Origin of the sequence: Pandoraea terrigena, assembly GCF_902459705.1 — a bacterium.
Classification (GTDB): Bacteria; Pseudomonadota; Gammaproteobacteria; order Burkholderiales; family Burkholderiaceae; genus Pandoraea; species Pandoraea terrigena.
Window position 1 is genome coordinate 57043 of the sequence record NZ_CABPRU010000004.1, and the last position, 56360, is coordinate 113402.

Here is a 56360-nt window from a genome sequence, read left to right on the forward strand (position 1 = left end):
GCCATGACACCTGGGCACGATGATGCGCAGGCGTTTCACCGGTTTGCGGACTTTTACCCGTTCTATCTCGGTGAGCACCGCAATACCGTCTGCCGCCGCCTGCATTTTGCCGGCTCGTGGGGCGTAATCGCCTTTCTGATGGCGTTTGCCGCGACGGGCAACCCTTGGTGGCTGCTCGCGGCGGTCGTGTGCGGCTACGCATTCGCGTGGGTGGGCCACTTCTTTTTCGAGAAGAACCGGCCCGCCACCTTCCGCCATCCGATCTACAGCCTGATGGGCGACTGGGTCATGTTTCGGGATATCTGTCTCGGCCGCATCAAGCTCTAGCGCCCTCGTGGCGCTCGCCGCCGTCGCGATCCGCTGTCACGCTCGACGCGTCGTCACCGTCATCGGCCGGCGTGACATCGCGCGGTAGCGCATCGGCCAGCGGCACGTCCCATTTCCCCGCGCGCAGGATGTCGGCGACATGCGCGCCATCAAGGGCGTGACGCTCCATTTGGCGCGCCAGTTCGTCGACGTTGAGGGCCAGTTGCGCGACCAGCGGCGCCAGCGTCATCGTGCGCGGGTTCGCGAGCAGCAGCCAACGCTCTACCGGCGGCTGCATCGTCAATCGCCCGACCCACCCCATCCGCTCAAGCCGGGCGAGCAGGTCACCGGCATGATCGAGACTCGTGCGCATGGTGTTCGCCAGTTGCACCGCCGTAAGCCCGCTACCGCCGGCCTCCCGATCCAGATTGAGCAAATGAATCAGCGTCAGGCCATCGAGCAGATCGCTTCCCGGAAAGCGCGGATATTGGAAATGGCCGAGACGTAACGCCGGCAGCACCGACGCGATCGTCGCACCGATCAGCGCTACCAGCCATGACAGATAAATCCAGAGCAAGAAAATCGGCACCGCCGCGAAGGCGCCGTACACGGCCGTATAAGTCGGAAACTGCCGAATGTACATGCCGAAGCCACGCTTGGTCAGATCGAACGCCACCGCCGCCACGACCCCGCCGACCAACGCGTCACGCCAGTCCACCTTGCAATTCGGCATGTAGAGATACATCAGCATGAAGACCACGCTGGTCAGCGCTGGAGGAATCAGGCCGAGCAGCGAGGCGACAACCGGCGGCAACGTGCTCACCAGCGACATCGATTGCGTGAAGACGTATGAGCTGATCGACAGGCTCACCCCGATCAACAGCGGCCCGAGCGTCAGCAGACTCCAGTAAATCAGCAGACGCTGCGCGAGCGGGCGGGGACGTCGCACGCGCCAGATTACATTGAATGCCGACTCGATCGTCATCAACGTGAGCACGGCCGTCACCAGCAAGCCGATCAGACCGAACGCCGTCAGGCCTTTCGCCTTCGACGCGAACTGGTTCAAGTAATTGAATATCTGGGCATTGACGCTCTCGGGCATCAAGTGCTCGAGCAGGAAGCTCTGCAAGGCGTCGCGAAACGCATTGAAAATCGGGAAGGCCGTGAACAGCGCAAATGTCACCGCAAATAGTGGCACGATCGACAAGATCGACGTAAACGTCAGGCTCCCCGCCACCTGTGGAATCCGGTCGTCCCGTGCCCGCGCAAGCGCGTATTTCAGCAGTTGGCGAACGTTGTTCCAATTGATGCGGGAGAATCTGAGCAAATCGGGCTCCTGAGGGAAAACGCTGGCACGGCCAGCAACCGTGCATCGCGCGCGATCCATTACGCGGTCACGCGAGGACCTGATCACGGGGTTACACAGTTAGGCCGTTACGCCAATAGGAACGCCCTATAATACCCGCACTTTTCCGATCCTTTTCCGATCCTTTTTCGTTCCGTCATCGATCCGTCATCGATCCTTTTCCACCCACTATTACACCAAGGCCGACGGCCCCGATGGGTGTGCCAGCCCCAGACTCGCCCCGACGTTTTCGTCGTACCGATCAACCGGCGACGTCACGACGCGCCGCCAGTCCGGTTGACTTCCCGACGTCTCGTCGACACCCCCGGGCATGGCCCCGCCCGCTACCCCGACCCCGCCGATTCGACTTCATGACTGAAATCCTCGTCCTGTACTACAGCCGCCACGGCACCACGGCACAACTCGCCCAATGCATCGCGGCCGGCATCGACAGCGTGCCCGGCGCGCAGGCGCGAGTGCGCACCGTCCCCGCCGTTTCGGCCGTATGCGAAGCGAGTGCGCCCGACATCCCGGATAGCGGCCCGCCCTACGTCGAATTGCGCGATCTGGAAGAGTGTGCGGGACTCGCGCTCGGGTCGCCGACGCGCTTCGGCAACATGGCGTCTGCGCTGAAGTACTTTCTCGACGGCACGACGCCGCAGTGGCTCTCGGGCGCACTGGCGGGCAAACCGGGCTGCGTGTTCACGTCGAGCGCGAGCCTGCACGGCGGCCAGGAAAGCACGCTGCTGTCGATGATGATCCCGTTGCTGCATCACGGGATGTTGCTGATGGGCCTGCCCTACACCGAAGCTGCGCTCTCCAGCACGCGCACCGGCGGCTCGCCGTACGGCGCCACCCATTTCGCGCATGAAGGCAGTTCGCTCTCGGCCGACGAGCGTCAATTGGCGTCGGCGCTCGGCGCACGACTCGCCCGGGCCGCACACAAGCTGGCAGAATGAGGGCTTGCGCCGCACAACACGCCGCGCCCCGCGCGGCGGCGACTCGCTTTCCCGCAGTATTTCCGGCCCTCAAGACAAGCCCATGACTGCCACACCGCCGAACACGCCCCACAGCACCGACGCCCCCAGTGCGCACGCGCAGCCGTCACGCACGCAACCGCGGGCGCCGGCCGCGTCCGGCGGACCCCGTGGACTGCGCCTGGCCAGCATGACGAGCCTGCTGGCGTTGATCGCGCTATCGCTCGCCTGGGAGTTGTGGCTCGCGCCGCTGCGTCCTGGCGGCTCGTGGCTGGTACTCAAGGCGCTGCTGTTGTTGCTGCCGCTGCGCGGCGTACTCCGCGGCAACCTGTATACGCTTCAGTGGTCGAGCATGTTCATCCTGCTGTTTCTTGCCGAAGGCGTCGTGCGCGGCATGACGGACACGGGGGCATCAGCCTCGCTCGCGTGGATCGAGACCGCGCTGTCGCTCATCTTTTTCTTCTCGACGATCTTTTATCTGCGGCCCTTCAAACGGGCGGCGAAAGCCCGTGCCGCAGGCCCGCGTTAGCGCCTGCCCTCGGTGACCAGCGTTGCCATACCGTGAATCGCGCAAATAGTGTGACGTCCCCTGCCATGAACGACACCGCCTTCCTCACCGCATGCCGGAACCTGCTGGGCCGCGACCACGTTCTGCGAGAGGCCGCCGACACGGACGCCTACCTCACCGACCAACGCAAACGCTACACGGGACGCGCCCTCGCCGTCCTCCGCCCCGCCGACGCCACTCAGGTCGCCGCCCTCGTGCGCCTGTGCGTCGACCACGGCGTGCCGATGGTGCCTCAAGGGGGCAACACGGGTCTCGCCGGCGGCGCGACGCCCGACACGAGTGGGCGTCAGGCGCTCATCAGCTTGCGCCGTCTCGATCGCATTCGACAGGTGGATGCCGAGAACATGACCCTGACTGCCGAGGCCGGCTGTCTGCTGGCCAACGTGCAGGCGGCGGCCGCCGCCGCAGAACGCCTGTTCCCGCTGAGCCTGGCTGCCGAGGGCAGTTGCACCATCGGCGGCAATCTCGCGACGAATGCGGGCGGCACGGCCGTCTTGCGTTACGGCAATACGCGCGAACTGTGCCTCGGCCTCGAGGTGGTCACGCCGCAAGGCGAGTTATGGGACGGATTGCGCGGGCTACGCAAGGACAACACCGGCTACGACCTCCGCGACCTGTTTATCGGCGCGGAAGGCACGCTTGGGCTGATTACTGCGGCAACCCTCAAGCTCTTCGCACAACCCGTCGCACGCATGACGGCGCTCGCTGCACTGGACAGCCCGGCGCACGCCCTGGCACTCCTGAATCTGGCGCAACGCATGGCAGGACCGCTGCTCACGGGCTTCGAGTTGATGTCGCACTTTTGCCTCCAACTCGTGGCACAGGTCTTCGCACAGCAACGTTATCCGTTCGCGCACCCTCATGCCCAAACCGTGCTGCTCGAACTCTCCGACAACGAGAGTGAAGCGCATGCACGCGATCTGCTGGAGCGCTTACTGAGCACGGCGGTCGATCAGGGCATCGTGCGCGACGCCATTATCGCGAACAGCCTGGCGCAATCGAATGCGCTCTGGCACTTGCGCGAGAGCATTCCGCTGGCGCAGTCAGCCACGGGGCTCAATATCAAGCACGACATCGCTGTACCGGTGTCACAGGTACCCGTGTTTCTCGAAGCCACCGATCCGATCGTGCAACGCCTTGCGCCCGGTGCCCGCATGGTGACCTTCGGCCACCTGGGCGACGGGAATCTTCACTACAACGTGATGGCGCCCGAGGGCGTTGATCCCGCCGCCTTCCTTCACCAGTATCAGACGAGCGTCACCGCCGCCGTGCACGACAGTGTGCATGCCCATCACGGCACCATCAGTGCGGAGCATGGCCTCGGGCAACTCAAACGAGACGCCTCGGCGCATTACAAGTCGCCGGTCGAACTCGCGCTGATGCGCGCGCTGAAGACGGCCTTCGACCCGCTCGGGCTGATGAACCCGGGCAAGGTACTGCCCGGCTGAGCCCCCCGCGCGCGAATCTCGGGCGAATCACCACCGAAGCCCGACCGGACCTCAGAAAAATCACAAAATCCGCCAAAATATCGATGATATTCGCCGATTTTTTGACAAAACACCGCAGAATCCTGCCACCGCCTTTACAGACGCGCATCAAAACCCTAGTATTGTGCCTTTCCAATGACGACGGAGTTTTCCGTGGGCAGTTGCTCTAGTAGCACGCAAGCGTCGGCAATGGCCGACGAGGCGTTGGCCCGGTAACCCGCAGTCCTCACCGACTGCCGCTGCCGGTCTTCATGCCGCAGCGGTAGTGCCTCGATCGCATGGGCGCCTGATGGTCTCACCGCCATCATCGGCTTCCCCCGGCGATCCCGTTTTCAGCACCCTGACCGCAGTTCAGCGATTCACGAATGGGCTCGCCCATCCGGAATCCGGCACGTTTGGCGCGTCGGTTTGCCACAGACTCGATCTGTCGGCAGCCGTCCGAGCGCAAAGCCTGCCGACGCTTGTGTCGTATTCATGCATGGCAATGCACGTCGCGTGCGCTTCCTGCGTCCTAGCGGACGACGAAGTCTGCGCGATGTCCATTGCGATGTGTCGCCATGCCACGGCATCCCCCGTCCCAGGCCCTTGATTCAGGAGGACACCATGACGCTGCAACTGCTCATCCCCACACTAATCGGGCGTGCCCGCGCCCGCCTTTCGCCCGCATCGACGGCATCGAACCGCGTGAGCACGTCGGCTGGCGCGCGCGTCGCGCCGAAGTACCGGCTTGTCGTGCTCACACTGGCGTCGAGAGCGCACGCCATCGACACCCAGGTTCGTCATGTCCTTCGCTCGCATCGGCTCACGCCCGAAGCGGCTTCTCGCTCCGAGCGTTCCGGCGGGTACCTGCTTGAACTGGATTATGGGGTGCGCTGTGAGCAAAGCCGCCGCGCGGCGCTCGTCCACCTTGTCTCGACGCTCGGCGACACGGCTGGCGTTCGCGCCATTCGCTGGGAGACGGCGCCGGAGCCACCGGCTCGCTGAGCACATCCTCCTGAACCGACACCCCCTTCGCCCGGCCGGCAGCAACGTTCATGCGTCAATGCTGGCCGGGCCGATGTCTCTTGCACCGGCCTTGCCTTCGTTCCCGGTCGCTGGTTTTCGAGGCTTGCCAACTCAAACCTATACGTTCACGTACATGTTGTGCTAGCATTCGATTCACCTTCCGATTGGAGGCAAGCGCATGCCCATAGATCCCTCGTCCGCGTCGGCCGCAGCAACACCTTCGGATGACGCTCGCCTGCTGACCGTCGGCCAGGCCGCCGCCGCGCTCGGTGTGACGGCCCGCACGTTGAAGTACTACGAGGAACTGAATCTCGTCGTGCCGGCCCGCAGCGGTGGACGTTATCGCATGTATGCCGAGTCCGACCTCGCAACGTTCGGCCGCATCCTGCGCATGCGCTCGCTCGGCTTTTCGATTGCCGCGATCACGGAGATCCTCAAACGCCCGATGCGCCTGGTCGAATCCGGCAAATCGCGCATGAATGAGGAGGACTTGCAAGTCGTTCGCGACGCCCTGCACGTGCAACTCGATACGTTGCGCGAGCGCACGGTGCAAGTGCGCCGGGAATTGCGTGAGGCGGAATCACTAGAAGCGCAGATCGCTCACGACCTCCAATACATCGAACAACGGCTTTGCGGCGTGCCGGCCGACCAACTGCTGGCAGAACGCGTAGCACGACGCCGCAAGCCTCAGTCGCATTGACCTGCGCCCACCATCGGACTTCGCCCCCCCGTCGCCCGTCATGACATCCGCCGCGCCGCCAACCGGTTCCGCTCCGTCGCTGCCCAACGACCCGCTGAGGCCAATGCGCGTCGGAGCCTACCGCTACGCGCTTGGCCTGATCCCGGGACTCGAATTCTTCGAGAACGCACTGCTCGTCTACTTCGCCGTCTACATCTCCGGCGGCGTCGACGCCTCACCCAAAGAGTTCGTCTGGATGACGACGGCCTATGGCATGACGTCTGTCCTCGCCATCCTCAAGCAGCAATGGTTCGTCGAGCGCATGGGTTATCGCCGCTATCTGACCGCGTCGCTACTGCTCTACGCCTGCGGCGCTCTGGTCGCGGGCACCAGTGAAAGCGTGACGCAGCTCGTGATCGCGCGGGCCTGCCAAGGCTTTTGCGCGGGCAGTTGGATGAGTTCGTGCCGCATCCTCGCGCAAGTGAGCGTCCCGGCGGAGCGACGCGGCAAAACGGTGCAGACGTTCGCCCTGCTGCTATTCACGGGTTCGGCCACCGCGCCGCTCATCGGCGGACTGCTCATCTCCACATACACCTGGCGCACGCTGTTCCTGTGCACCGCGCCGCCTGCCGTGCTGCTCGCGGGACTCGCATGGTTCTCGGTGCCCGACGTGGGCCGCCTGCGTGAACGTGCCACCGATAGCCGCTATCCGTTCGCACCGTTCATGGCATTCGCACTGGCAATGGGTGCGTTTCAAGTCGTGTTGCAGGAAATGCGTTACACGTTGTGGCTGCAAACCCCATGGTTGCCTTTGCTCACCGTCGCCGGCGTGGGCGCGCTCGTGGGGTTCGGCTATCACCAATGGCAATATCCCGCACCGTTCATACGCCTGCAATCGCTGCGTCGTCGGGAGTTTCAGGTCGGACTGCTGCTATACGCGGCCTACTACTACCTGGCGAACACGCAGAGCTACCTGATGCCGCGCATGCTCGAGCAGGGGCTGGGCTTCACGGTCGAGCGAACAGGGCAATTGCTCGGTTATTCGGGGCTGCTCACCGTGCTTCTGCTGGTGGCCTACTTTCGCGCCGCGAGATTCATTACGCACAAGAAATTACTGATCGTGGGCGGTTTCGTGATGACGATCGCCACCAGCCTGTGGCTCGCCGCCATGCCGCCCGACGCGGGTCAGTCGCAACTCTACGGCGTGCTGGCCCTCAAGGCCGTGTTCGGCATCTTTACCGTGCTGCCCGTGGCCAACCTGACCTTTCGTACCTTCGATCATGAAAGCTTCGTGCACGGCTACCGGCTCAAGAACATCTTGCGCCAGCTCTCCGGCTCGTTCGCCGTCTCGACGATTGTCGCGTTCGAACAGCATCGTGAAGCGCTGCACCGCACTCGCCTGACGGAGGTCGCCAATCCCTTCAACCCGGTCTTCACGCAGACGCTCGACACGCTCACCCATGCCCTCACGCACGCGGGCGTGCCCGCCTCGGCTGCACACGGCGCCGCGCTTGCGCAAATTGCACGGACGATTCAGCGGCAAGCGTCATTCCTGACGTTCATCGACGGCTTCCATTTCATTGCCATCGTCGCGCTGTGCGGCGCCATTTTTGCAGCAGTCCAAAAGCAGCTAAATTAGAATCGATGCACCACCGGTGCACGAAGTCACCGAAAGATCCACCGCCGCTGCGCCAAACTGGCTTCGCTCGTCATGTTCAAAACCCTGCTCACCCGCCTCCGGCGCGCGCACACACGCCCCACGATCGATGACGCCGTCTGGGACGAGGTCGTGGGTGCCTTGCCGTTCCTGGCACGCCGTAGCACGGCCGACCTGGACAAGCTCCGCGCCCTCGCGACCGACTTTCTGGGCAGCAAACGCTTCTCGACGGCGCACGACCTGCCATTGACCGACGCGATGTGTGTCTCGGTCGCCGCGCAAGCCTGCCTGCCGATTCTCAACCTGCCGAGCGCGCTGTATCGCGGGTGGACGGGCATCGTGCTGTACCCCGGCGAGTTCCTGATTCGCAAAACCGTGCAGGACGAAGCCGGCGTGGTACACGACATTGCGCAGGAGGCGAGTGGCGAAGCCTGGGAGGGCGGCCCTGTCGTCCTGTCCTGGCAAGACGTGCAAGCGAGCGACGTGCTGGCGTACAACGTAGTGATTCACGAGTTCGTGCACAAGATCGACATGGAAGGCGGCGAGGCCGACGGCGTACCGCCGATGCTGCGGCGCCTGCATGGCGAGCTCACGCCCGAGGCCTGGTGCGATGTGTTCGACCCCGCGTACGAGGCGTTCTGCCACGACGTGTCCGACGTTCCCGATACCCATTGGGACGCGTTTGCCACGTCGTCACTGCTCGATCCGTACGCCGCCGAGCACGAGTCGGAGTTCTTTGCGGTCTGCGCCGAAGCGTTCTTTGTGGCCCCCGATGCCTTCCGCGACGCCTATCCGGCCCTGTACACGCTGTTTTCCCGCTATTTCCTGCAGGATCCGGCCGCGACCGCGGGCACCCGCGACGGCATGCCCAACACGGCGGTGCCCGCGCCCGTCGCAAGCCCGTGAAAACTTTGCGAAAGTCATTGTTTTCATGGCATAATGCGCGTTTTACTCACCCGGAAAGTGGTTGACGTCCCTCCCGCCGCATGACGGCGATGGCGTTAGCGGGCCAACGGGGTGCCTCCCTGGACAATGTCCCGGGCGAACATCCTCCCGCGCAGACTGGCTACCGACTTAACCCAAGGTACATCATGAAAGAAGGCATTCACCCCGAATACCGCGAAGTCCTGTTCCGCGACATGACGCCCGGCGTCGACTTCGAATTCATCACCCGCTCGACGATCCACACCAAGGAAACGGCCGAGAAGGATGGCAAGACCTACCCGCTCGTGAAGGTCGAAACGTCGTCGGCTTCGCACAACTTCTACACCGGCGAACAGCGCATCATGGACACGGCTGGCCGCGTCGACAAGTTCCGCCAGAAGTTCGGCAACCGTGCCGGCGGCAAGATCGCCTAAGTATTACCGGCGACGCGCCACACAACGCGATGCAGGGCCCGACGGACACCGGCGGGCCAGCACCTCGGGGGCAAACCCCGGCGTTGGAGAAAGCATTGGAAAGGGGCAGCTCAGGCTGCCCTTTTTTCTTGGGTCTGGCCTGCGTCTTCGCGCCGGTTACTGTCATACTGTCGGTTTTTCCGATTCCCCCGAGTTTTTCCTTGGCGTCACCCCGAGTTTCACCTTCGAGTCCGTTCCGACTCGCCCCCTGAGTCTTCCCCATCCGGCCACCGCGCCGGTCCTGTCGTCCGGCCTATGAAACGAGTTCGCATCACCGCCTCCGCCACCAGCGCGCTACCACGTTCGCTGCTGATCGCCATTTGTGTCATCTATGTGCTGGCGGGGTTGTTCGGTCGCGATCCGTGGAAGAACGAAGACGCCGCGGGTTTCGGCGTCATGTGGACGATGGCACATGGTCAGTTGTCCGACTGGCTGCTGCCGAACATCGCCGGCAAGCCCATCTACGACACCGGCCCACTCGTCTCGTGGCTCGGCGCGCTCGCCATCCGCACCTTCTCGTGGCTCGACGCGCCCGACGCCGCGCGCATCGTCACCGGCCTTTGCTTCTACGCCACCTGCACGTTCATCTGGTACGGCACCTACCTGCTCGGCCGCCGCCCCGAAGTGCAACCGTTCAAATACGCTTTTGGCGGTGAGCCCGAACCGCGCGACTACGGCCGCACGCTCGCCGACGGCGCGCTGCTGATCTTGCTGGCCTGCTTCGGGCTGGCCGAACGCGGACACGAAACCACCTCCACCGTCGGACAGCTCACGCTCATCTCGATGGCGATCTACGGCCTCGTGCGCAGCCTCGACAAGCCACGCCAGGGCGCCGTCTGGTTCGGCCTCGCCCTTGGCTGCATGGCGCTCGCGTCCTCACCGTTGATGACGCTCTCGCTGTGGTTCGCGGGCATGGCCGCTGCCGTGGTCTGCCGCGCCATGCCCTTGCGTATGTTGCTGCTGGTCTCCACCCCCGTGACGCTGCTCGTTGCCTGCACGTGGCCGCTCGCGGCGCTCAAGTTTGCCGGCGGCGCGCGCCAATGGCTCGGCGAGTGGGCGGACATCGGCGTGGACGCCTTCAGTGGCCCGACGCTCGCCTCGTTGAGCTATATCGCCAAGAACCTGGCGCTGTTCGCCTGGCCGGCATGGCCACTCGCCGCGTGGTCGCTCTATTCGTGGCGCGGCATGCGACGCGCACCGCACATCGCGATTGCGCTCGCCTTCGCCATCGCGATTCTCGTGCTGATCGTGCTGCAGGCCCATCAGGGCAATCAGCTCTTCATGCTGGCGTTGCCGGCGCTGTCGATCATCGCGGCTTTCGGCCTGCCCACGCTCAAGCGCGGCACGGTCAACGCGATCGACTGGTTTGCCGTCCTGTCGTTTACCGTGCTTGCGGGCTTCGTCTGGATCGTCTGGCTGGCCGGCATCACTGGATTCCCCGCATCAACGGCGCGTAATCTGCGACGCCTGGTCCCGGGCTTCGCGCCCGAATTCAGTTGGGTCACGCTGATCAGCGCCCTGATCGTCACGGGCGCCTGGGTCGCGCTGGTGGCTTGGCGCGTGTCGCGCAGCCCGAAGGTATTGTGGCGCAGCGTGGTCCTGTCGTCCGGTGGCACGACGCTCATGTGGGTGCTGCTCATGACACTGTGGTTACCCGTCGTGAACTATGGCAGAACCTATCGCGACGTGGCGGCGCAGATCGCCGCCCATTTGCCGGCCGATTACACCTGCATCCGCACGGCCCGCGTCGGCGACGCACAGCTCGCCTCGTTCGCCTACTTCGGCAAGATGCGCTTCGGCACGGCCAACGAGGATTGCGACGTGCTGCTGCGCCAGGACTCGCAGGACTACAGCGAACCGTTGTCGCTGGCACCCTATGAATGGCGCCAGCTCTGGGAAGGCCGCCGTGCGGCTGACCGCGACGAGCGCTTCCGCCTCTATGTCTTGCAGGAGCGTCCGTGGCGTCGTGGGGCGCGTCCGCGCTAACCGCCTCCACCGCGTCCATTGCGCAACGCCATGTGGCACGACGTCAAACGCATTGCCGGGCTGGCCTGGCCGGTACTCATCGGTCAGTTGGCTGTCATCGCCTTCGGCGTGATGGATACGGCAATGGTCGGGCGCGCCTCCGCGTTCGATCTCGCATCGCTTGCGCTTGGCGGGTCGATCTACATCACCGTGTATGTCGGCCTGATGGGCGTGCTCGTGGCGCTCTCCCCGATCGCCGCGCAACGCTTCGGGGCGGGTGAGCGCGAGAGCATCGGCGAGGAGGTGCGCCAGGCGTTCTGGCTCGCCGGGTTCCTCGCCGTGCCGGGCGTCCTGCTGCTGTCGCATCCGCAGTTCATTCTGCGCCTCTCGGAAGCCACCCCCGAACTCGAAGCGCGTGCGAGCGCCTATCTCCGGATTCTTGCGTTCGGCCTGCCTGCCGCACTGCTCTTCCGCGTGTACTCCTCGCTATCGACCGCCGTGGCGCAGCCGCGCATCGTCATGGCCATCCAGGTGACCGGACTGACCTTGAAAGTCCCACTGAATCTGGCCCTGATCTACGGCATCGAGCGACTGGGCATTCCGTCACTCGGCAGCACCGGCTGCGCCATCGCCACGACCGTCATCAACTGGGTGTCATGTGCGCTCGGGCTCGCGCTGATGGCCCGTCACGCGAAGCTACGCGATTTCGCTATCTTCTCGCGATTCTGCTGGCCGCACTGGCAGGCGATTCGCACGTTGCTCAAGCTCGGCGTGCCGATGGGACTGAGCTACCTGATCGAAGTGACGGCATATTCGTTCATGGCGATCTTCATTGCACGCCTGGGCGACGTGACGCTCGCCGGTCACCAGATTGCCGCGAACCTCGGTGCGCTCATGTACATGCTGCCGATGTCGATTGCGATTGCGACGGCAACGCTCACTGCGCAGGCCATCGGGTCGCGAGACTTCCAATTGGCGCGCCGGATCGGACGCCGTGGCGTCGAGTTCGCCGGCTTGCTCGGCGTGTTGCTGGCGACCATCATGGGACTCTGCCGGCCGTGGATCCTGGCGGCCTATACGTCGGATCCGCTGGTTGCGGCCGTCGCAACCCCGTTGCTCGCCATCGTCGCGTGCTATCACGTCTTCGACGCCTTGCAGGTGAGCGCCGTCTTCGTGCTGCGCGCATGGAAAGTGGCCGTGGTGCCGACCGTGATCTATGCGGTATCGCTCTGGGGTGTTGGTCTTGGCGGCGGTTACGTGCTGGGCTTCGACGTCGACGGGCTGTCGCCGGCGTGGCTGCATGGCGCCGCGGGCTTCTGGTTCGCCAACAGCGCAAGCCTGGCGGTCGCCGCTTTCGGCTTGCTGCTCTATCTGCGCTGGATCGTGCGCGTCAAAGCCTGATTCCACGCACCGCCAGCGGCATCAGGACGTCACCACGATTCGATCGCTCGGCGCGTTCTGTCATCGCCTTTCATCAATGCGTGTGATTTGCATATATTCGTGAAACTGCGCGAAAATTCCGCACACGTATTGACGGCGGTATTTCTGGGGGAAAAGTAGGATCGAAACGCCCCGAAAGCCCCGTTGCAGGGCCTGAAAATGTGAGCGTCGAAGGATAAAAAAAGCCCAGGCATCAGCCTGGGCTTTCTTCGTTTGGCGGAGCGGACGGGGCTCGAACCCGCGACCCCCGGCGTGACAGGCCGGTATTCTAACCAACTGAACTACCGCTCCAAACTTGCTGCAGCATCGTGATATGACTCACTTTGCTTTCCTGCCAGATCATTCGACATCGCGGCGTCTTAACGCGCAGATGACCGAACTTCGTAGGTTTTGGCGGAGCGGACGGGGCTCGAACCCGCGACCCCCGGCGTGACAGGCCGGTATTCTAACCAACTGAACTACCGCTCCAAAACCGACAAAAAAACCCGCCTGACTTTCAGCGGGCTTTACGCCACCAACTGCTTGGCATATTTAAACTGATACCGACTCGCTACCGGCACCAATTCTGGCGTCCCCTAGGGGATTCGAACCCCTGTACTCACCGTGAAAGGGTGATGTCCTAGGCCTCTAGACGAAGGGGACAAAATCGTCACAATCTTGTCTGTTTCGCTTTACTGCATTTCGCGAAGAACGCCATTCTAAACAACATTCCTTCGCTTGTGAAGCTTTATTTTCAAGTTTTTGCATCGTTTTCGCAAGAATCTTGCTCGATCGATGCGCCTGAGAATCTAGCGTCGGAATCCGTGGTGGAGGTAAGCGGGATCGAACCGCTGACCTCTTGCATGCCATGCAAGCGCTCTCCCAGCTGAGCTATACCCCCCGAACAGAGAAATGAGATTTTAAAGACAAACCCATTTCCTGTAAATACCCTTCTCGCATTTTTTCCGCATCATTTTGCCGATCCGTGCGATCGATAAGAAAACGGCGACGCCAAGGCGTCGCCGTTTTCCCTGGCACGGCAACGCGCGAATGCGCGTCGCCAAGCCTCATGCGGACACCGAAATTACTGGGCGTCGCCTTCGCGCTTGACCAGCGCCGGGCTACCCTGCTTTTCCTCGTCGGTGAGCGCCTTGTGCGACAGACGCAGACGTCCCTTGTCGTCCTGCTGGATCACCTTCACGCGCACCGTCTGGCCTTCCTTGAGGTACTCGTTGATGTCCTTGATACGCTCGTTGGCGATCTCGGAGATGTGCAGCAGACCATCCTTGCCCGGCAGCACCGACACGATCGCACCGAACTCGAGCAGCTTCAGCACCGTACCGTCGTAGACCTGGCCCACCTCGACTTCCACGGTGATCAGCTCGATGCGGCGCTTCGCTTCAGCGATGCCTTCAGCGCTCGGGCTGGCAATCGTCACCACGCCATCGTCCGAGATGTCGATGCTCGTGCCGGTTTCCTCGGTCAGGGCACGGATCACCGAACCGCCCTTGCCGATCACGTCACGGATCTTTTCCGGGTTGATCTTGATGGTGACCATACGCGGCGCGAATTCCGACAGCTCCGTACGCACGCCCGACTGCGCTTGCGCCATCTTGTCGAGGATGTGCAGGCGGCCTTCCTTGGCTTGCGCCAGGGCGACCTGCATGATTTCCTTCGTGATGCCCTGGATCTTGATGTCCATCTGCAGGGCGGTCACGCCGTTCGACGTGCCTGCGACCTTGAAGTCCATATCGCCCAGGTGATCCTCGTCGCCGAGAATATCGGTCAGCACGGCAAACTTGTTGCCGTCAAGGATCAGGCCCATGGCGATACCAGCGACCGGTGCGGTCAGCGGCACACCGGCGTCCAGCATGGCGAGGCTACCGCCGCACACCGACGCCATCGACGACGAACCGTTCGATTCGGTGATTTCCGACACCACACGCACGGTGTAACCAAAATCGTCCGCACCCGGCAGGCAAGCCACCAGGGCACGCTTGGCCAGACGGCCATGACCGATTTCACGACGCTTGGGCGAACCCACGCGGCCCGTTTCGCCCGTCGAGAACGGCGGGAAGTTGTAGTGCAGCATGAAGCGATCACGGTACTCGCCTTGCAGCGCGTCGATGATCTGCTCGTCGCTCTTGGTACCCAGCGTCGCCACCACGAGCGCTTGCGTTTCGCCACGCGTGAACAGCGCCGAACCGTGGGCACGCGGCAGCACGCCGGTGCGGATCGAGATCGGGCGCACGGTGCGCGTGTCGCGGCCGTCGATACGCGGCTCCCCAGCCAGAATCTGGCTACGCACGATCTTGGCTTCCAGATCGAACAGGATGTTGCCGACTTCGATGCTGTCCGGTGCGGCTTCGCCCTTGGCGAGCGCAGCCTCGCCCAGCTTGGCGATGACGTCGCTGGTCACGGCACGCAGTTGTTGCGTACGGGCCTGCTTCTCGCGCGTCTGGTAAGCGGCGCGCAGCGAGGCATCCGCCAGTTCGGTCACGCGTGCGATCAATGCGTCGTTCTTGGCGGCCGGGGCCCAATCCCACTCGGCCTTGCCGGCGTCGCGCACGAGGTCGTGAATGGCGTTGATCGCCGTTTGCATCTGCTCGTGACCGAACACCACGGCACCCAGCATCACGTCTTCCGGCAGCTCTTTCGCTTCCGATTCCACCATCAGCACGGCTTGTTCCGTGCCGGCGACGACCAGGTCGAGCTTCGACTTGGCGATCTGCTCACGCGACGGGTTCAGCACGTACTGACCGTCGACGTAGGCCACGCGAGCGGCGCCCACCGGGCCGTTGAACGGCAGACCCGAGATGGACAGCGCGGCGGAAGCGCCGATCAGGGCCGGGATATCGGCCGGCACTTCCGGGTTCAGCGAGACGACCTGCACGACGATCTGGACTTCGTTGTAGAAGCCTTCCGGGAAGAGCGGGCGGATCGGACGGTCGATCAGGCGCGACGTCAGCGTTTCGTTTTCCGACGGACGGCCTTCACGCTTGAAGAAGCCACCCGGGATCTTGCCGGCGGCGTAAGTCTTTTCAAGATAGTCGACGGTCAGCGGGAAGAAATCCTGGCCCGATTTGGCGCTCTTCGCACCCACCACCGTGGCGAGCACGACGGTATCGTCCATGTCGACCAGCACTGCGCCGGATGCCTGGCGAGCAATCTCACCGGTCTCCATGCGAACCGTGTTTTGTCCCCATTGGAAAGACTTGACGACTTTATTGAACATTTGCACTCCTATATCGAATCGCGCGAATGCAGCAGCGGCGCGACATCGCTGCCGGGGTGATCCCGACGCCTCGCAGGGGGGAGTGTTATGCCATTCCAGCGTTGCCCGGCGCGTTGGCACGGCGGCAAGCGCATCGCCTGGGCGACGCTGGAATGACACAAGCCCTGCTTATCGACGAGGCCCCGTAAAGCGGGAACCGCAGGAACTGCGGGAACCGGGCGAACCCCGCCCAACGGCGGGGTTGGCAACCTGCCGGACATCCTCGGGGACATCCGACAGGCAGCGCCCAAAAACAAAATGCCTGCATCAGCACGCTGATACAGGCATCTCGTCGTAATCGTAATCGCTTACTTACGCAGGCCCAGCTTCTCGATCAGGGCACGGTAACGATCTGCGTCCTTGCCCTTGAGGTAATCGAGCAGCTTGCGGCGACGGCTCACCATGCGCAGCAGACCGCGGCGGCTGTGGTGATCCTTCATGTGCGCCTTGAAGTGCGGCGTCAGTTCGTTGATGCGCGTGGTGAGCAGCGCAACTTGCACTTCGGGGGAGCCGGTATCGTTGGCGGCGCGGGCGAATTGCGCCACGACGTCCGACTTCTTGGTCATTGCGGTAGTCATTTGCTTTCCTTTGGAGACATGCGGTCACGGAAGAATGGCCGTGCCGTGAACTTACAAAAACATGCGCGGCATCGCCGCACATAAACAAAACTGCAAGTGCGCGATTATACGGGAGTTGCCCCCCGGGCGCCACACTTTCCTCGCCAGGACGCCTCAGACGGGGCCGATCGAAGCGTTCGAGCGTCGAAAATCGGCCGTCCCGCCCAACAATTCGTGAAATCTCCGTAAATTGTCCGGAAAATCACGACAAATCGACCGCCCATCCCGCTCACGCCTTCCTCCCCTCTCGCGGCCCCGGCCGGTCACCGCTGGCGGGCCATCCGGCAAGTACTCGGCAACGCCACCTTGCTGGCGGGCAGCGCGATCACCGTCTTGAACCCGAAGCCCGACCCTTCGTTGTCGAACTTCACGCCCGGCTCGCCCGCGCGGCGCATCACGGAAACGTACAAAGGCTCGATCATCTGATGGTCGTTCGGACGCATCCACGCATCGACTGGCGCCTCGCGAATCCGGCGGTTCTGGAGCGCCCGTGCCACCGTCGTGACGTCAGTGGTACCTGCCTGCTCGAGCGCCGCGGCGATCATGTCGATCATCACGCTCATGCGCAGTAGCGGATAGTCGTCGCGTGCCTCTGGATAGCGGGCGCGGAAGGACTTGTAGAACGCATCCGACGCCTCGCCGCCCACGTTGGGGTGCCACTCGGCCACGGCATAGACGCGGCCGACGCCCGCCTCGCCCAGCGCCGCCGGCGTGCCAAGGGCGTTGCCATAGAACGTGTAGAACTTGAGTTCCATCCCCTGTTCGCGCGCGGCCTTGACGAGCAGGGTCAGGTCGTTGCCCCAACTCCCCGTCACCACGGTGTCGGCGCCTGCCGCGCGAATGCGCGCGAGATAGGGCGTGAAGTCCTTCACACGTCCCACTGGGCTGAACTGCTCGCCCACGATCTGCACGTCCGGGCGTTTCGCACCGATCATCTGACGGGCGAGCCCGGCGACCTGCCGGCCGAAGCTGTAGTCCTGGTTCAGCAGGTAGACCTTCTGGATGCCCGGGTCTTGCTTGATGGCTTCGGTCAACGCTTGCATGCGCATGGCGGCATTGGCGTCGAACGCAAAATGCCAGAAACTGCACTGCTCGTTGGTGAGCGCCGTGTCGACGGCCGAGTAATTGAAGAACAGCATGCGCTGCCCGGGCTCGCGCGCATTACGTTTGTTGATCGCATCGATCAGCGCCGACGCCACGGCCGAACTGTTGCCCTGCAGGACGAACGGAATGCCCAGATCGCCAGCGGCCTTGAGTTGCACCAGGCTGTCTTCGACGCCGCCCTTGCTATCGAATACCGTCAGCTCGAACGGATGGGCACCGTCGCGCAACTTCACCCCGCCGCGCGCATTCACACGCTCGATCGCGAAGCGCAAATTGCGCTCGACCATGGCCCCGGCATTGCCGAACGGGCCGCTCATCCCCTCGATGAGCGCGAGCCGGATCGGCGGCGCCGCGTGGGCAAGGCAGGTTGCAGCCAGCAGGCCAGCCGCACACAGAACCGCGCTCAGGCGCGCCAGCAAGACATGAACTTTCATCGAAGCCCCAAAGACTGTGTCGGCGCGAATCATAACGTCCCCGCCGCCCCCCCGGCAAGCCGACGCCCCCGGGGCGCTTCATGCGGCAGTATGCTATCGGCATGCCGCCCTGCGGCCGTCTTCCTCTGATGCGAGGCCATCCATGACTGATTCGACCCGGGCACGCGTGGGCATCGCCCCCCCGAGCGCCTCCACCACAATGCGCCCCTCCCCCAGCGTCTTACGCCCTGTCGCGGCGAAACGCTGGCTCTTGAGCGGCGCACTCGCCCTATTGCTGAGCGCCTGCTACACGCCGGCGTGGCAGACATTTCCCGCCAACGCCTCGCAGGCCGAGGTACAGGCGCGGCTGGGCAAACCGAGGGAAATCTATCCACTCGCCCCGGGGGTGACCCGCTGGCTCTATCCGACCAAGCCGTTCGGTGAAGAGACGATCGCCGCCGACTTCGACGCACAAGGCCGCCTGTTGAGCACCGCGCAAGTCCTCTCGACGCCGGAGTTCAACAAGGTCGAGATCGACAAGTGGACGAAAAACGACGTGCTGCATCACTTCGGCGAGCCCGTCGAAACGTCGTACTTTCCGCTCATGAAGCGCGAGGTCTGGTCCTATCGCTTCAAGCAGGACGACGTCTGGTACTCGATGATGAACTTCTACTTCGACACGAACGGCATCGTCAAAACCACCCAGATCAGCCCCGATCCGCTGCACGAGAAGTTCGATCACGACCTGTTCTGATCGTACGCCAGGCGCCACCGACGGCAAAACGCCCGCATGCCGGATATCCGGCATGCGGGCGTTTTGTGCGCGATACGTCGGTCGTCAACGGCGCCAGTGCGCGCTCGATTACGGCGTCAGTTGCGGGTTGAGCTTCTCGGCCTTCGAATACAGCTTGTTGAGCGCCGACAGATACGCCTTGGCCGACGCCGCGACGATATCCGGATCCGTGCCCACACCGTTCACGATGCGCCCGCCCTTGGACAGACGCACGGTCACCTCGCCCTGCGATTGCGTACCGGTCGTGATGGCGTTGACCGAATACAGCAATTGCTCGGCACCACTTTGCACCTGCGATTCGATGGCATTGAGCACCGCGTCGACCGGGCCGTTGCCGTCGGCCTCTCCCACCCGTTCCGTGCCCTGCGCCGTGAACACCACGCGGGCGCTCGGGCGTTCGCCCGTCTCGGAGTGCTGCGCCATCGACACGAGGTAGAAATGCTCGCCACCTTCGGCCTGGGCTTCATTCGAGACGATCGCCAGAATATCCTCGTCGAAGATTTCGGACTTCTGGTCGGCCAGCTCCTTGAAGCGGGCGAACGCGGCATTCACGTCCTGCTCAGACGCCATCTCGATGCCCAGCTCATGCAAACGCTGCTTGAAGGCGTTGCGACCCGAGAGCTTACCGAGCACGATCTTGTTGGCGGACCAGCCCACATCTTCCGCGCGCATGATCTCGTAGGTGTCGCGCGCCTTGAGCACGCCGTCCTGGTGGATGCCGGAAGCATGGGCGAACGCGTTCGCGCCCACCACAGCCTTGTTCGGCTGGACGCTGAAACCGGTGATCTGCGAGACGAGCTTCGAGGCCGGCACGATCTGCGTCGTATCGATGCCGAGTTCCAGGCCGAAGTAATCCTTGCGGGTCTTGATCGCCATCACGACTTCTTCGAGCGCGGTATTGCCTGCGCGCTCGCCCAGACCATTGATCGTGCACTCGATCTGACGCGCGCCGCCCAACTGCACGCCCGCGAGCGAATTGGCCACGGCCATGCCCAGGTCGTTGTGGCAGTGCACCGACCAGACCGCCTTGTCCGAATTCGGCACGCGCTCGCGCAGCGTGCGCACGAGTTGACCATAGAGTTCCGGCACGCCGTAACCGACGGTATCGGCCACATTGATCGTCGTCGCGCCTTCGTTGATGACGGTTTCCAGCACACGGCAAAGGAAATCCAGCTCAGAGCGGCTGCCGTCTTCCGGCGAAAATTCGATATTGTCCGTGAACTGACGCGCATACCGCACCGCGAGCTTCGCCTGCTCGAGCACCTGATCCGGGCTCATGCGCAGCTTCTTCTCCATGTGCAGCGGCGAGGTGGCAATGAACGTGTGGATACGCGACGAGTTCGCGCCCTTGAGCGCCTCGGCGGCGCGGGCGATATCCCGGTCGTTGGCACGGGCAAGCGAGCAGACCGTGCTGTCCTTGATGATGCCGGCGATGGCGTGGATGGCCTCGAAGTCGCCGTTCGAGCTGGCGGCAAAACCGGCTTCGATGACGTCCACGCGCAGACGCTCCAACTGACGGGCAATGCGAATCTTCTCGTCACGCGTCATCGACGCCCCGGGCGACTGTTCTCCATCGCGCAAAGTCGTATCGAAAATGATCAGCTTGTCGGCCATGATTTTCTCCTGTGGGGATCTTGTAGGGTTCGGTTTGTTCTTGATGTTCGGGGGCGGCGCATCGGCACACCGACACCCCCCTCGCCGCCTGCGGCACCGCGCTCATGCAGCAGGCAACGCGCGCGCAGATCGTCGGACGGGCGGGCAACTACCGGGAGGGAATCAGCGCGCGACGCGCGCAGGCATGGCCGGCCCGCAGACGGGGAAACGGCATAGCGTTGGCGGTGCGAGAGGAAGGCCCGAAGCCGGGGTGGCGCCTGAAATCATGAGCGCCAATATAGTCTCAATCGGGTGAATTCGCAACGCGCGGCGCAGGCTGCAAGCGGCATGCAGACGGGCGTGCCCGCGCGCAGGGCTGCGCTGGACGCCCAAACAAACAGCCCGGCACGAAGCCGGGCTGGACATCTTGCGACAAGGGCCGATCAGGCCACCGGAATACGCAGCACCTGGCCTGGATAGATCCGGTCCGGGCTGGAGAGCATCGGCTTGTTGGCCTCGAAGATCACGTTGTACCGATTGGCGTCGCCGTAGACCTTTTTCGAGATCGCCGACAGGGTGTCGCCCTTCTCGACGGTGTGAAACGTCGCCTCGGTCGACGCCGTCGACACCGACATCCTGTCGTCCACCTTCTCGACACCCTTCACATTGCCGCAGCACAGCAGGATCTTTTCCTTGGTCGCCTGATCCGGGGCCACGCCGAAGACCGAGACCGTGCGCGACGCGCCGTCGAACGTTACGGTCAGGCCGGTCGCGTCCAGGCGCTGCGTCTTGATGTAAGCCTCGATGGCGTCGGCCGCGTTGCGGTTGGCGACGTCCGCGTCGGGCCCGGGTGCCGCGGCCGCTTGTGCCTGGCTGCCCAACAGCGCTTCGCCGGCCTCTTTCACAAAGTCCAGAATGCCCATGCTTGCTCCTTCGTTACGTCGAACAATGGAAACGGCACCGGGTCGGGTCAGCATTGCCGCGGCCCGCCCAGGCCAGGGGGAGACTTGCGAGACCACATTCGCAAGACGACAACATCGCCACAACGGATCATCGGGCAAGCCTGACGGTCAGATGTGACAAGGGGCGTACCGAGACACCCCTTGTTTCATCACCGTTATTCGTCGACTTCACCGAAGATGCGCTGCCTGCGGCCCTTCAGGAAACGGAACCCCCACAGCACGTAGCCGGAGATGCTGTACAGGCAGAACATGCCGAAGAGCACCAGGGGCGGGTCGGACGACACCAGAATGAAGCCGACCATGAACAACAGCACCACGCCGAACGACACCCGCTGGCGCACATCGAGCGCCTTGCCGCTATAGAAAGGCGCATTCGAGACCATCGACATCCCGGCGTAGATCGTCAGGCCAAACGCCACCCAGGGCATCCAGAAAACGTTCACCGGCAACTTGTTGTCGATCGTGATCCAAACGAACCCGGCAATGAGCGCCGCTGCTGCGGGGCTTGCCAGCCCCTGGAAGAAGCGCTTGTCGACCACGCCGATGTTCGTGTTGAAGCGTGCCAGCCGCAAGGCCGCGCCAGCCACATAGACGAACGCCGCGAGCCAGCCCCACTTGCCGATCTCATGGAGAATCCATTCATACATCACCAGCGCCGGCGCCACGCCGAACGAGGTCATGTCCGAGAGCGAATCGTACTGCTCGCCGAATGCGCTCTGCGTGTTGGTCATGCGCGCCACGCGCCCGTCCATGCCATCGAGCACCATGGCGAAGAAGATCGCGATGGCGGCCTGCTCGAAACGATCGTTCATGGCCTGCACGATCGCGAAGAAGCCGCAGAACAGCGCGGCCGTCGTAAAGGCGTTCGGCAACAGGTAGATGCCGCGATTGCGCGGGCGCACCGGCAGATCGTCCTCCACACCCTGGTCGTGGTCTTCGTTCATCAATGGCTCTACGGATGGATGGTTGTGACGGTTGAACGCCGAGAGATGACTGACGTTGTTGCGCAAGCGGCCACGATGGTTTTCCGGCATCTGTACCTCCTTGTCGATGCTATGACGGCGGGCGAACCCGCGACGGATCACCGCTATTGGAACGCGAGAAGCGAAAGCAGTTGCAGGCCACGACACGATGACGCACGACAAGCGTCGCGCCGCCGCACACCGCCGTGGCCCGGGAGCCCGGGTGGCTTACAGCTCGGCGAGGATCGTCGAGGTGGCCGACACCTTTTCGCCGATGGTCACGCGCGGACGCGAGCCCAGAGGCAGGTACACGTCGACCCGTGAACCGAAACGAATGAAGCCATAACGCTGGCCGCGCGAGAGCATATCGCCCACCTTCGCGTAGCACAGAATACGGCGTGCGATGAGTCCGGCGACCTGCACGCTCGTGACGATCTGACCGCCCACGTCGATCACCAGCGCATTCCGCTCGTTCTCCAGCGACGCCTTGTCGAGATCGGCGTTGAAAAAGCGTCCCGGGAAATATTCCACCTTGGTCACCGTGCCGTCAACCGGCGCACGATTCGAGTGAACATTGAAGACGTTCATGAATACGCTGATCTTCAGCGCTTCACGACCGGCGTACGGATCCTGCGTGGTTTCGATGGCCACGATACGGCCGTCGGCTGGCGAGAGCACGGCACCGGCCTGCTGCGGCACCTGCCGCGGCGGATCCCTGAAGAACTGCAGGACGAACAGGGCGATCACCCAGAACGGCGCGGCCCACAGCACGCCGGCCATGAAGTGCACGACGAGCGCGACGGCGACGGCGATACCCAGGAAGGGCCAGCCCTCGCGGGCAATGATCGGGTGAGGATAATTCATGCGATTGAACTCGCGTCCTTGGTAAAACGGTTGAGTGAGCGGGTTGGCCTGCGTCGGGCCAATCCGTGACGTGGCGGCATTGTAGCAATGCGCGACGCGCGGCGACACTTTTTCCCCAATCGACAGGTCAGCGGCGCCACGCCAATACCGGCCACATTGCAGCGCCACTGCGCCAATCCACGCCCAATGCGGGGGAGACAAAACGAAAAAGGCCGTCCGCCTTGCCATAGCGACTGCTACAGCAAGGCGGACGGCCCGGCGCGACGGATCCGGCGTTCCAGCGCCTTACGCACCCACCCCGTCTGCCGCGCGCCGCCGGTGCGACGCCCGCTACCGACCGGACGTACGCATCTTACGGCTAATCGTACTTAGTTCTTCGACTGGTCGACGAGCTTGTTCTTGGCGATCCACGGCATCATTGCGCGCAGCTTGCCGCCGACTTGCTCGATCTGGTGCTCGGCCGTGATACGACGACGCGAGATCAGGGTCGGAGCACCCGCCTTGTTTTCCAGGATGAACGACTTGGCGTACTCGCCAGTCTGGATGTCCGTCAGGCACTGCTTCATCGCCTTCTTCGTCTCTTCGGTCACGACGCGCGGGCCGGTGACGTATTCGCCGTACTCGGCGTTGTTCGAGATCGAGTAGTTCATGTTGGCGATACCGCCTTCATAGATCAGGTCGACGATCAGCTTGAGTTCGTGCAGGCACTCGAAGTAGGCCATTTCCGGCGCGTAACCGGCTTCGACCAGCGTCTCGAAACCGGCCTTGATCAGCTCGACGGTACCGCCGCACAGCACGGCTTGTTCGCCGAACAGGTCGGTTTCGGTCTCTTCGCGGAAGTTGGTCTCGATGATACCGGCACGGCCGCCGCCATTCGCGGCAGCGTACGACAGGGCGATGTCGCGCGCGGCGCCCGACTTGTCCTGTGCCACGGCGATCAGGTGGGGCACGCCGCCGCCTTGCGAGTACGTCGAGCGCACCGTGTGGCCCGGGGCCTTCGGGGCGATCATGATGACGTCGAGGTCAGCGCGCGGAATCACGCAGCCGTAATGCACGTTGAAGCCGTGCGCGAACGCCAGCGCGGCGCCTTCCTTGATGTTGCCGTGCACTTCGTTCTTGTACACGTCGCCGATCTGCTCGTCCGGCAGCAACATCATGACGATGTCGGCCGACTTCACGGCTTCCGCCACTTCCTTGGTGTTCAGGCCGGCGCTCACCGCCTTGTTCCACGAAGCGCCATTCTTGCGCAGACCGACGGTCACGTTCACGCCGCTGTCCTTCAGGTTCTGGGCGTGGGCATGGCCTTGCGAGCCATAGCCGATGATCGTCACTTGCTTGCCCTTGATGAGGGAGAGGTCGGCGTCTTTGTCGTAGAAAACTTTCATTTGGAATTGTCCCGTAATGCCAAAAAATTACTCAAATCAGAATGGATCGAAATCCGCTTACCGCGTTGCCGTTATCGATCAGACCTTCAGGATGCGCTCACCGCGTCCGATGCCCGAGCCACCGGTACGAACCGTCTCGAGTATCGCCGTGCGATCGAGCCCATCGATGAACGCGTCGAGTTTCGACGAATTCCCCGTGAGTTCGATCGTATAGGTCTTTTCAGTAACGTCAATGATGCGGCCGCGGAAAATATCCGACATCCGCTTCATCTCTTCTCGCTCCTTGCCCACTGCGCGCACCTTGATGAGCATCAGCTCACGTTCGATATGCGCCCCTTCGGTCAGATCGACCACCTTCACCACCTCGATGAGTCGGTTCAGGTGCTTGGTGATCTGCTCGATGATGTCGTCGGAGCCCGTCGTGACCACCGTCATGCGCGAGAGCGACCGATCTTCGGTCGGCGCGACGGTGAGGGTCTCGATATTGTAGCCACGTGCCGAAAACAAGCCCACCACGCGCGACAGCGCGCCCGGCTCGTTCTCGAGCAAAACAGAAATAATGTGCCTCATGGTGTATCCCGGATTGTCCTAGTGTGGGGACGCCGCGCCCGCGCGCCAGCCTGACCGGCGGCGACGCTTGGCGCGCGCCTCGGCTTACAGATCTTCCGAACCGAGCAGCATCTCGCTGATGCCCTTGCCCGCCTGGACCATCGGCCAGACGTTTTCGGTGGGATCCGTTTGGAAATCCATGAATACCGTACGATCCTTCAGGCGCAACGCCTCGCGCAGTGCCGGCTCGACGTCCGACGACTTCTCGATGCGCATACCCACATGACCGTACGCCTCGGCGAGCTTCACGAAGTCTGGCAGCGCATCCATGTACGAACTGGAGTAACGCTTGCTGTATTCGATCTGCTGCCACTGGCGAACCATGCCCAGGTAGCGATTGTTGAGCGACAGGATCTTGATCGGCGTGCGGTATTGCAGGCAAGTCGAGAGTTCCTGGATGCACATCTGGATCGAGCCTTCGCCGGTGATACAGCCGACTTCGGCATCCGGATGCGCCATCTTCACGCCCATCGCCGCCGGCAGGCCGAAGCCCATCGTGCCCAGGCCGCCCGAGTTGATCCAGCGGCGCGGCTTGTTGAAGCGATAGTATTGCGCCGCCCACATCTGGTGCTGACCGACGTCCGAGCACACGAAGGCTTCGCCATCGGTGAGCTTCCAATACGTCTCGACCACATGTTGCGGCTTGATGACCTCGCTCTGGCGATCGAACGCGAGGCAATCGCGCGAGCGCCATGCCTCGATCTGCTTCCACCAGTCGGCCAGCGCCTCGGTGTCCGGGCCGTGCTCGGCCGTCTGCAGATTCTCGATCATCTCGCGCAGCACTTCCTTCACGTCGCCGACGATCGGGATATCGACCTTGACACGCTTGGAAATCGACGACGGGTCGATATCGACGTGAATGATCTTGCGCGCACGCTCGGCAAAGTGTTCCGGATTACCGATCACACGGTCGTCGAAGCGGGCACCGATGGCGATGAGCACGTCGCAGTGCTGCATGGCCATGTTGGCTTCGTAGGTCCCGTGCATGCCCAGCATGCCGAGGAACTTCGGATCGCTCGCACGATACCCGCCCAGGCCCATGAGTGTGTTGGTTACCGGATAGCCGAGCAGGTCGCAGAACTGGTTCAGTTCCTTCGACGCATCGGCCAGGATAATGCCGCCACCCGTGTAGATATAGGGGCGCTTGGCCGAGAGCAGCAGGCTCATCGCCTTGCGGATCTGACCCGAGTGGCCCTTCGTGACCGGGCTGTACGAGCGCAGCGACACCGACTTCGGATACTCGAAACGGCAGCGCGTCTTGGACACGTCCTTCGGAATATCGACCAGCACCGGACCCGGACGGCCCGTCTTGGCAATATAGAAGGCTTTCTTGATCGTCGCGGCGAGATCGCGCACATCCTTCACGAGGAAGTTGTGCTTGACGCACGGACGGGTAATACCGACCGTGTCGCACTCCTGGAAGGCGTCCTGGCCGATGGCGGCCGTGGGCACCTGCCCGGTGATGATGACGAGCGGGATCGAATCCATGTACGCCGTGGCGATCCCGGTGACCGCATTGGTCACGCCGGGGCCGGACGTCACGAGGCACACACCGACCTTGTCGGTGGAACGCGAATAAGCGTCGGCCGCATGCACGGCTGCCTGCTCATGGCGCACCAGGATGTGCTGGATCTTGTCCTGCTTGTAGAGTTCGTCGTAGATGTAGAGAACCGAACCGCCGGGATAACCCCACAGATGTTCGACCCCTTCTTCCTGAAGCGAGCGCACGAGGATCTCGGCGCCAATCATGTCTTCGGAAGTATTTTGGTGGCGTGCAGCTTCCGCCTCGGAGAATTCCGCGCTTGGCATGTTCATCGTCGACCTTTCAAAGTTTCGGCAAAAATTTTGATTGGGTGCTCTCCCCGCGAACTTGTGGCTCGGGCTCAAGCTGCGCGTCTGAATCATGGACACACCGGATAGGCGTGCCGATATTGAGACAATCACAGATATTGCGAACTGGCAACATTACCGGTTTGCAGCAAAATGGTCAAGCAGGTTTATGCATTTGCAGCATGACTGCGAAGTCGGCCTCGCGGAATCCCCACGCCACGCCCCGCACCGCCCCAACCCGGTGCACAATCTTCACACGACAGGAAGTCGGCAAACCGGGCACCGTGGCAAACCCACACCCAACGGAAGCAAAAGCCGTTACAGCAAAGCGCGTTTTTGGTAGCATCCGCACCGGCCGCGTAATCTTTACGTCGCCGTTACGCTTACATGGCATTTCACAGGCGCAGTGCGCAACGCTGCGTGCACCCTACCGGATGGCATCTGACAAGGAACTGGCGGATTTTCTCGCGGGCATCGAACGGCGCGCCTTCAAGCAAGCCGTCTATGCCGTGCGCGACGACGAGGCCGCCCTCGATATCGTTCAGGATGCGATGATCCGCCTGGCCGAGAAATACGGCGACAAGCCGCCGGCCGACCTGCCGCTGCTGTTCACGCGCATCCTCCAGAACGTCATTCACGACTATTTCCGTCGGCAGAAGGTGCGCAACACCTGGGTGACGCTATTCTCGAATCTCGCCGGCCCCGGCGACGACGACCGCGACGACTTCGACCCGTTGGAAACCTTATTGGCCGAGGACGGGTCTGTGCAAACCGAGAGCAGCGAAGAGGCCGTTTCGCGTGCCGAAATCCTCGCGCTCATCGACGCGGAAATACAGAAACTGCCGACACGTCAACGAGAAGCCTTCCTCATGCGTTACTGGGAAGACATGGACGTTGCCGAGACGGCCGCCACGATGGGGTGCTCGGAGGGCAGCGTCAAGACGCACTGCTCGCGCGCCACGCACGCGTTGGCGCAGGCGTTGAAGGCAAAAGGGATCAGGTTATGAGTCACGATCTGGAAACGAGGGAACTCCGCTTCGCACATCGCGTGCGGCGCGCGCTGGACGAAGCGTCCGACGCGCCGTCGCCGAATATCGCGGCCCGGCTGGCCGCCGCTCGCCAAGAGGCGCTCGCGCGCAAAAAGCCCGAACCGGTGGCCGTCGTGCAACCGGCGCTGGTGCTCGCCGGTGTCGGCACCCTGCCATCGTCGGAAGCCAGCGGCCCGCGCCGCACGCTCGACAAGCTGCGCCGTCTTGGACTGCTTTGGCCACTCGCCGCACTGGTGATCGGCCTGACGGGCCTCGCGTACTGGGAACATCAGCAACACATTCAGGATCTCGCGGATATCGATGCCGCGGTATTGAGCGACGAACTCCCGTTGTCAGCGTACGCCGATCACGGTTTCAACGCCTATGTGAAGCGTGCCCAGTAGCCCTCCCTACCCAAGCCCCCCTGTGACGCGACGCAACGTACTTCTCCTGCTCGTCGTGCTGGTCGTGGCCGCGCTTGCCGGCACGGTCGCGCTGCGCCGCACGCACGCGCCGGCACCGGTGTCTGACGTGCCACCGATCATCACCGGCGCGTCTGCACCCGGCGGCGCCAATCCGGCGAGTGCGCCGGTCGGCAGCCTGACGGCCAGCGGCGAGAGCGCAAGCGGCGCCCCGGTGGTGCCCAAGGCGTCGCCCGGCGGCTACTGGAGCAGGCTCACGGCCAGCCAGCAAGAGGCGCTCGCCCCGCTTGCCCAGGACTGGAATCGCATGAACGAACGTCAGCGCGAAAAGTGGATCGAGATTGCCAAGCGTTTTCACACGCTGTCGCCGGAGAGCCGCAAGCGTCTGCATGACCGGATGGCGGATTGGGTCCGCCTGACGCCCGAGCAACGCAAACTGGCGCGCGAAAGCTACCAGAATGCCAAGACCCTGCCGCCCGGGCGCAAGGCGCAGATGTGGCAGCAGTACCAGCAGCTCACCGAAGAACAGAAGAAGCGCCTTGCCGCCGATGACAGGAAGCAAGCGAGCCGGCCGAATGTGGTCAGCGCACCGCCGTCGGGCCGCCCGGGCGTGAAGAATCCGTATGCCGCGGTGCATCGCAAGGACGCTGGCACGTCGGGCAGGAATGGCGTGTTGCCGCCCGCTGTGGCATCCGGCGCGGCAGCCGCACCGACGGGGCAACCCATGGGGACCTCTGCCGCGCCGTCGGCGGCAGCGACACCCGCGAGCGCGGGCACGGCCAACAGCGACGAGAACGGCGACGCCGTCTTCAATTCCGAGATCTATCACCACAACTGATGCCTGGCGTTGGCTGACCCACAGGCCATCCTGGTACCGCAACGGCCGCCCTCGGACGGCCGTTTGCTTTTGCGCGTGCGGAACCGCCCCGCAGGCCGGCTGGCCCATCGGCGCATTCTTGCGCATAATGAGCGGCACACGACTCGACGTGCCCCGCCGCAAACGCCCAGTGCCGGCACGGCGCCAGGCAACCGACAAAAGATCCCAAACCGCGCCGCGATGACCGACTCCGCCACCCAGCCCGCCACGCCGCCTCACTCCCCCAACGCCGCCCGTTCGCCTGACACACCGCCGCAGGGCGTGCCGGTGCCCGCCGCCGACGCGGCGAGCTACGCGGTACCGACGCTGCGCCGTCGCCTGCTCTCGATGGTCTACGAATCGCTGCTGCTCTTCGGCGTATTGTTCCTTGCCGGCTACCTTTTCAGCGCCCTCACCCAGCAGCGCAGCGGTTTGATGCACCGGCACGCGATGCAGACCTGGCTGTTTCTCGTGCTTGGCGCGTACTTCGTCTGGTTCTGGACCCACGGCGGCCAGACACTGGCAATGAAAACCTGGAAGATTCGCCTGGTCGACGTACATGGCCAACCGGTGCGCACCGCCCGCGCCGTGGCGCGCTATGCCCTGGCATGGTTGTGGGTGCTGCCGGCCATGGCGCTTGACTGGGGGCTTGGACTCACCGGTTGGGGCAGCGTTGCGCTGCTCACCGGCTGGGTCGTGCTGTGGGCGCTGGCCATGCGCGTCATGCCCGATCACCAGTTCATTCACGACCGTCTCGCCGGCACGCGTCTCGTGAGCGTGCTGGGTAAATGACGACAGCGTCCCCCGCCGCCAGCCCTGCCCCGCGCGCCTCGCGCGCCCATCTGGTCTACGGCGGCATCGAAATCGGGGTGTCGCTCATCGTCGCCATCGCCACGTGGGCCACCTGGCATCGTCCCCTGACAACCTTGCTTTGGACAGTGCTATGGTTGCCCGTCGTCCACGCCATCGGCCTTGCGGCGGGTTTCGTCATGGCTGCCCAGGGCGACCCGTCCCCCGAACGGCAGGCCTCCGCCGGCACCCATGTGGCCGTGTGGGCGTACGAATGCGCGGCGTCGATTTTGCTGCTCGATCTCTGTCAACCGTGGTTCAGCGCCGCCCGGCTGCCGCCGCCGCGTGGCCCGGCGCGCCCCGTCGCGGTATTGCTGTTGCACGGTTACGGCTGCAATCGCGCGTTCTGGCTGCGTTTTTCGCACCATCTGGCCGAGGCGGGCTACACCTGTGACGCCGTCAACCTTGGCCCGATGTTCGGCAACATCGACGACTACGCCGCCACGATCGCCAACGCCACGCGCGTCCTCGCCGACCGCACACGTCTGCCCGTCGTCATCGTCGGCCACAGCATGGGCGGACTCGCGGCACGCGCCTGTCTGCGGCACGCGCCGACCTTGCCGGTCGCCCACACCATCACGCTCGGCTCGCCGCACTTCGGTACCCTGCATGCGCGCCATGGCATCGGCACCAACGCGCGCCAGATGAGCATTGGCAGCGCGTGGCTCGCCGCGCTCGCCAGCCATGAGACGCCGGCGCAACGCGCGCGCATCACGTCGATTTACACGTTTCACGACAACGTCGTCTATCCGGTACGCACTAGCGTGCTGCCCGGTGCCCACAACGTCGCACTGGACCGGCTCGGACACGTGTCGCTGGGCACGCATCCACGCGCGCGCGCCCGTGTGCTCGAGACGCTCGAGCGCGTTGCCCAGGGATTGCGGCGCAGCATCTGATTCGGGCACTCGCTGTCGCCCCGGATCGGACTGTCGCATCGCCGCGACGCCCGAAGACACTTTCGCGACATGACCGTGACTGTCATCGTCGCTTCACGAAATCGTGGCGCAATGCACGCATGTTCAACGCGACGTGCGAGCCGGTATGACGACGACCCCCACCCTTGAGTTGCCGATCCCAACGTCTTCGGCTCGCGCCGGTCACTTCGCAGACACCCCGCCGGGACGCCCCACGGCCCCGCCCGCCAGCCCTCCCGCCACCATCGAACCGCCGCCGGATACCCCCGACCCGCTCGACCCGCCACCGCCCGACGGCATCACCCGCTACCGCACGATCTGGCTCTCGGACATCCACCTCGGCACGCAAGGCTGCCAGGCGGACTACCTGCTCGACTTCCTGCGTCATCACGAGTCGGATTACCTCTATCTGGTCGGCGACATCATCGACGGCTGGCATCTGCGCCGCGGGTGGCACTGGCCGCAGGCGCACAACGATGTCGTGCAGAAGATGCTGCGCCGCGCGCGCAAGGGCACGCAGGTGATCTACGTTCCCGGCAATCACGACGAAGCGGCGCGGCAGTTCTGCGGGCTGGCGTTCGGTGACATTGCGGTGCGCGACGAGGCGTTTCACACCACGCTGTCCGGCAAGCGCCTGTGGGTCACCCATGGCGATCTGTTCGACGGTGTGATCCAGCACGCCAAGTGGCTCGCCTATCTGGGCGACTCGCTCTACACGCTCACGCTGCTGCTCAATCGCTGGTTCAATCGTGTGCGCACACGCTTCGGCTTCCCGTACTGGTCGCTGTCGCAGTATCTGAAACACCAGGTGAAAAACGCCGTGAACTTCATTTCAGCCTTCGAACAGGTGATGGCCGACGAAGCACGCCGTCGTGGCTGCGACGGCGTAGTGTGCGGACACATCCACAAGCCCGAGATTCGTGAGATCGATGGCTTGCTCTACTGCAACGACGGCGATTGGGTGGAGAGCCTCTCGGCGCTCGTCGAGACCGCCGAAGGCGAGCTTCGCATCATCCACTGGACAAAAAAGCGCAACGTGCGCGCCAACGCGAAAGCCTCGACCGTCAGCGCTTGAGCCCGTGCGGTGATCCCTGGCCGGCCTCGCGCCGCCGGGATCACCGCCAGGACCACCGCGATTCACGAGAGATTCCGGCCCGAGACGCCGACCGGCTCACCCCGTGCACGCACGGCATCGTATCGCCGTACGTACGCCCCCTCACGCGCGAGTTCGCGCGTGTCACCGATACGCGCCATGTGCGCGAAGGAGCGCCCGATGAAAATCATGATCATCACCGACGCCTGGGACCCGCAGATCAACGGCGTGGTCCGCACGTTGAAGAACACGCGCGCTCAGTTGGAAGCCGCCGGACACCGCGTCGAGCTGCTCACGCCGCAGGAATTCCGCACGATGCCGTGCCCGACCTACCCGGAGATCCGCCTCGCATTCTTCGCCGGCGCACGCGTGACGCGCCGCATCGAGGACTTCGCGCCGGATGCCCTGCACATCGCCACGGAAGGCCCCCTCGGCATGGCCGCGCGCAAATGGGCGATGCGCAATGATTTCCCGTTCACCACGGCCTATCACACGCGCTTCCCGGAGTATGTACAGGCGCGCTTCGGCTTTCCGCTCGCGACGACCTATCGCTTCCTGCGCTGGTTCCACAAGCCGTCGCACGCCGTCATGGCACCCACGCCGGTGGTCAAGCGCGATCTCGAGGCGAACGGCTTCTCCAACGTCGTGCTGTGGACGCGCGGTGTCGATCTCGACATCTTCCGCGTACAGGACGCACATGTGCTAAATTCGGCACATCCGATTTTCCTCTACGTGGGGCGCGTCGCCGTGGAGAAGAACATCGAGGCTTTCCTGAAGCTGGATCTGCCCGGCTCGAAGTGGGTCGCGGGCGAAGGGCCGCAACTGGCCGAACTACGCTCGCGCTATCCCGACGTGAATTACCTCGGCATGCTCTCGCAGCCCGAACTGGCGACGGTCTACGCGTCGGCCGACGTGTTCGTCTTCCCCAGCCGTACCGATACGTTCGGCCTGGTGTTGCTCGAAGCGATGGCTTGCGGGCTGCCGGTCGCGGCCTTTCCGGTGACCGGTCCGATCGATGTGCTCGATGGCTGCCCGGAGGGCGAAGGCGGCGCACTGCGAGAGGACTTGCGCGAGGCTTGTCTCGATGCGCTCAAGGTCTCGCGGCCGAGTGCGCGCGCCTGGGCCGAGCGGTTCTCGTGGCAGGCCGCTTCCGAAGAGTTCACCTCGCATCTGCATCCGCGCAAGTCCGAGCTATCGCTCGCCAGCGCGGTCTGATCCACCTCCAGAGCCCGTTGCGGCGAGGAACCCGACGCTTGTTCATCGATCACCCGCCGCCACGCGACAAACAACCGAATCCGTACAAGGGCAACCGGGGCGTCATGCGTGCGTGGCGCGCCCTGAAGTACTCCCTGTCCGGCTTCAAGTTTGCCGTGTTCGAAGAGAGCGCCTTCCGGCAGGAACTGGCGCTTGCCGCCATCCTCCTGCCGGCGGCGATCTTCCTGCCGGTCACGTCGGTCGAGCGCGTGCTGCTCATCGGCTCGGTCCTGCTCGTGCTCATCATCGAGCTGGTCAACTCCAGTATCGAAGCGGCCATCGACCGCATCTCCCTGGAGCGGCACGAACTCTCCAAGCGTGCCAAGGATTTCGGGAGCGCGGCGGTCCTCATCGCGCTTGGCCTTTGCCTGCTCACCTGGGCCTCGCTCGCCGGGCCCGTCATTGTCGAACGGATACGTACAGCGTTTTTCTGATATCGCTCGATACCTCTGTTTCCCATGCTTGGCAGTGCGCGGCTGCCGAGTATAATCGGTCGCCATATACCTGATACTCCACTCATAGACGCAAGCGGCGAACATCGTTCGCCAAGCTTGCCGCTTACCGGGGCCGACAGACATGGAAGCAAAGCCGCCACGCCGTACCCGCGAACGAATTCTTGAGGTGTCACTCCGGCTCTTCAACGACATCGGCGAACCCAACGTCACGACCACCACGATTGCCGAGGAGATGAAAATCAGCCCCGGCAATCTGTACTATCACTTCCGCAACAAAGACGACATCATCAACAGCATCTTCGCCCAGTTCGAGCAGGAAATCGAACGGCGACTGCGGCTGCCTGACGACCACAAGCCGAAGCTCGACGAAGTCTCGACGTACCTGCAATACATGTCGGAATTTCTGTGGCGCTTCCGTTTCCTCTACCGCGACCTCAACGACCTGCTTGCACGCAACCGTACGCTGGAGACGCACTTCAAGGTCATCGTCGGCCACAAGAAGCGTTTCGCGCGCGAGATGTGCGACCTGCTCGTGGCCGAGGGCGAAATGGAAATCACGCCCGAAGAGATCGAGGTGGTCACGACCAACATGGTGGTGCTTTCCACGTATTGGTTGTCCTACCAGTTCGTGATGAACCCGCGCAAGTACAACGACCCCGAAGAGATCGGCGCCGGGTTGCATCAGGCGAGCTATCACATCCTCTCGCAAATGGCGCCGTACCTGAAAGGCAGCTCGCGCGAGATTTACGACAATATGGCGCGAGAATCGTCGGCCAAGCGAGCGCAATAACACATGGCATCGGAAGTCAAATCCATCTGTATTTACTGCGGTGCCGCCCCTGGGGTGCGCCCCGCCTATGCAGAGGCGGCCCGCGATCTGGGGCGCCGCATGGCACAAGCGGGCATGCGTCTCGTGTATGGCGGCGGCAAGGTCGGTCTGATGGGCATCATTGCCGATGCCGTGCTCGCCCACGGCGGAGAAGTCATCGGCGTCATTCCAAAAGCCCTGATGGAACGGGAGGTCGGTCACACCGGGCTGACGCAATTGCACGTCGTCGAGAACATGCACCAGCGCAAGCAGATGATGGCCGATCTGTCGGAGGCCTTCATTGCCATGCCGGGCGGTATCGGGACGTGCGAGGAACTGTTCGAAGTGTTCACATGGCTGCAGATCGGCTATCACGCAAAACCGATCGGCTTGCTCAACGTCGAGCAGTATTACGATCCGCTGATCGTATTTCTTGAATCGATGGTAACGGAGCAGTTCCTCAAGGGTCCGCAACTCGACCAGTTGCAGATCAGTGCGTCGCCCGAAGCGTTGCTCGATACCCTGCGAACCTTCACGCCGTCGCAAATCGATCGCTGGGCCAGCCAGCGCTCGCAGATCTGAGCGCATCCGCGTCATCGCTGCGCAGGTCACCGACAGCGCAGCGTGAGTTCTCGCCCCTCACCGCTAGCGCGTTCTGCCTGCCAGACAGGGGACCCCGCCTGCTCGGCAGGCTCCCCGCGCAGCGTCATTGAACTCCTGCAGCGCCCCGCACTCAGACATCCGTCGCATGCGGGTCATCGTGTGCGCACCCGCCCCATGCCCGCCTGGGTCCATGACTTCCTCGACGAGCGACCTGCCCATGATGTTAAAGATGCTTCGCCCGATGCGACTGCTGCGTTCACGCTGGCTGCGCCCGCATGCCGCGTTGCTGCTGCGCCGCGCGTTGTGGCAAGCCACGCCGCGTGGCGTGGCGATCGGGCTGGCGTGCGGTGTCTTTTTCGGGATCTTGATTCCTTTCGGTCAGATGCTCGTGGCGATTCTCGCTGCCGCGTTGTTGCGCGGGAATCTGTTCCTCGCCGCAGTCGGCACGCTGGTGACCAATCCGCTGACGGCGCCCTTCGTCTATTGGGGGGCGCACCGTCTGGGCCGCTGGATGTTCGAGTGGCCGACCCAGGCCGAGATCGAGGCGACGGTAGCCGCCGCAGCACAAGCGAGAGAGAGCGTGTGGACCCAACTGACGAACCTCGATTTCGGCACAGCAACGCTGCATCTTGCGACCGGCCTCGCCGCATGTGCGGCCGCCGGCGGTACGCTCGCCTACATGATCGGCTTCTGCGCGATCCGATGGCACCAACGCCGCCGAGCCGGAAATGCGGCGACGGCGTCGACGTCACCCGGCGCCTAGGCGCTCCATTAGCCCGTTGTCAGAACGACGATCCGGGCGTCTTCAGATATGCGATTTCCTCGGGCGTCGATGCCCGTCCCAAAGCCTCGTTGCGATGCGGATAGCGTCCGAAACGCTCGATGACGACCGCATGCCTGCGTGCGTAATCGAGGTTATCGACCAGCCCGGACGCCTTCGCCAGTTGCGCATACAGGGCCAGAGAAAGGTACTGGCTCTCCAGAGATTCGTCGTGTTCGAACGGCAGGTAGACGAAAACGCGATGGTGCGGTGTGGGCAGACGCTGATCGTCGCCCGCCTCGACCAGGCGCCGCGCCACGGCCAGCGCCTGCGCATCGCCGGCAAAGGCCCTCGCGTGCCCCCGAAAGAGATTGCGCGAGAACTGGTCGAGCACCACGATCAGCGCGCAGGCCCCGAGCGGCGTCTGCGCCCAATCCTCCAGGGCCCCGTCGAGTGCCCGCGCGTGCAGCGCGCCGAAGCGAGTCCGAATTAATTCGTCGAACGTGCCTGACTTGCGGAACCACTCGGGTCGCGCCATCCCGTAATCGGGCGCGTCCGGGGGGCCAAACCAGAAATCGAGTACCGCTTGCCACGGTGGGGCTTGCGAAGACGTCGGTGCCACCGGTATCGCCATTGACCATCCTGATGCGTGAGCGTGCGTGGAAGGGATGCCTCGCATGATGCCAGACTCAAGCGAAGGCCAACACCACGCGGCGCGTACGCGACGTCTTCTTCTCGATCTTGGCCACGCGCAGTGCGCCGATTTCCGCAGTGTTGGCCACGTGCGTGCCGCCGCACGGCTGCAAATCGATGCCTTCGATGCGCACCAGGCGCACGCGCCCCAGCCCCACCGGCGGCTTCACGCTCATGGTGCGCACCAGTTCGGGACGCGCCGCCATCTCGTCGTCGCTGATACTGTCGATGGCCACCGGCCGTGCCGCCGCGACGAGCGCCGCCAGCCCGGCTTCGACCGTCTCGCGCTCGATCGGCTCGTTCGTCACGAAATCGAGCCGCGCGTACTCCGTGGTGATGCTGCACCCGTCCACCGGATGCGGCAGCACGGCGCACATCAAATGCGACGCCGTATGAAAGCGCATGTGACGAAAGCGTCGCGCCCAGTCGATCTCTGCGCGCACGGTGTCGCCGACGGAGAGCCGCGCCAACACGTCGTGCTGTCCCTCCGCGGGCACATGGACCGCGTCGTCGGGCGTCGCGCCCTCGTGTTTCGACTTGCGCGTGTCGGCAATGGCGAGGCGGGTGCCGTCCGCGAGCGCCAGCTCACCCGCGTCGCCAGCCTGTCCGCCGCCCAGCGGATAGAAGACGGTGCGATCGAGCATGATGCCGGTCTCGTCGATATGCGTGATGCGCGCCTCACACTGGCGCAGATAGGCGTCCTGCCGAAAGAGGGCTTCGGTGCTCATAGGCGTGTCTCCGTAGATGATCCGCCATAGTCGCGCGAACCGGGCGCAAGTGACAAGGGACAATACGACGGCGCAACACCAGTACGGTCGCGACGCCGCACATGGCGGAGTCTCCGAAGGAGCGGCTACCCGCCGACTTCCCTTCCCCCGTAAAGGTTTCGCGGCATCCGCCCAACACCGCCAGATTGGGCATACGCGGCGTACGGGGCACACTGTTTTTCCCAATGCGTTCACGCATAGCGATCGGACAACACCTTTGTCCGCAAATCGAAAGAGACGAATACGACGTCAACCGTAGGATCTGATCGCGCACCAAGCCAGTGGTGTGCCGACATATCCGAAACGTTGCCAACGGGAACCGTTCCTCTCATGCAAGTCACACGAAATACCCCCCCACCGATCAATCCGCAGATCGCATCACAAGCCTTCTCGCACGCGTACGCCTTGTGCGCGGCCAACGACTTCATCGGCGCCGCACGCGCATTTGCCGACCTCTGCCTCGCCTACCCGGAGCGCACCGATGCCTACAAGGCGTTCGGCTACGTGCTTTGCCAACTCGGCGATTACCAACATGCCGCCGCCCCCTTGATGATCGCGGTCGCACGGGACTATGGCGACCCCGAGCCCTTGTACTTCGCCGCCGTGTGCGTGCAGCGCAATGGCGATGTCGAGACCGCACGCGAGATGGCCAGCGATGCGCTTGACATGGTGCAACGCACCGGCCGCCCCCCTGATCTGCATGACAAGCTGACGCGTCTGATCGACGCCCTCTGAGTCCGTCTCTCCCAATCCGTCGCACTGAATCCGTCGCGCGGAATCCCTCTCCCTGAATCGATCCCTCCGAGACCCTTCATGTCCAGACTTGACACCTTGCATGCCCCCACCTACGTGGCCAGCCATCACAACGACAGCCCGTCGGAGACGATCTCGACCGGGACATCGCTCGCCGGCGAAGCGCGAATCGCGCTCGGCACGCTGCAAGACGACACTCGCGCGCTGCATCATCTGCGGCCGTCACCGTCCACCGTTGGCCGTTTCACGGCCTTGATGCAACACGTGGGCAACTTCGGTCTCAGCCTGGCGACGTTGAGCGTCGCCAGCCTGAACAACATCAAGGAGATCTATGACGACAGCGCCTTGGCAACCGCCCACAAAGTGACGCTCGGAACCGCTTCCTTCGCAACGTTGTCCAGCCTGATGGATTTGACTGTCGCCCTTGGCAAGTACTGCACGCCTTCGACGACGACGGCCCAAATCAAGGACACGTCCTGGCTTGCCTCGGCCGGTGCGCTCCTCGGGTCAAAACACCTCGAGCGGTACGGATCCAAATACCAGACCACCCTGCTGGGCGCCTCGATGATGCTGTTCTTCAATCAGGCGGGCAGAATCGCGGGGGAGCATCATGCCATGGCCGAACGATCGCAAAGCGCCACGCAAGCGCCGGCTGCCGTCCCTTCCGAAGCGCCGCCCACCGAGTCGCTCGATATTGACGCGCTGCAATCATGCATCGGGTTTTCGGCAGCCGCATACCGAGCGTTCGGCGGCGTCGCCACGGAAGGTCTGATCGGATGGATGACGTCGATGGAGGAGCGTCGCTCGATGGATCTCGTCGAGCGTCAGTTGAATTACCAGAGCCCGTTCGGACAAGAGGGGAGATACCGACCGGACACTTCCGAATTCAGGGCGGCCCCTCAAAACCCTGGCGCGACCGATCCGGCTCAGACGTCATCGCACGCCCATGCCGGCGTGCCGGCGGGTGTCATGAACGTCTGACACATCCGGATTGCGCTCGTCGCAGCAAGGCGGGGATAGATAGCGTGGGGATGGCGAGGTCTGTCCAGCCCCTCTCGTAATCTCAACCCGCCCGATTGCGCATCCAGTCCGCCGTCCCATGGAACGCCTGCATCAGCCGTTCCTGTAGCGGCGCTTCGACCCCAATGTCCTGCATGGCCCACGCCATGCAGCGCAACCATTGGTCGCGCTCGCTCGTGGCGATCGGGAACGGCAGATGACGGGCACGCAACATCGGATGGCCGAACCGTTCGATGTAGTGATTCGGCCCGCCCAGCCATCCGCACAGGAACCAGAAGAGCTTGTCGCGCGAACTGCCGAGCGACGCCGGATGCAGGTTGCGAATGCCCGCGAACTCGGACTCGAGGTCCATCAGGTCGTAGAAACGGTCGACGAGTTCGCGCACGCGATCCTCGCCGCCAAGCAGGATAAAGGCGGTCGGTTGCGCGGGGGTGTCCTGCGTGTCGTCGTCCGTCTGTGGGGTTTGCGGAGTGTTTTCGGTCGTCATGCCCACTATTGTGCCCCAGGCCCATCGCGTCTGCCACGCGCCTGGACGCGGCACGATGCCGCAGCGCCCCTGAAGGGCATCAAACCTCGCGCAACGTGTGCACCGCCGACTGACGCAGCACCGCCCGCAGGCCGCTCCATCCGCCGATCAGCGCGCAAAGCACGCCCGCGCCGACGCCCAGCAACGGCAGCCACGGATTGAAGTGCAGCGCGAACTCGAAGACGTAGCGCGCCAGTGCCCAGCCGAGCGCGCCGGCGCCCAATGCTGCCAGCAGTCCGGCCAGCGCGCCGACAGTCACCAGTTCCGCCAGATGCACGTCGCGAAGTTGCCGCGACGACGCCCCCAATGCGCGCAAGATACCGCTCTCGCGCATCCGCTCATCGCGCGTACCCGCGAGTGCCGCATAGAGCACCAGCACACCCGCCGCGAGCGTAAAGAGGAACAGCGCCTGCACGGCGTGGATGACCTGCGACAGGATTTGCTGGATCTGCGCGAGCAAGGCGCCCGTGTCGATCACCGTCACGTTGGGGAACTGACGCACCAAGGCATCGGCCACGCCCTGCTGCTGTGGCGCAAGATGAAACGACGTAATCCACGTCATCGGAAAATCGCGCAGCGCGGCGGGCGGCATCACCACGAAGAAATTCACGCGCATCGATCCCCAGTCCAGCTTGCGAAGACTCGTAATCGGCGCGTCGATGTGCTGGCCCGCGACTTCAAAGCGCAGCGTGTCGCCAAGCGCCAGGCCAAGCGTCTTCGCGATGCCCTCTTCCATGGAGATCTGGGGCGTCGAGGCATCACCGTACCACTGCCCGGCTGTCACACGATTGCCTTCAGGCAGCACCGCCGTGTAAGACAGGTTGAACTCGCGCTCCGCAAGACGCCGCGCCCGCACTTCGGTGTAGCTCTCGCCGGTCACCGGCTTGCCGTTAATGGCGGTCAGACGCGCACGAATCATCGGCGAGAGCTGCACGTTCGGCAGTCCTGCGGCGTGCAATTGCGACAGCACCGGTGCATCCTGCCCCGGCTGGATATCGATGACGAAGCGGTTCGGCGCGTCCGGCGGACTCGACTGACGCCAGCCCGCGACCAGGTCGTTACGCGTCACGGCGAGCAGCAACAGCGCCATCAACCCCAGCCCGAGCGCCACCACCTGCAACGCACTGCCGAGTCCGCGACGGCGCAAGCCCGCCACAGCGTAGCGCCATCCGATGCCCCCCATCGACCCGCCCGAAGCACCGCGACGCCTGGCCCAGGCCGCCAGCACGCGAATGGCGAGCCAGGCGAGCCCACCGAACACCACGGCTGCGGCGACGAACCCGCCCGCCACCATGGCCCCGAGCCGCAAGTCTCGCGCGGCGAACAGCAGCAGGGCGCCGAAGGCCAGTGCACTTGCGCCATACGCAAGCCATCCTTGCCGACGCGCCCCGCCCACGACATCCCGCCGCAGCACATGCAGGGGCGCAACCTCGGAGAGCGGCAGCAAGGGCGGCAGCGCGAAACCCAGCAGCATCACCAACGCACTCGCCAGACCCAAGACCGCCGGTCGCCACGTCGGCGCCGGCAACCCCGCCGGGATGACGCTCCCCAACTGCGCGAGCAGCACCCAATGCGCCGCGTAGCCGAGCGCAACGCCCAACACCCCCCCCATCAGGCCAAGCCCGATGAATTCGAGCGTCACCATCCCGCGCAACGCCCGGCGTGACAGGCCCAGGCAACGCATGACGGCGCAGGCATCGAGATGGCGCTCGCTGTAGCGGCGCGACGCGATGCCCACCGCCACCGCCGCCAGCACGGCGGCGAGCAGGGCCACCAGCGAGAGGAAGCGGTCAGCGCGATCGAGCGTCTGACGCACCTGCGGCTGCCCTTCCTCCAGCGATTCGAGTTGCACGCCGCGCGCCTGTTCGGCGGCCGGCCGCGCCCACGCGGCGAACCTGGCGACCTGCGCGTCCGTGCCGGCCACCAGCAGCCGGTAGGTAATCCGGCTACCGAACTGCACCAGCCCCGTCGAGGGCAGTTCGTCGAAACGCATCATGACGCGCGGGGCCAGCGATCCGAAGCCATAACCACGGTCCATTTCGCGCGTGATGACGGCGGCGATGCGTAACGTCCGATTGCCCACGCGAATGGACCCGCCGGGTTTGACGTGCAGGGCATCGAGCAGCGCGGTGTCGACCCATACCGTGCCCGGCGCGGGAATGGTCGCCGCGGGGGCATCGGGCGTGTCGGCGCCGGCATCGGGTGCCGTGCGCACACGCCCGCGCAACGGGTAGCCATCGCTCACCGCCTTGAGCGACGACAGACGGCTCGCGCCGATCTGCCCGTGCTCGCCCGGGACGCTGGCCATGCTGGGGAAATTGGCAACGACGGCCGTGGCCAGCCCATCGGCCTGCGCCTGACGCGCAAATGCCGGCGACAGCGGGGCGTCGCCGCGCACGACGAGATCGGCGGCGAGCATCTGCCGGGCATCGCGCTCAAGGCCACCCTGCATCCGATCCGAGAGAAATCCCACGCTTGAGAGTGCGCCGACCGCCAGCAACAACGCGACGAGAAGCAGATGCAATTCGCCTGCGCGCCAATCGCGCAGGAACATCCGCCATGCCTGGCGGGCAACGTCAGTGAACCCCATCGTTCCTCAATCCTTTGACCCGCGCCAGCAACGATCGCCAACCGCGCCAGACGCGAGGCAGCCACCACCACGCCAGCACGACGAAGATCAATAACATGACGAGAAAAACGGCGGGAAGGAAAAACGCCAGCGCGAGCCCGCCCACCGTCGACACATCTTCGCCGGCTGAGGCCGCCACATTGGAGAAAGGTTCCGGCGACGTGTTGATCAGCGCCCGGCTGCCCGCCTTGGCCAGATGGGCCGTACCCGCCAGCGCACCGTCCCCCAGCCCGGCCAGCACCATGACGGTCGGATCCATCTGCCCCAGCGCCGCCGCCCCCAGCACGATCCCGGCAGGAATGCGGATGAAGGTATGCACAGCATCCCAGGCACTGTCGACGAAGGGGATCTTGTCGGCAAAGAACTCGATGGCCGCCAGCACGCCGGCCGTGGCGATCACCCACGTCGACGTCAGCACGGCCAGCGAGGGTGGCAGATGCAGCCATCCCAGACGCGCCGCCATTCCCGCGCAGAACACCGTCAGGTACAAGCGCAGGCCACTGCCCCAAGACAGCCCCGCACCCAGCGCAATCGATTCAAGCATGGCGACCTCACTACCGCCGACATGACGGCGTCGCACGATCACGCGTCGCGTACCGCCGACGCGGTAACGGCCATGGCGGGCCGCTACCCGCCCGCCCCCTTTGCCGGGCTGACTTCCCAAGTGACGCATCAATGACGCACAGTCGGCGAACGCACGCCGCCAGACAGCCACCGAGACGTAACACGACCGCTACCGCGTCATTATGCCGCGCGCTGCGACAACGCACCACCGGTGCCGGAAAACGAGGATTTGGCGTAGCCGGCTCAAGCGGACCGGCGCGTTCAGGCGGCGGTCAACTTCAACCCGACGAGACCCGCGAGAATCAATGTCACGCTGGCAATACGGGCAGCGGACGCCGACTCTCCAAACAGCACAATGCCCAGCACAAACGCCCCGACTGCGCCGATACCGGTCCAGATGGCGTACGCCGTGCCCAGCGGCAGCGAACGCACGGCCAGCGCAAGCAGCCAGACACTGCCGATCATTGCGCCAATCGTGAACACCGACGGCCAGAGACGCGAAAACCCTTGCGTATATTTGAGGCCGACGGCCCACGCCACTTCCAGCAAACCGGCAAAAACGAGAAGCATCCAGGCCATGACAAACTCCGATGAATAAATCGGGGTCGTCCCCGGAAGCGAAGAGATCCGCTTGCTGGGTCGTCCCGGCAAGGGGTTCCATCGGATGTCGAATGACGCGGCGGCGCGCCAGCTTCGCAACGTCGCAACGTCGCGAATGCGCGCCTGACCGCAAGGGAGATCGTCACACACCCGAGACAGAACGAGCCGATTCTAGCAAAGCTCGCACACCGTGGTCGTCAGTCGTGATCGGACGTCGGATCGATCACAAGGGCGCTTCGGATCGCACCGCCGCGCCACGCATGAGCCCCCCAGCGTGCCACACCACGAACCGCAGACGCCCCCCCGCCCAGTCAAACGTACCAAGGCTCAACCCAGCGCGTCGGTTTCAAGCCGGTAGCCGACCCCCGTCTCCGTCAGGATGTGCCGTGGCTGCGCCGGATCGGCCTCCAGCTTCTGGCGCAGGTGGCCCATGTAGATGCGCAAATAGTGATGACTCTCCACGTGCGACGGCCCCCACACCTCCTTGAGCAATTGCCGATGCGTCAGCACGCGCCCCGCATGGCGCACCAGCGTGATCAGCAGCCGGTACTCGATCGGCGTCAGATGCACGGGGTCTCCCGCACGCGTGACCTTGCGTCTCGCCAGATCGATGTGGATATCGCCGAACGAAATGGCTTCGTCGAGGGTTTGCGCATTGCCGCCACGATGATGGCGTCGCAGCTGTGCCCGGATCCGCGCGAGTAGCTCCGACACCCCGAACGGTTTGGTCAAATAGTCGTCGGCGCCGACATCGAGTGCCACGACCTTCTCCCACTCCTCGTTGCGAGCGGACAGCACGATGATTGGCATATCGGTCCAGCTTCGCACTTCACGAATGACCTCCACACCGTCGATATCCGGTAGTCCCAGATCGACGATGAGCAGATCCGGCTTGCGTGTCGCGGCCTCGACCATGCCCCGCCGCCCGGTATCCGCCTCGTGCACGACCATGCCTTCGGCTTCCAGCGAGGTGCGCAGGAATCGTCGGATCTGCCTTTCGTCTTCAATCACCACGATGGTGATGGTCGGTTCACTCATGTTCTCGGGTCGTGTCCACGTCGGGTGTGCGGGGTGTCTGCGGCTCGTCAGCGGGCATAACCGCCATATCCTCCGGGGCGGTCGTGCGCGATGCGGGCATCATGTCCGGCCCGTCCGTATTGACGCCTTCCGGACCGTCCACCCCCTCCGGCGCCATCGGTGGTGTCTCCACCGGCAACGTGAAGATGAAGCGCGCCCCCTGGCCGTCCGGTACGTTGGTGGCGTGAATTCTACCGCCGTGCGCCTCGACAATGGCGCGACAGATCGCCAGTCCGAGCCCGATGCCGGGCTTGGCGGACTCCTTTTCCCCGCGCATGAATTTCTCGAAGATGCGTCCTTCCATGCCCGTAGGCAGGCCTGGACCATCGTCGCTCACGCTCACTTCCACCTCGTCGCCATGCACACGCGCGGCAATCTCGATATGCGAGCCCGCGGGGGAATACTTCGCGGCGTTCTCCAGCAGGTTGGTGAACAAGCGCTCCAGCAGCACGGCATCGAAGCGCAGCAACGGCAGGTCGGCGGGCAGCCGCGTGGTCACGATGTGCCCGGCGAGCGACCGGCGGCAGGCACGCAACGACGTGCCCACCACTTCCTCGAGCATCTGCCACTGACGGTTGAGCGGCACGCCACCCGCCTGCAACTTCGCCATGTCGAGCAGATTGGTCACGAGCCCCGTCATGCGCTGCGCCTCCTCGTGAATGGCCTCGACGAGGTCGATGCGCAACGGTCCGGGCGTCTCGGCGTTGCGGCTCAGCATGCTCGCGAAACCCACGATGGACGTCAGCGGCGTTCGCAGATCGTGTGAGATTGCCGAGAGCAAGGAGTTGCGCAGCCGCTCGGACTCCATCGTCACCAGCGCATCCTGGGCAATTTCGACATAATGCACGCGCTCGAGCGCAAGGGCGATTTGTGCGGCGAACGTATCGAGCAGACGTTGCTGATCCGGCGTACCGATGGCCCCTCCCCCCTGCGGCGTGGGGGCGACCACCAGCACGCCGCGCGTGCGCATGGGCGCGCGCAGCGGAAGATAGTAAGCGTCCGACGCAGGCAACGTGTTGGTGCCCCGCCCCGCCGCTTGCTGACGGTCGTAAACCCATCGCGCCACATCGGTGTCGATATGCGCCGGCAGGGTTTCCGAGCGCGCATTCTCGATCGGCTGCCGCACGCTCCCCTGGCTATCCGGCAGCAGCAGCGCCACACGCGCCTGAAACACTTCACGCACATGGCGCGAGCCGATTTCCACGATCTGCGGCGTGGTGAGCGCTGCCGCCAATTCGCGGGCCATGGCGTAGACTGCGCCCGTGCGACGCTCGCGCCATGTGGCCAGCCGTGCCTGGAACCGCAGGCTGGTCGTCAAATGGCTGATGACCAGGGCGACGGTAAGCATGACGGTGAATGTCAGCAGGTACTGGGTATCGGACACCGACAGCGACATCTTCGGCGGCACGAAAAAGAAGTCGAATGCCACCACCGACAGAAACGACGCCAGCACCCCCGGCCCGCGCCCCAACCGCATGGCCGCCACGATCACACCGAGCAGGTACAACATGGCGATATTGGCCAGGTCCAGGAACGACACGAGTTGCGCCGCGGCGAGCGACACGGTGCCGCAGATCCCGACCGCCCACGCGTAGGCGCGCCAAGGTCCGCCCACGAGCCCCAGTTCGGGGGCCGATTCAAACCAGCCGCGCCAGTCGCCGCGCACCACGCGCCGATCGGCCACCGCATCCCCCGCCGCCGGCCCGATCAGCACGACGTCCACGCCACGGGCGAGCCGCATCATCTGCTCGTGCAGCGGCGTGCGCGCCGTCCACCAGCGCCGGGCGCCGCTTGCGCCCACCACCAGCTTCGAAACGTTACGCATCTGGGCATAGGCGAGCAGCGTGGTCGCCGCGTCCGCGCCGTCGAGCGTGAGGGTTTCGGCGCCCAGCTCCTGCGCGAGTTTGAGCGCCGCGTAGGTGCTTTCTCGACGGACGGGCGATTGCCGCAGGATGGCGGGCGTCTCCACATGGACGGCCAACCAGTCGGCACGCAGGTTTGCCGCGAGCCGCGCGCCCGCGCGCACCAGCGCCACGCCCTCCGGCCCAGGGCCGACGGCGACGAGCAGCCGCTCACGCGCCTGCCACACATGGCTGATCGACTGATCGGCACGGTACTCGCGCATTTGCGCATCGACGCGATCGGCCGTGCGGCGCAGCGCCAATTCGCGCAACGCGATCAGATTGCCCTTGCGGAAGAAGTTGCGCACCGCGCGCTCGGCCTGCGCAGCCATGTATACCTTGCCCTCGCGCATGCGCTCGAGCAGCTCGTCGGGCGGCAAGTCGACCAGCTTCACTTCGTCGGCCAGATCGAAGATGCGATCGGGCACGGTCTCCCATACACGAATGCCCGTGATCTGTCCGACCACGTCGTTGAGCCGCTCCAGGTGCTGCACATTGAGCGTGGTGTACACGTCGATGCCGGCATCGAGCAACTCATGCACGTCCTGCCAACGCTTGAGATGCCGCGTACCCGGCACATTCGCATGGGCGAGTTCGTCGATCAGCGCCACGGCGGGTTTGCGTGCCAGCATGCCGTCGAGGTCGAATTCTCGCAGGACGCGGCCGCGGTAGTCGACCGACTTCTGCGGCAGCACTTCCAGCCCCTCCAGCAGGCGCGCCGTTTCGTCGCGGCCGTGCGTCTCCAGCACGCCGACCACGACATCGGTGCCCTCCTCGCTGAGCTTGCGCGCGGCCTGCAACATGGCAAACGTCTTGCCCACCCCGGCTGACGCGCCGAAGAAGATCTTCAGCCGGCCGCGCTGCTCGCGGGCTTCCTCACGCTGCAGCTTGTCGAGCAGTTCGTCGGGATCAGGGCGTTCCATGCCAGCCATCGAATCAGTCCATCAGAAAAGCGAACGCCTCGCCGTCAGGCGAGGCTCGCGTCACATCATCGGTCGCCCAACGACGCTCAAAAGCGACACGCGCCGGGCGTGCCGCCAATCTACCGCAGGCGGCGAGGCAAGACCAGCCATTTGCCGGCTTGCCGCGCGCGGCGGATACCCATTTCAGATGCGGCCGTGCGCCAGTGCGTCCAACGCCAGGTTCAACTTCAGAACATTCACCCTGGGTTCTCCGAAAATGCCCCACTGCCGGCCTTCGGTGTATCGCGCCACGAGCGAGCGCACCGTGTCAGGCGCGAGGTCGCGCGCCTTCGCCACGCGCGTGACCTGGTAGTCGGCCGCTGCCGGGCTGATGGCCGGGTCGAGACCGCTGGCCGAGGCCGTGACCAGATCGCCCGGCACCGGCAGCGTTGCGCTCGGATCGGCTTCACGCAAGGCGGCAATGCGTGCCTTTACGGCGTCGGCGAGCGCGGGGTTGAGCGGGCCGAAGTTCGAGCCGCCCGAGGACATCGCGTTATCGGGCATCGGCGCCGTGGCCGACAGACGACCCCAGAAGTACTTCGGTTCGTCGAAATTCTGACCGATCAGCGACGATCCGACGGCTTTGCCGTCGCGGTAGATCAAGCTGCCGGCGGTTTCGCGCGAAAACGCCGCGCGGCCGATGCCGGTGACGACCAGCGGATACACCAGCCCCGTAATGACCGATAGCACGACGAACAGACTGAGCATCGGACGCAAGAGGGTTTTCATGACATCAATTCCTTAGAGGTTCAGCAATGTGGCCCGAACGCATGGCCGATCGGCCATCGCGTTCGGGCGCCGCGCGATCAGGCCCAGCCCATCGCGGCGATGATCAGGTCGATGACCTTGATGCCGGCGAACGGCACCAGGATCCCGCCCAGACCGTAAACCAGGAGGTTGCGGCGCAGCAGCGTCGCGGCCCCGACCGGGCGATACTTCACGCCCTTGAGCGCCAGCGGAATCAGCACCACGATGATCAGCGCGTTGAATATCACGGCCGACAGGATCGCCGAGGACGGGCTCGCCAGGCGCATCACGTTGAGCGCATCGAGTTGCGGATACGTCGTCGCGAATGCCGCCGGAATGATCGCGAAGTACTTCGCCACGTCATTGGCAATCGAGAACGTCGTGAGACTGCCGCGCGTCATCAGCATCTGCTTGCCGATCTCGACGATCTCGATCAGCTTGGTCGGATTCGAATCCAGGTCGACCATGTTGCCCGCTTCCTTCGCGGCTTGCGTTCCCGAGTTCATCGCCACCGCCACATCCGCCTGGGCGAGCGCCGGAGCATCGTTCGTGCCGTCGCCCGTCATCGCCACCAGCTTGCCTTCGGCCTGATACTTGCGAATCGTCGCGAGCTTCGCTTCCGGCGTGGCTTCGGCGAGGAAATCGTCGACCCCCGCTTCGGCTGCAATGGCCGCGGCCGTCAGACGGTTGTCGCCCGTGACCATCAGCGTCGTGATGCCCATCTGGCGCAGTTCGGCGAAGCGCTCCTTGATGCCGCCCTTGACCACGTCCTTCAGCTCGATCACACCCAGCACGCGGGCACCGAGTGCGTCTTGCTCGGCCACCACCAGCGGCGTGCTGCCGCGACGCGCGATCTCGTCGACCGCATTGGCGAGCGCCGCCGGCCATACCCCGCCGGCCGATTCCACGTAGTGCCTGAGCGCGTCCGCCGCCCCCTTGCGGATCTGCTTGTCCTCCAGGTCCACCCCACTCATGCGCGTCTGCGCAGAGAACGGGATGAACAGCGCGTGCAGGCCACCCATTTCCCGCTCGCGCAGATTGAAGCGCTGCTTGGCGAGCACGGCGATGCTGCGGCCTTCCGGCGTCTCGTCGGCCAGCGAAGCGAGTTGTGCGGCGTCGGCCAGCGCACGCTCGTCCACGCCCGGGGCGGGCACGAACTGCGATGCCTGACGGTTGCCCAGCGTGATCGTGCCGGTCTTGTCGAGCAGCAGCACATCGACGTCGCCCGCCGCTTCCACGGCACGGCCCGACGTGGCGATCACGTTGGCTTGCATCATGCGGCTCATGCCGGCCACACCGATGGCCGAGAGCAGCCCGCCAATCGTCGTCGGAATCAGGCAAACCAGCAGCGCGACAAGCACCGTAATCGTGACCGGGTGCCCGGCTTGCGTGACGAACACGCTGTAGATCGAATACGGCAGCAGCGTGGCGGTGGCGAGCAGCAGCACCAGCGTGAGCGCGACGAGCAGAATCGTGAGCGCGATCTCGTTCGGCGTCTTCTGCCGCTTCGCGCCTTCCACCATGGCGATCATGCGGTCCAGGAACGCCTCGCCCGGATTGACCGTCACGCGCATGACCAGCCAGTCCGAGAGCACCCGTGTGCCACCGGTGACGGCCGAGAAATCGCCGCCCGACTCGCGGATCACGGGGGCGGATTCGCCCGTGATGGCCGATTCATCGACCGACGCCACGCCCTGCACCACTTCGCCGTCGGCCGGGACCACATCGCCGGCTTCGACGAGCACGAAATCGCCGCGACGCAGGCTGGCACTGTCGATCACCAGGCATTCCGCGTCGGGCTGGGCCGACCGCAATTGCTTGGCCGGCACGTTCTTCTTGGCCTGGCGCAACGACGCGGCCTGCGCCTTGCTGCGGCCTTCCGCCAGGGCTTCGGCAAAGTTCGCGAACAAGACCGTGAACCACAGCCACAACGCGATGGCGAGGATGAACGGCGCGCTCGCCTCGGCGTGGCCCGATATGGCCATGCCGAAGAGCACGGTCGTGAGCAAACTCCCCACGTACACCACGAACATCACCGGATTTCTGGCCTGTGTGAGCGGGTGCAACTTGCGAAACGAGTCGACAATGGCGGGCTTGACGATGGCAGGGTCGAACATCGACAGTGACGTCGGCGTATGCCCTTTGCCCACCGGCCGGGTGACGGTATTTCCTGAGGGTTGATTCATGAGTGCCTCGAATGCCTCATTTCAATAATCAATGCGCACCGATCATCGTCAGATGTTCGGCGACCGGACCGAGTGCAAGCGCCGGCATATAAGTGAGCGAGCCCACCAGCAGCACCGTACCGAGGAGCAGCACGACAAACAGCGGGCCGTGGGTAGGCAACGTGCCCGAGGTCGCGGCAATGCGCTTCTTGCGTGCGAGGGCACCGGCAATCGCCAGTACCGGCACGATCACCCAGAAGCGGCCGAACCACATCGCGATCGCCAGCGTGCTGTTATAGAACGGCGTGTTGGCCGACAGCCCCGCAAACGCGCTGCCGTTATTGTTCGCGGCCGAACTGTAGGCGTAGAGAATTTCCGAGAAGCCGTGCGTTGCCGGATTCGCGGCGCCTGCCTGCCCAGCCGGCACGAGTACCGCGAGGGCGGTGCCGAGCAGCACCAGCAATGGCGTCATGAGCACGGCCACGGCGACCATCTTCATCTCGAACGCTTCGATCTTCTTGCCGAGATACTCCGGCGTGCGTCCGATCATCAGCCCGGCCACGAACACCGCGAGCATCGCGAAGACGAGCATCCCGTAGAGCCCCGAGCCCACGCCGCCGAAGATCACCTCGCCCAACTGCATCAGCAGCATCGGCACCAGTCCGCCCAGCGGCGTGAGCGAATCGTGCATCGTGTTGACGGCACCGCACGAGGCGGCCGTCGTCACCGTCGCGAAAATGCCCGAGGCCGCGATGCCGAAGCGCGTCTCCTTGCCTTCCATGTTGCCGCCTGCCTGCGTCGCACTCGCTTGCTGATCGACACCGAGCGTCGTCAACACCGGATTGCCGGCCTGCTCGGCCGACACCGTGGCCACCGCGGCAATCGAAAATGCAATCGTCATCGCGGCGAGCAGCGCCAGTCCCTGACGGCGATCGCCAACCATGCGCCCGAACATATGGCACAGTGCGGCCGGGATCAGGAAGATCGCCAGGATCTCCAGGAAATTCGACAGCGGCGTCGGGTTCTCGAATGGATGCGCCGAGTTCGCGTTGAACACGCCGCCACCGTTCGTGCCGAGCATCTTGATCGCTTCCTGCGAGGCGACCGGCCCCATCGGCAACGTTTGCGTCTGCGTCACGGCAGGCGTCGTCACCGGCTTGCCGGCGGCGTCGAGCTTCGGCTGACCGTCCGGGCCGAGCACCGGATTGTCGTAATGGGTGGCCTGCAGCGTCGTCACATCCTGATAAGCGCTGAAGTTCTGAATCACGCCCTGGCTCATGAACGCCGCCGCCAGCACGATCGAGATCGGTACCAGGACGTAGAGCGTAATGCGGGTCATATCGACCCAGAAGTTGCCGATCGTCTGGGCCGTATGACGGGCAAAGCCGCGAATGAGCGCGACCACCACGGCAATCCCGGTGGCCGCCGACATGAAGTTCTGCACTGCCAGACCGAGCATCTGCGTGAGATAGCTCATGGTCGACTCACCGCCATAGCCTTGCCAGTTGGTATTGGACACAAAGCTCACGGCCGTATTCATCGACGAGTCCGGGCTGACAGCACCGAACCCCTGCGGGTTGAGCGGCAGCCAGACTTGCCAGCGTTGCAGGGCATAAACCGCCAGGGCGCCAAGCGCGTTGAAGCCGACAAGCGCGACCGCGTAGGCGCGCCAGTGCATTTCCTTGTCGGGATCGATGCCGCACACTCGATAGAGCGCGCGTTCCAGGGGCGCGAACCAGCGGTTCACGCGAGATTCACCGGCGAGCACGTCGGCCATGAAACGACCGAGCGGGCGTGCCAGCACCAGCAGCACGACGAGGAAAACGCCGAGCTGAATCCAGGCGTTGAGTGTCATGCCAGGTCCTCCGGCTTGAACAGCGCGTAGACGAGATAAGCGAGCAGCGCGAGCGTGAGTCCGCCGCTCAGCCAATACATGGCGGTCATTGCTGCCCTCCTACCGACGCGCAGAACGCGACAAAACCGACGGTCGTGGCAACGAACACCGCAAGCACGCCGAGATATACCCAGTCCATGACAACTCCCTATCGTGTGGCGGCCGGCACGCCACGGACGCGACGCGCCCTCGCATGCGCATGCCAGCCGTGCATTGAACGATACGGATCGGCGCGTAAAGACGGGGACAAAACGGATAAACGGGGTGTAAACAACGTATAAAAACGAGGGGGCCTCGACGCGAAGAAGCCCGCCGATATCGCTATCGGCGGGCTTCCGGTTCAGTGGGGGGCAGCAACGAAACCTCCCGTCCGGATTCCAGCGTCATCATCGACTCAACGTCGCGCGGAGCGAGGAACCGCGGAGGCGTCTTGCTCCGGCGGATTGGAATGGGCGTTAGGGGGGCGTGTTGTTATCGGCGGCTGACCCGTAGCGTGCACCGGCGGCCCAAAGCGCGAGCATGTCGGGCGACGGCACGATGCGGAGCCTGTGCCCGAAAGGCGGCACGGCAGCCTGAAACGACTCGCGTTGCAGTTGAAGCATATCCCCGTTGCGGAAGATCTCGGCGAGTGCGGCATCAACGCGCGCCTTGAACGCCGGGTCGTCCTTGGGCAGGGCGAGTGCGTAGTACTCGGGCTCTGTCCCCAGCGGCGGTCCGACGATCCGGAAGGCGTTCGGCGACTTGCTGGTAGCGCGCAAGCCTTCGAGCAGAACGTCGTCGAGCGCGAGCGCTTGCGCACGGCGCTCACGGAGCATACGAAATGCGTCGTCGTAGTCGCGCGCCATCAGGAGCTGGAAGCCTGCCCGTGCGTGTTGGGCACGCACGAGCCGCTCGGCGGTCGTGCCTTGCACCACGGCGAGTCGCAGCCCTCGCATATCGTTGATCGAATGAATCCCGGCGCCGTGCCGAACCATGAGGCGCACGCTAGCGGCGTAATACGGCAGGCTGAAGGCCACTTGCTGTTCGCGCGCCACCGTGACCGTCGACGGCGCGCAATCGATGTCGATGGCTTCCCCCTTGATCAGCGGCCCGCGCATCTGCTCGATCATGCGCACCGGGGTGCTGCGCAGGTCCGGCATCTCCATCTCGCGTTGCAACGCTTGCACAACGCGTTGGCACAGCGCCCACGCCAGCCCCATCGGCCGATCCTTCGCATCCACATACGAGAATGGGACCGCCGTTTGCCGATAGCCCAGCACGATGCGTCCGCGCTCGCGAATGCGCGCCATCGTCGGGGAAGCGTCGGAACGCGCGGCGGTGTCGTCGCCCAACGCCACCGCGGCGTCCGCCATTGACCACGGGATCGCCGCCGTGTTCACCCGAGGTAGTCCGGGCACCGGCGGCTGGCCAGCGGGTGCCACCGCCGGAATGACGAGCGCTAGCCCAGCCGCCACTGTCAACACACGACGCAAGCATGGACGCAGGAAGCCTGCGACACAGGCCACGGACGATGACAACCGACAAGTAGGCAGGGACATGGTCGACGCCGGGACAGGGAGAAAGGTGTCCGTACCTTAGCAACGCCGCACATCGATCGACCCGCCACAAACCTCTTTTCGGACAATTCCCTAGGAACGTAGATCGACCGTCAGCACCTATGCGCGAGCAACGTTTGCAGCAGACGCTCGTCGTCTTCCGCCGTCGGCGCGGTATTGTCGTAGCGCACCAGATCTGGGAACGCCGCGGCGGATGGCGAGAACCGGCGCAACCGGTATTCATCCCAATGCGCGAGCTTGTAGGCGTCGTTCGGATTGCCGCGGCTCACGATACGCGCCTTCGCGTTGGCCTCGTCGAGATCGACCCAGACCACGTGTACACTCACGTCGTCATCGACCCCGAGCCACGCGCGATCGAACAGGCGCCCTTCGCGCAGCTCGCGCGAGAGCGGCCCGACCACCAGCACATTCACCCCCAGGCGCAGGTTTTCGCGTGCCGTGTCCAACAGTCCCGCGTACTCCGGGTCGCGCAACGTCTGCAAATACAGCGGGCTGTCGCGGTCGTTCGGATTGCCCGTCAACGCGCGCATGACCGCCGCGCTGTAAGCACCGTAGAGCGTGTCCTTATCCAGCAGGCAGAACGCGCCCCCGCTGCGCGCAATCAACGGGCCTATCAGACGCTTCGCCAACGTCGTCTTGCCCGCCCCGGCGTGGCCGCAGAAGAAAACGAGGCGCGTCATGATTGCGCCTTGCGCTCGAACATCACGAAATGCTTGCGCACCGGTTCGATGACCTCGAACACCCCCTCGAAGCCCGCCGGAATCACACCGGCGTCGCCTGGCCCGAACGCCGACGCGTTGCCCTCAAGGTCGGTGATGCAAATGCGCCCCTCGATGACCGAAAAATATTCCTGACGATGCGGACCAAAGGCAATGCGCCACGCGCCGGGTTCGCACGTCCACTCCCCGCAATCGAACTCGCCGAGCGCGTCCGTGTAGAACGGGCGCGTCACACGTTGCGGATTGCCGCGCACACGGCGCGCTTGCGCGGGATGGTCGAAGACGGCTTCACCCGCCTGAGCGGGAGCGAAAGTAATCAGTGAGGGAGCGTTCATCATGCGTGCGGAGAAAAAGGTCGACAAAGCAGGCTCAATTGAGCGCCGCGCTCAGCTTGCGTCGCCACGCCGCCACGGTGGCCGGATCCGTCTCAGAGAGCGCGTCGAAGATGGCCAGCATCGACTTGCGCGCGGCATCGTCGCCGAACGTGCGGTCGCGCTGCACGATATCGAGCAGCGTCTGCAACGCCGGCGCGTAGTCGCGATCCGCAAGATAGCGGTTGGCAAGATCGAGCCGTGCCTGCAAATTGGCGGGCTCCGCGTGTACGCGCGCGAGCAGCGCCTGCGCGGGCGGCAGATGACTCGCCTGCTCGGCCGCGGCAATGCGTGTGTTCAACGCGGCGATGCGCGCGTCGCCACTGGCCGCCGTTCGCGGCGACAGCAGCGCCAGTTCCGCCCGCGCGCCGTCAACCTCGCCCATGCCGAGCATTACGTCGGCCAGATCGAGACGCACATCGTCATGCGCGGGGTCCAGCGCCAGCGCCGCCTGCAACGCGTCACGCGCGACGTCCGGCTTGCCCGCCATCAACGCGTCGTGCGCCACGCGGCGAGCCATCTCCGCCGGATTCGGCATGATCCGGTCGATGAAGGCGCGCAACTGTCCTTCGGACAACGCCCCCACGAACTGGTCGACCGGCTCGCCGTCGACGAATGCGACCACCGTCGGCAGGCTGCGCACGCCATATTCCGCACAAAGCTGCGCGTTCTCGTCGGCATTGATTTTCACGAGACGAATGCGCCCCTGCGCTTCGGCTTCGAGTTTTTCGAGCAACGGTCCAAGCACGTTGCATGGGCCGCACCACGGCGCCCAGAAATCGGCGAGCACTGGCACTTGATGCGAGACGGCCAGCACGTCTGCATCGAAACTGGCGAGATGGGTATCGATCATAGGTCCTATCGAGCGTGGTAAATTGCGTGGACGGCGGCTGTTACTCATCGAATACGGCCGCCGGCGAGATGCATGGTAAGCATGGTAATCGCAAAACTGGGCAAATCGGTACGGACGCGCTTGAGCGCCGCGGGTTCCCGACTGGGTCACGCGCCGCTCCCCCCCGTCTGACGGTATGCAGGGGGGCACATGCACGCAGGCCATGGCACGGCAATCTTCTTCACGCAACTGCTCCTGCTGGTTCTGGTCGGCCGTTTGCTCGGCGAGGTAATGCAGCGCCTGCGCCAGCCGGCGGTCATGGGCCAGTTGC

54 protein-coding genes and 4 tRNA genes (1 of these 58 running past the window's edge) are annotated in these 56360 nt (G+C 64.3%); 26 read left to right on the forward strand and 32 right to left on the reverse strand.

The window, feature by feature from the left end:
* Positions 1 to 3 precede the first annotated feature (3 nt).
* Entirely contained in the window at positions 4 to 327 is a 324-nt protein-coding gene (locus PTE31013_RS10390; protein WP_150612745.1) for an Mpo1-like protein, read from the forward strand.
* On the opposite strand, the gene PTE31013_RS10395 is transcribed toward PTE31013_RS10390, so the two are convergent.
* Positions 317 to 1633: a YihY family inner membrane protein gene (locus PTE31013_RS10395; RefSeq protein WP_150612746.1), complete on the reverse strand. Its 1317-nt coding sequence runs from the start codon at positions 1631 to 1633 to the stop codon at positions 317 to 319. The genes PTE31013_RS10390 and PTE31013_RS10395 overlap by 11 nt on opposite strands.
* 389 nt (positions 1634 to 2022) lie before the next feature.
* On the opposite strand from PTE31013_RS10395, the gene wrbA reads away from it, so the two are divergent.
* From wrbA to PTE31013_RS10445, 10 genes are all read left to right on the forward strand, one after another.
* Positions 2023 to 2610, forward strand: a complete 588-nt coding sequence (wrbA, locus tag PTE31013_RS10400) for an NAD(P)H:quinone oxidoreductase (protein WP_150612747.1) — start codon at positions 2023 to 2025, stop codon at positions 2608 to 2610.
* 208 nt (positions 2611 to 2818) lie between these two features.
* Positions 2819 to 3157, forward strand: a complete 339-nt coding sequence (locus PTE31013_RS10405) for a DUF2069 domain-containing protein (protein WP_246174310.1) — start codon at positions 2819 to 2821, stop codon at positions 3155 to 3157.
* Between the two features lie 65 nt (positions 3158 to 3222).
* Entirely contained in the window at positions 3223 to 4644 is a 1422-nt protein-coding gene (locus PTE31013_RS10410) for an FAD-binding oxidoreductase (protein WP_150612749.1), read from the forward strand.
* Between the two features lie 642 nt (positions 4645 to 5286).
* Positions 5287 to 5667 carry a hypothetical protein gene (locus PTE31013_RS10415; RefSeq protein ID WP_150612750.1) on the forward strand — a complete coding sequence of 127 codons (381 nt, stop codon included), beginning with the start codon at positions 5287 to 5289 and terminating at the stop codon, positions 5665 to 5667.
* A 199-nt stretch (positions 5668 to 5866) separates the two neighbouring features.
* Positions 5867 to 6388 (forward strand): MerR family transcriptional regulator, encoded by a 522-nt coding sequence (locus tag PTE31013_RS10420; protein WP_150612751.1) that lies wholly within the window; start codon positions 5867 to 5869, stop codon positions 6386 to 6388.
* Positions 6389 to 6491: 103 nt separating this feature from the next.
* Positions 6492 to 8006: an MFS transporter gene (locus tag PTE31013_RS10425; protein ID WP_174978510.1), complete on the forward strand. Its 1515-nt coding sequence runs from the start codon at positions 6492 to 6494 to the stop codon at positions 8004 to 8006.
* Positions 8007 to 8078: 72 nt separating this feature from the next.
* Positions 8079 to 8930: a M90 family metallopeptidase gene (locus tag PTE31013_RS10430; protein WP_150612753.1), complete on the forward strand. Its 852-nt coding sequence runs from the start codon at positions 8079 to 8081 to the stop codon at positions 8928 to 8930.
* A 185-nt stretch (positions 8931 to 9115) separates the two neighbouring features.
* Entirely contained in the window at positions 9116 to 9382 is a 267-nt protein-coding gene (locus PTE31013_RS10435; RefSeq protein WP_150612754.1) for a type B 50S ribosomal protein L31, read from the forward strand.
* A gap of 294 nt (positions 9383 to 9676) precedes the next feature.
* Positions 9677 to 11407 (forward strand): ArnT family glycosyltransferase, encoded by a 1731-nt coding sequence (locus PTE31013_RS10440; protein ID WP_150612755.1) that lies wholly within the window; start codon positions 9677 to 9679, stop codon positions 11405 to 11407.
* A 30-nt stretch (positions 11408 to 11437) separates the two neighbouring features.
* On the forward strand, positions 11438 to 12787 hold the full coding sequence (locus PTE31013_RS10445) for an MATE family efflux transporter (protein WP_150612756.1): 1350 nt from the start codon (positions 11438 to 11440) through the stop codon (positions 12785 to 12787).
* A gap of 253 nt (positions 12788 to 13040) precedes the next feature.
* Here PTE31013_RS10445 and PTE31013_RS10450 read toward each other — a convergent pair.
* The 7 genes from PTE31013_RS10450 to PTE31013_RS10480 all read right to left on the reverse strand — a co-directional run bounded on the left by PTE31013_RS10450 (position 13041) and on the right by PTE31013_RS10480 (position 18234).
* Positions 13041 to 13117: transfer RNA gene (locus PTE31013_RS10450), tRNA-Asp, on the reverse strand.
* A gap of 100 nt (positions 13118 to 13217) precedes the next feature.
* Positions 13218 to 13294, reverse strand: a tRNA-Asp gene (locus tag PTE31013_RS10455).
* Positions 13295 to 13392: 98 nt separating this feature from the next.
* Positions 13393 to 13468, reverse strand: a tRNA-Glu gene (locus PTE31013_RS10460).
* Positions 13469 to 13630: 162 nt separating this feature from the next.
* Positions 13631 to 13706: transfer RNA gene (locus PTE31013_RS10465), tRNA-Ala, on the reverse strand.
* Positions 13707 to 13889: 183 nt separating this feature from the next.
* Positions 13890 to 16046: a polyribonucleotide nucleotidyltransferase gene (gene pnp, locus PTE31013_RS10470; protein ID WP_150612757.1), complete on the reverse strand. Its 2157-nt coding sequence runs from the start codon at positions 16044 to 16046 to the stop codon at positions 13890 to 13892.
* 341 nt (positions 16047 to 16387) lie between these two features.
* Positions 16388 to 16657, reverse strand: a complete 270-nt coding sequence (gene rpsO, locus PTE31013_RS10475) for a 30S ribosomal protein S15 (protein WP_017233294.1) — start codon at positions 16655 to 16657, stop codon at positions 16388 to 16390.
* Between the two features lie 302 nt (positions 16658 to 16959).
* Positions 16960 to 18234: a branched-chain amino acid ABC transporter substrate-binding protein gene (locus PTE31013_RS10480; protein WP_150612758.1), complete on the reverse strand. Its 1275-nt coding sequence runs from the start codon at positions 18232 to 18234 to the stop codon at positions 16960 to 16962.
* A gap of 199 nt (positions 18235 to 18433) precedes the next feature.
* On the opposite strand from PTE31013_RS10480, the gene PTE31013_RS10485 reads away from it, so the two are divergent.
* Positions 18434 to 18967, forward strand: coding sequence for a hypothetical protein (locus PTE31013_RS10485; protein ID WP_425495558.1), 534 nt, complete (start codon positions 18434 to 18436; stop codon positions 18965 to 18967).
* A 108-nt stretch (positions 18968 to 19075) separates the two neighbouring features.
* Here the strand turns inward: PTE31013_RS10485 and PTE31013_RS10490 are convergent, their stop codons facing one another.
* The 7 genes from PTE31013_RS10490 to PTE31013_RS10520 all read right to left on the reverse strand — a co-directional run bounded on the left by PTE31013_RS10490 (position 19076) and on the right by PTE31013_RS10520 (position 27196).
* Complete coding sequence (locus PTE31013_RS10490) at positions 19076 to 20620, reverse strand: 2-isopropylmalate synthase (protein ID WP_150612759.1); 1545 nt, start codon at positions 20618 to 20620, stop codon at positions 19076 to 19078.
* 422 nt (positions 20621 to 21042) lie between these two features.
* Positions 21043 to 21522, reverse strand: a complete 480-nt coding sequence (lysM, locus tag PTE31013_RS10495) for a peptidoglycan-binding protein LysM (protein WP_150612760.1) — start codon at positions 21520 to 21522, stop codon at positions 21043 to 21045.
* A 194-nt stretch (positions 21523 to 21716) separates the two neighbouring features.
* Positions 21717 to 22595, reverse strand: coding sequence for a CDP-alcohol phosphatidyltransferase family protein (locus PTE31013_RS10500; protein ID WP_150612761.1), 879 nt, complete (start codon positions 22593 to 22595; stop codon positions 21717 to 21719).
* 156 nt (positions 22596 to 22751) lie between these two features.
* The gene (locus PTE31013_RS10505) at positions 22752 to 23387 is read right to left on the reverse strand and encodes a phosphatidylserine decarboxylase (RefSeq protein WP_150612762.1); all 636 of its coding nucleotides are present in this window, start codon (positions 23385 to 23387) and stop codon (positions 22752 to 22754) included.
* Positions 23388 to 23755: 368 nt separating this feature from the next.
* Positions 23756 to 24772 (reverse strand): ketol-acid reductoisomerase, encoded by a 1017-nt coding sequence (gene ilvC, locus PTE31013_RS10510; protein WP_150550210.1) that lies wholly within the window; start codon positions 24770 to 24772, stop codon positions 23756 to 23758.
* 78 nt (positions 24773 to 24850) lie between these two features.
* On the reverse strand, positions 24851 to 25342 hold the full coding sequence (gene ilvN / locus PTE31013_RS10515; protein WP_039374158.1) for an acetolactate synthase small subunit: 492 nt from the start codon (positions 25340 to 25342) through the stop codon (positions 24851 to 24853).
* An 84-nt stretch (positions 25343 to 25426) separates the two neighbouring features.
* Positions 25427 to 27196, reverse strand: coding sequence for an acetolactate synthase 3 catalytic subunit (locus PTE31013_RS10520; RefSeq protein WP_150612763.1), 1770 nt, complete (start codon positions 27194 to 27196; stop codon positions 25427 to 25429).
* A gap of 449 nt (positions 27197 to 27645) precedes the next feature.
* Here PTE31013_RS10520 and PTE31013_RS10525 point away from each other — a divergent pair, with 449 nt between their 5' ends.
* The 6 genes from PTE31013_RS10525 (at position 27646) to PTE31013_RS10550 (ending at position 32355) form a co-directional block, all read left to right on the forward strand.
* Positions 27646 to 28218, forward strand: coding sequence for an RNA polymerase sigma factor (locus PTE31013_RS10525; protein ID WP_150613027.1), 573 nt, complete (start codon positions 27646 to 27648; stop codon positions 28216 to 28218).
* Positions 28215 to 28643, forward strand: a complete 429-nt coding sequence (locus PTE31013_RS10530; protein ID WP_150612764.1) for a DUF3619 family protein — start codon at positions 28215 to 28217, stop codon at positions 28641 to 28643. Before PTE31013_RS10525 ends, PTE31013_RS10530 begins: the two co-directional genes overlap by 4 nt.
* A 22-nt stretch (positions 28644 to 28665) precedes the next feature.
* Positions 28666 to 29499 (forward strand): DUF3106 domain-containing protein, encoded by an 834-nt coding sequence (locus PTE31013_RS10535; RefSeq protein ID WP_174978511.1) that lies wholly within the window; start codon positions 28666 to 28668, stop codon positions 29497 to 29499.
* Between the two features lie 219 nt (positions 29500 to 29718).
* Complete coding sequence (locus PTE31013_RS10540; protein ID WP_150612766.1) at positions 29719 to 30309, forward strand: RDD family protein; 591 nt, start codon at positions 29719 to 29721, stop codon at positions 30307 to 30309.
* The gene (locus tag PTE31013_RS10545; protein WP_150612767.1) at positions 30306 to 31262 is read left to right on the forward strand and encodes an esterase/lipase family protein; all 957 of its coding nucleotides are present in this window, start codon (positions 30306 to 30308) and stop codon (positions 31260 to 31262) included. The genes PTE31013_RS10540 and PTE31013_RS10545 overlap by 4 nt, the downstream gene beginning before the upstream one ends.
* A gap of 145 nt (positions 31263 to 31407) precedes the next feature.
* Positions 31408 to 32355: a UDP-2,3-diacylglucosamine diphosphatase gene (locus PTE31013_RS10550; protein ID WP_425495555.1), complete on the forward strand. Its 948-nt coding sequence runs from the start codon at positions 31408 to 31410 to the stop codon at positions 32353 to 32355.
* Between the two features lie 62 nt (positions 32356 to 32417).
* Here PTE31013_RS10550 and PTE31013_RS24780 read toward each other — a convergent pair whose 3' ends face one another.
* Positions 32418 to 32570 (reverse strand): hypothetical protein, encoded by a 153-nt coding sequence (locus PTE31013_RS24780; RefSeq protein WP_174978512.1) that lies wholly within the window; start codon positions 32568 to 32570, stop codon positions 32418 to 32420.
* Here PTE31013_RS24780 and PTE31013_RS10555 point away from each other — a divergent pair.
* The 5 genes from PTE31013_RS10555 (at position 32554) to PTE31013_RS10575 (ending at position 36256) form a co-directional block, all read left to right on the forward strand.
* On the forward strand, positions 32554 to 33588 hold the full coding sequence (locus PTE31013_RS10555; protein ID WP_150612769.1) for a glycosyltransferase family 4 protein: 1035 nt from the start codon (positions 32554 to 32556) through the stop codon (positions 33586 to 33588). The two genes, PTE31013_RS24780 and PTE31013_RS10555, sit on opposite strands and share 17 nt — an antisense overlap.
* Before the next feature lie 38 nt (positions 33589 to 33626).
* A complete protein-coding gene (locus tag PTE31013_RS10560; protein ID WP_150612770.1) occupies positions 33627 to 34061 on the forward strand; it encodes a diacylglycerol kinase in 435 nt (144 codons plus the stop codon).
* A 142-nt stretch (positions 34062 to 34203) separates the two neighbouring features.
* Positions 34204 to 34872: a TetR/AcrR family transcriptional regulator gene (locus PTE31013_RS10565; protein ID WP_150612771.1), complete on the forward strand. Its 669-nt coding sequence runs from the start codon at positions 34204 to 34206 to the stop codon at positions 34870 to 34872.
* Between the two features lie 3 nt (positions 34873 to 34875).
* Positions 34876 to 35472 carry an LOG family protein gene (locus PTE31013_RS10570; protein WP_150612772.1) on the forward strand — a complete coding sequence of 199 codons (597 nt, stop codon included), beginning with the start codon at positions 34876 to 34878 and terminating at the stop codon, positions 35470 to 35472.
* Between the two features lie 238 nt (positions 35473 to 35710).
* A complete protein-coding gene (locus PTE31013_RS10575) occupies positions 35711 to 36256 on the forward strand; it encodes a DUF2062 domain-containing protein (RefSeq protein WP_174978513.1) in 546 nt (181 codons plus the stop codon).
* A gap of 19 nt (positions 36257 to 36275) precedes the next feature.
* Here PTE31013_RS10575 and PTE31013_RS10580 read toward each other — a convergent pair whose 3' ends face one another.
* Positions 36276 to 36887: a DUF924 family protein gene (locus tag PTE31013_RS10580; protein WP_150612774.1), complete on the reverse strand. Its 612-nt coding sequence runs from the start codon at positions 36885 to 36887 to the stop codon at positions 36276 to 36278.
* A 55-nt stretch (positions 36888 to 36942) separates the two neighbouring features.
* Complete coding sequence (locus PTE31013_RS10585) at positions 36943 to 37674, reverse strand: alanyl-tRNA editing protein (protein ID WP_150612775.1); 732 nt, start codon at positions 37672 to 37674, stop codon at positions 36943 to 36945.
* Between the two features lie 369 nt (positions 37675 to 38043).
* Between PTE31013_RS10585 and PTE31013_RS10590 the strand changes: the two genes are divergently transcribed.
* A complete protein-coding gene (locus PTE31013_RS10590) occupies positions 38044 to 38448 on the forward strand; it encodes a hypothetical protein (RefSeq protein ID WP_150612776.1) in 405 nt (134 codons plus the stop codon).
* A 78-nt stretch (positions 38449 to 38526) separates the two neighbouring features.
* Positions 38527 to 39447: a hypothetical protein gene (locus tag PTE31013_RS10595; protein WP_150612777.1), complete on the forward strand. Its 921-nt coding sequence runs from the start codon at positions 38527 to 38529 to the stop codon at positions 39445 to 39447.
* Between the two features lie 82 nt (positions 39448 to 39529).
* Here the strand turns inward: PTE31013_RS10595 and PTE31013_RS10600 are convergent, their stop codons facing one another.
* The 14 genes from PTE31013_RS10600 to trxA form a co-directional block, all read right to left on the reverse strand.
* Positions 39530 to 39973: a group II truncated hemoglobin gene (locus PTE31013_RS10600; RefSeq protein ID WP_150612778.1), complete on the reverse strand. Its 444-nt coding sequence runs from the start codon at positions 39971 to 39973 to the stop codon at positions 39530 to 39532.
* Between the two features lie 79 nt (positions 39974 to 40052).
* Positions 40053 to 42602, reverse strand: coding sequence for an ABC transporter permease (locus PTE31013_RS10605; protein WP_246174272.1), 2550 nt, complete (start codon positions 42600 to 42602; stop codon positions 40053 to 40055).
* Positions 42589 to 43185: a DUF4126 domain-containing protein gene (locus tag PTE31013_RS10610; protein ID WP_150612779.1), complete on the reverse strand. Its 597-nt coding sequence runs from the start codon at positions 43183 to 43185 to the stop codon at positions 42589 to 42591. Before PTE31013_RS10610 ends, PTE31013_RS10605 begins: the two co-directional genes overlap by 14 nt.
* Positions 43186 to 43466: 281 nt before the next feature.
* Positions 43467 to 43784: a quaternary ammonium compound efflux SMR transporter SugE gene (gene sugE, locus PTE31013_RS10615; protein WP_150612780.1), complete on the reverse strand. Its 318-nt coding sequence runs from the start codon at positions 43782 to 43784 to the stop codon at positions 43467 to 43469.
* Positions 43785 to 44132: 348 nt separating this feature from the next.
* A complete protein-coding gene (gene kdpE / locus PTE31013_RS10620; protein ID WP_150612781.1) occupies positions 44133 to 44843 on the reverse strand; it encodes a two-component system response regulator KdpE in 711 nt (236 codons plus the stop codon).
* Positions 44836 to 47706 carry a sensor histidine kinase gene (locus PTE31013_RS10625; protein ID WP_150612782.1) on the reverse strand — a complete coding sequence of 957 codons (2871 nt, stop codon included), beginning with the start codon at positions 47704 to 47706 and terminating at the stop codon, positions 44836 to 44838. The genes kdpE and PTE31013_RS10625 overlap by 8 nt, the downstream gene beginning before the upstream one ends.
* Before the next feature lie 183 nt (positions 47707 to 47889).
* Positions 47890 to 48474: a potassium-transporting ATPase subunit KdpC gene (gene kdpC, locus PTE31013_RS10630; protein ID WP_150612783.1), complete on the reverse strand. Its 585-nt coding sequence runs from the start codon at positions 48472 to 48474 to the stop codon at positions 47890 to 47892.
* Positions 48475 to 48551: 77 nt separating this feature from the next.
* A complete protein-coding gene (kdpB, locus tag PTE31013_RS10635) occupies positions 48552 to 50609 on the reverse strand; it encodes a potassium-transporting ATPase subunit KdpB (RefSeq protein ID WP_150613029.1) in 2058 nt (685 codons plus the stop codon).
* A 97-nt stretch (positions 50610 to 50706) separates the two neighbouring features.
* Positions 50707 to 52512, reverse strand: coding sequence for a potassium-transporting ATPase subunit KdpA (kdpA, locus tag PTE31013_RS10640; RefSeq protein ID WP_150612784.1), 1806 nt, complete (start codon positions 52510 to 52512; stop codon positions 50707 to 50709).
* Positions 52509 to 52601, reverse strand: coding sequence for a K(+)-transporting ATPase subunit F (kdpF, locus tag PTE31013_RS10645; protein ID WP_063389843.1), 93 nt, complete (start codon positions 52599 to 52601; stop codon positions 52509 to 52511). The genes kdpA and kdpF overlap by 4 nt, the downstream gene beginning before the upstream one ends.
* Before the next feature lie 405 nt (positions 52602 to 53006).
* Positions 53007 to 54089: an amino acid ABC transporter substrate-binding protein gene (locus PTE31013_RS10650; RefSeq protein ID WP_150612785.1), complete on the reverse strand. Its 1083-nt coding sequence runs from the start codon at positions 54087 to 54089 to the stop codon at positions 53007 to 53009.
* 110 nt (positions 54090 to 54199) lie between these two features.
* The gene (locus tag PTE31013_RS10655; protein ID WP_150612786.1) at positions 54200 to 54787 is read right to left on the reverse strand and encodes a P-loop nucleotide/nucleoside kinase family protein; all 588 of its coding nucleotides are present in this window, start codon (positions 54785 to 54787) and stop codon (positions 54200 to 54202) included.
* Entirely contained in the window at positions 54784 to 55161 is a 378-nt protein-coding gene (locus tag PTE31013_RS10660) for a cupin domain-containing protein (protein ID WP_150613030.1), read from the reverse strand. Before PTE31013_RS10660 ends, PTE31013_RS10655 begins: the two co-directional genes overlap by 4 nt.
* A 34-nt stretch (positions 55162 to 55195) precedes the next feature.
* Positions 55196 to 56047 (reverse strand): thioredoxin, encoded by an 852-nt coding sequence (gene trxA, locus PTE31013_RS10665; protein ID WP_150613031.1) that lies wholly within the window; start codon positions 56045 to 56047, stop codon positions 55196 to 55198.
* A 192-nt stretch (positions 56048 to 56239) separates the two neighbouring features.
* Between trxA and PTE31013_RS24785 the strand changes: the two genes are divergently transcribed.
* Positions 56240 to 56360 carry the 5' portion of a cation:proton antiporter domain-containing protein gene (locus PTE31013_RS24785; RefSeq protein ID WP_174978514.1) on the forward strand. Its footprint extends 2402 nt past the window's final position, so only the first 121 of its 2523 coding nucleotides appear in the window; it begins with the start codon at positions 56240 to 56242; its stop codon lies beyond the right edge, outside the window.

Excerpts from the sequence above, each read along its gene's own strand:
- PTE31013_RS10390 (WP_150612745.1), top strand. The coding sequence starts at position 4 with ATGACACCTGGGCACGATGATGCGCAGGCGTTTCACCGGTTTGCGGAC.
- wrbA (WP_150612747.1), top strand. The coding sequence starts at position 2,023 with ATGACTGAAATCCTCGTCCTGTACTACAGCCGCCACGGCACCACGGCA.
- PTE31013_RS10405 (WP_246174310.1), top strand. The coding sequence starts at position 2,819 with ATGACGAGCCTGCTGGCGTTGATCGCGCTATCGCTCGCCTGGGAGTTG.
- PTE31013_RS10410 (WP_150612749.1), top strand. The coding sequence starts at position 3,223 with ATGAACGACACCGCCTTCCTCACCGCATGCCGGAACCTGCTGGGCCGC.
- PTE31013_RS10415 (WP_150612750.1), top strand. The coding sequence starts at position 5,287 with ATGACGCTGCAACTGCTCATCCCCACACTAATCGGGCGTGCCCGCGCC.
- PTE31013_RS10420 (WP_150612751.1), top strand. The coding sequence starts at position 5,867 with ATGCCCATAGATCCCTCGTCCGCGTCGGCCGCAGCAACACCTTCGGAT.
- PTE31013_RS10425 (WP_174978510.1), top strand. The coding sequence starts at position 6,492 with ATGCGCGTCGGAGCCTACCGCTACGCGCTTGGCCTGATCCCGGGACTC.
- PTE31013_RS10430 (WP_150612753.1), top strand. The coding sequence starts at position 8,079 with ATGTTCAAAACCCTGCTCACCCGCCTCCGGCGCGCGCACACACGCCCC.
- PTE31013_RS10435 (WP_150612754.1), top strand. The coding sequence starts at position 9,116 with ATGAAAGAAGGCATTCACCCCGAATACCGCGAAGTCCTGTTCCGCGAC.
- PTE31013_RS10440 (WP_150612755.1), top strand. The coding sequence starts at position 9,677 with ATGAAACGAGTTCGCATCACCGCCTCCGCCACCAGCGCGCTACCACGT.
- PTE31013_RS10445 (WP_150612756.1), top strand. The coding sequence starts at position 11,438 with ATGTGGCACGACGTCAAACGCATTGCCGGGCTGGCCTGGCCGGTACTC.
- rpsO (WP_017233294.1), bottom strand. The coding sequence starts at position 16,657 with ATGACTACCGCAATGACCAAGAAGTCGGACGTCGTGGCGCAATTCGCC.
- PTE31013_RS10480 (WP_150612758.1), bottom strand. The coding sequence starts at position 18,234 with ATGAAAGTTCATGTCTTGCTGGCGCGCCTGAGCGCGGTTCTGTGTGCG.
- PTE31013_RS10485 (WP_425495558.1), top strand. The coding sequence starts at position 18,434 with ATGCGCCCCTCCCCCAGCGTCTTACGCCCTGTCGCGGCGAAACGCTGG.
- PTE31013_RS10490 (WP_150612759.1), bottom strand. The coding sequence starts at position 20,620 with ATGGCCGACAAGCTGATCATTTTCGATACGACTTTGCGCGATGGAGAA.
- lysM (WP_150612760.1), bottom strand. The coding sequence starts at position 21,522 with ATGGGCATTCTGGACTTTGTGAAAGAGGCCGGCGAAGCGCTGTTGGGC.
- PTE31013_RS10500 (WP_150612761.1), bottom strand. The coding sequence starts at position 22,595 with ATGCCGGAAAACCATCGTGGCCGCTTGCGCAACAACGTCAGTCATCTC.
- PTE31013_RS10505 (WP_150612762.1), bottom strand. The coding sequence starts at position 23,387 with ATGAATTATCCTCACCCGATCATTGCCCGCGAGGGCTGGCCCTTCCTG.
- ilvC (WP_150550210.1), bottom strand. The coding sequence starts at position 24,772 with ATGAAAGTTTTCTACGACAAAGACGCCGACCTCTCCCTCATCAAGGGC.
- ilvN (WP_039374158.1), bottom strand. The coding sequence starts at position 25,342 with ATGAGGCACATTATTTCTGTTTTGCTCGAGAACGAGCCGGGCGCGCTG.
- PTE31013_RS10520 (WP_150612763.1), bottom strand. The coding sequence starts at position 27,196 with ATGAACATGCCAAGCGCGGAATTCTCCGAGGCGGAAGCTGCACGCCAC.
- PTE31013_RS10525 (WP_150613027.1), top strand. The coding sequence starts at position 27,646 with ATGGCATCTGACAAGGAACTGGCGGATTTTCTCGCGGGCATCGAACGG.
- PTE31013_RS10530 (WP_150612764.1), top strand. The coding sequence starts at position 28,215 with ATGAGTCACGATCTGGAAACGAGGGAACTCCGCTTCGCACATCGCGTG.
- PTE31013_RS10540 (WP_150612766.1), top strand. The coding sequence starts at position 29,719 with ATGACCGACTCCGCCACCCAGCCCGCCACGCCGCCTCACTCCCCCAAC.
- PTE31013_RS10545 (WP_150612767.1), top strand. The coding sequence starts at position 30,306 with ATGACGACAGCGTCCCCCGCCGCCAGCCCTGCCCCGCGCGCCTCGCGC.
- PTE31013_RS10550 (WP_425495555.1), top strand. The coding sequence starts at position 31,408 with ATGACGACGACCCCCACCCTTGAGTTGCCGATCCCAACGTCTTCGGCT.
- PTE31013_RS10555 (WP_150612769.1), top strand. The coding sequence starts at position 32,554 with ATGAAAATCATGATCATCACCGACGCCTGGGACCCGCAGATCAACGGC.
- PTE31013_RS24780 (WP_174978512.1), bottom strand. The coding sequence starts at position 32,570 with ATGATCATGATTTTCATCGGGCGCTCCTTCGCGCACATGGCGCGTATC.
- PTE31013_RS10565 (WP_150612771.1), top strand. The coding sequence starts at position 34,204 with ATGGAAGCAAAGCCGCCACGCCGTACCCGCGAACGAATTCTTGAGGTG.
- PTE31013_RS10570 (WP_150612772.1), top strand. The coding sequence starts at position 34,876 with ATGGCATCGGAAGTCAAATCCATCTGTATTTACTGCGGTGCCGCCCCT.
- PTE31013_RS10575 (WP_174978513.1), top strand. The coding sequence starts at position 35,711 with ATGATGTTAAAGATGCTTCGCCCGATGCGACTGCTGCGTTCACGCTGG.
- PTE31013_RS10580 (WP_150612774.1), bottom strand. The coding sequence starts at position 36,887 with ATGGCGATACCGGTGGCACCGACGTCTTCGCAAGCCCCACCGTGGCAA.
- PTE31013_RS10585 (WP_150612775.1), bottom strand. The coding sequence starts at position 37,674 with ATGAGCACCGAAGCCCTCTTTCGGCAGGACGCCTATCTGCGCCAGTGT.
- PTE31013_RS10590 (WP_150612776.1), top strand. The coding sequence starts at position 38,044 with ATGCAAGTCACACGAAATACCCCCCCACCGATCAATCCGCAGATCGCA.
- PTE31013_RS10595 (WP_150612777.1), top strand. The coding sequence starts at position 38,527 with ATGTCCAGACTTGACACCTTGCATGCCCCCACCTACGTGGCCAGCCAT.
- PTE31013_RS10600 (WP_150612778.1), bottom strand. The coding sequence starts at position 39,973 with ATGACGACCGAAAACACTCCGCAAACCCCACAGACGGACGACGACACG.
- PTE31013_RS10605 (WP_246174272.1), bottom strand. The coding sequence starts at position 42,602 with ATGGGGTTCACTGACGTTGCCCGCCAGGCATGGCGGATGTTCCTGCGC.
- PTE31013_RS10610 (WP_150612779.1), bottom strand. The coding sequence starts at position 43,185 with ATGCTTGAATCGATTGCGCTGGGTGCGGGGCTGTCTTGGGGCAGTGGC.
- sugE (WP_150612780.1), bottom strand. The coding sequence starts at position 43,784 with ATGGCCTGGATGCTTCTCGTTTTTGCCGGTTTGCTGGAAGTGGCGTGG.
- kdpE (WP_150612781.1), bottom strand. The coding sequence starts at position 44,843 with ATGAGTGAACCGACCATCACCATCGTGGTGATTGAAGACGAAAGGCAG.
- PTE31013_RS10625 (WP_150612782.1), bottom strand. The coding sequence starts at position 47,706 with ATGGAACGCCCTGATCCCGACGAACTGCTCGACAAGCTGCAGCGTGAG.
- kdpC (WP_150612783.1), bottom strand. The coding sequence starts at position 48,474 with ATGAAAACCCTCTTGCGTCCGATGCTCAGTCTGTTCGTCGTGCTATCG.
- kdpB (WP_150613029.1), bottom strand. The coding sequence starts at position 50,609 with ATGTTCGACCCTGCCATCGTCAAGCCCGCCATTGTCGACTCGTTTCGC.
- kdpA (WP_150612784.1), bottom strand. The coding sequence starts at position 52,512 with ATGACACTCAACGCCTGGATTCAGCTCGGCGTTTTCCTCGTCGTGCTG.
- kdpF (WP_063389843.1), bottom strand. The coding sequence starts at position 52,601 with ATGACCGCCATGTATTGGCTGAGCGGCGGACTCACGCTCGCGCTGCTC.
- PTE31013_RS10650 (WP_150612785.1), bottom strand. The coding sequence starts at position 54,089 with ATGTCCCTGCCTACTTGTCGGTTGTCATCGTCCGTGGCCTGTGTCGCA.
- PTE31013_RS10655 (WP_150612786.1), bottom strand. The coding sequence starts at position 54,787 with ATGACGCGCCTCGTTTTCTTCTGCGGCCACGCCGGGGCGGGCAAGACG.
- PTE31013_RS10660 (WP_150613030.1), bottom strand. The coding sequence starts at position 55,161 with ATGAACGCTCCCTCACTGATTACTTTCGCTCCCGCTCAGGCGGGTGAA.